Source organism: Kordiimonas sp., from assembly GCF_048264555.1.
Classification (GTDB): domain Bacteria; phylum Pseudomonadota; class Alphaproteobacteria; order Sphingomonadales; family Kordiimonadaceae; genus Kordiimonas.
Map to the genome: position 1 here is coordinate 846,013 of NZ_JBLXCX010000001.1, position 56,541 is coordinate 902,553.

Genomic DNA, 56,541 nt, shown 5'->3' on the forward strand with positions numbered 1-56,541 from the left:
CGTATCTTGAAACTGCTTGGCCTTGGGGTTTTGGTGCTTATCACCGTTATGGTCACGCGCACCTTTATGATGCTGCCAGCGGGCGAGGCACGAACGCTTAGAAGTGCGGAAATAGATCCTGTTGAAGCCCGGCGCATTGGCGAAAACCTCGCTGCCGCCATCCGTTTCCAAACCATCAGCCACAGCCTGGACACACCTCCCGATGATGCGGCGTTCAAGGGTTTTCATACCTTCCTTGAAGAAACCTACCCCGGCGCGCACCGGGTGATGGAGAAAGAAGTCGTCTCAGACTATTCCCTGATGTACCGCTGGCCAGCGGGGGGTGAGAGCAGTAAAAAACCAATCGCCCTTCTGGCGCATATGGATGTGGTGCCAATCCCCGAATATGGGCTGAAAGATTGGAAGTACCCACCGTTTGACGGCGTGATCGATGAGGATGGTGTCTTGTGGGGGCGTGGTGCACTTGACGACAAGGGCATCCTGATCTCTCTGATGGAGGCTGCGGAACGGCTGGCGGCAGCCGGTTTCACGCCAGACCGGGATATCTATTTCCTTTTTGGGCATGATGAAGAGCTTGGCGGTGACCTTGGTGCCATCAAGATGGCCGAGCGCCTCGCGGCCAAGGGCGTACAGCTCGCGTGGGCGATGGATGAAGGCTCCGCGATGACAGATGGCATCGTGCCTGGCGTGGGGAGCCCGGTGGCGCTTGTGAGCCTTGGTGAAAAAGGATCAGTCACCCTCAAGTTTTCGGCCGAAGATGAAGGTGGGCATTCAAGCGCACCAAAAGAGTTCACGGCTGCAAGCCTTGCCGCCAAAGCGGGTGTGGCGGTGATGGACAACCCCTATGATGCGGTGCTGGATGAGCATCTGGAGGAGTTTTTATTTGCTGTGGCGCCCGAGCAGCCTTTCATCAACCGCATGATGATCGCGAACCTGTGGCTCACCCGCCCGCTTCTTGAGGCACAGCTTTCAAAAAGCCCGACAGTTGCTGCGTTCATGCGCACAACAACAGCCTTCACCATGATGAAATCGGGCACCAAAGCAAATATTTTGCCCCAGTATGGCGAGGCGGTTGTGAACTACCGCATCCACCCGCGTGATACGGTTGCGAGCGTGACCGAGCGCGCCCGGGCACTGGTTGCGGACGAGCGCGTGACGATTGAGAATTTGGGCGGCGGGCGAGAAGCTACCAGCCTTTCTAGCCCCATGGGGGAAGGCTATCAGGCGATTGAAGCCACCATCCGGGACGAGTTTGGCGATATTCCCATCGCACCAACGCTGACGGTACAGGGGACAGACGCGCGGCACTATGACGCTGTGGCAGACGGCGTGTACCGCTTTATGCCATTTGTGTTCAAACCCGATGATCTCAAGCGTATCCACGGCACCAATGAAGCTGTGCCGATTACGGTGATTGCCCGGCAGGTGGATTTCTTCGAGAAGCTCATGCGGCGTTCGGCGGGTGAATAGCACTATTGCGTGAGCATAGCCCTCCGCAGTAGTGGGGGGCTTCAAAGTACGCTAGTATACAGAGCGAGTATTCGACGAACTGAAGGTCATCTGAGGAGGGGAAGATGAAAAAGCTCCCGGTTATTACCAGCATTTTTGCTGCCTGTTTTGCTGTCTCAGGCTTTGGTGCGGCGCAGGCGTTTGATCACCACGAGAAGGGTGACATGCACGACGTGCACAAGGCGGCGATGGAAAAAGCACAAACCAAGTGCGACGCGGCGATGAAAAAGGCCGAAGGCGGGTCCGACGAGGACAGGGCCAAAGCCCAAGCCAAGTGCGACAAGGCCATTGCCAAAGCTCACAAGAAACAAGCCAAAGACATGGGCAAGGAACACAAGAGACACGCCAAGGATATGGCTAAGGCTCATAAAAAACATGCCAAGGACACGGCAAAAGAGCACAAGAAGCACGCCAAAAAGATGAAGGATAAGGCCAAAAAAGAGAAGGATGAGCACGAAGACGAGGAAGAGGAAGACCCCTCAGCCTAAGGTGCTCCCTTTATTCCACGTGAAACCGCTGCCGGGGCAACTTTGGCGGCGGTTTTTGTTGCTGGTTTTCAGGTGTTATCGATTTCCATCAGTATGAGGGTGCGGCCCGGCACTTTGGCTGTATCGGTGCCTGTCTCCCTAAAACCAAGCGACGCATAAACATGCCGCGCGCGGGCATTCTCTTCATACACATCGAGCCAGATGGTTTTGAGCGTCTGGTCTTTGGAGAAGTGCTTCAGTATGTCTCGCATGAAGGTGGTGCCAAGCCCGGCACCGCGCCGCGCCACAATGATCCGGCGCCATTCCAGGCGTTCGGGTGTGTTATAGGTCAGGATCGCGTAGCCCAGCGGTTTTTCTTCAACATCTTCTGCGACGAAGTAATGGAAACTGGGGTGCGCCAATTTTTCGCGGTGGGTATCTTCGTCCCAACTGTGTACATATTGATTTGCCGGGTCGAGCTCTAACGCCCGAATGAAAAAGATATCCTCCTCATTGGCTGGCCTGATCCGGTAATAAGGTGCCATATAAACAATCCCCCAATCGCGTTATGGAAAACCACTATGACAGAATTTGAGCTTCACCCGCAACTACTTGCAGATACGGTGGAAATCTGCACCCTGCGCCTTTGCCGCGTGCTTATTATGAACGACAGCACATACCCGTGGCTCGTTCTGGTGCCTGAACGCTTTGGGATGCGCGAGATACATGCGCTCAAGGAGGCTGACCAGCAAACCTTGATGCGGGAAATCAGCCATGTGGCATCTGTGATGGAGACGCTGTTTCAGGCGGATAAGATGAATGTGGCTGCGCTTGGCAATATGGTGCCGCAGCTCCATGTCCACATCATCGCGCGCTATGAGGGGGACGCTGCATGGCCCGGCCCGGTGTGGGGGAAAGTGCCTGCAAAAGCCTATGAACCAGCCGCCTGTGCTGACACGATCACTAAAATAAAAGAGGCGCTCGAAAGCGCCTCATGAATATGTCGTATTCTCGCCGGTCTTAGTGGCGGAAGTGGCGCATGCCGGTGAACACCATGGCAAGGCCCGCTTCATCTGCGGCGGTGATCACTTCCTCGTCGCGCATGCTGCCGCCCGGCTGGATGATCGCCGTCGCCCCCGCTTCCGCGGCGGCCAGCAGGCCGTCCGCAAACGGGAAGAAGGCATCACTTGCCACCACGCTGCCTTTGGCGAGGCTTTCGCTCTCACCCGCCATCTCGGCGGCTTCACCGGCACGGATGGCGGCGATGCGGCTGCTGTCCCGGCGGTTCATCTGCCCTGCGCCAATGCCTACGGTCATGCCGTCACGCACATAAACGATGGCGTTTGATTTCACATGTTTGCCAACCTGGAAGGCGAACAGCATGTCTTTAAGCTCATCGTCTGATGGCGCGCGTTTGGTCACCACCTTCAGGTCATCAAGCGTGATGCGGCCCGTATCACGGTTCTGTACCAGATAGCCACCGGCAACAGATTTCACCATTTTTGCGGCTTGCGCAGGGTCAGCAAGCCCGCCTGTGGTGAGAAGGCGCAGGTTTTTCTTGGCCGCGATGATGGCTTTTGCGTCATCTGTCACTTCAGGCGCGATAATCACTTCCGTGAAAACCTTGACGATCTCTGTCGCTGTATCCGCATCCAGCGTGCCATTCAGCGCCACAATGCCACCAAAGGCGGAAACCGGGTCACACTTCAGGGCCTTCTCATAGGCCTCCTTGAGCGTTGCGCCTTTTGCCACGCCGCACGGGTTGGCGTGTTTGATGATGGCCACCGTTGGCACGCTCGGGTCAAACTCGCTCACCAGTTCAAAGGCGGCGTCGGTGTCATTGAGGTTGTTGTAGGAAAGCTCTTTGCCCTGATGCTGGGTTGCCGTGGCGATGCCGGGGCGGGCCTCCGCGTTGCGGTAGAAAGCGGCGATCTGGTGCGGGTTTTCACCATAACGGCATTCCTGCACCTTGGTGCCGGATACGGTCATGCGGTCCGGGAAGGTGACGCCGTTTTGCTCGGCGTACCACTGGCTGATGGCGGTGTCATAGGCTGCGGTGCGCGCATATGCCTTCGCTGCCAGCGCTTTGCGCATGGCATGGCTTGTGCCGCCCTGTGTCTTGATCTCATCAATGATGGCCGGATAGTCAGCGGGGTCGGTAACAATGGTTACAAACCCGTGGTTTTTGGCGGCCGAGCGCACCATGGCCGGGCCGCCGATGTCGATATTCTCAATGCAGGTATCAAAGTCAGCGCCAGAGGCGACAGTCGCTTCAAACGGATAGAGGTTCACGGCCACAAGGTCGATGCCGCCAATCTCGTGCTCTTTCATGGCTTTCACATGATCGGCATTGTCGCGAAGCGCGAGGAAACCGCCATGAATTTTAGGGTGCAGGGTTTTCACCCGGCCGTCCATCATCTCGGGGAAGCCGGTATGGTCAGCCACTTCTTTCACAGGGATGCCCGCGTCGCGGATTACCTTGGCTGATCCGCCGGTGGAGAGAATTTCCACGCCATTTTCAGCCAGTGCCTTTGCAAGCTCAACAAGCCCGGTTTTGTCGGAAACTGACAAAAGCGCACGTTTGATAACAACTTTATCCATTGGTTATGGTCGCCTCTAAAAATAAAAAACACCTGACCTTCCGCAACCCAACAGCGGATGGTCAGATATTCATTTCACTCAAAACCCAATTGCAAATGGGTTGGTTTGTCCCCTCGCCTGAGCCCCTTTGGGCTCCTTCCTTTGAAAGTGTCACAACGATCTGTTTGCTCGCCTCCGGGCGGTCTGGTCGGCTGAGATAGAGGCTGTCCTCAATCTCGGCGTTGCCGCCGTCGGCATCAAAAATCCATGTTTTGCCAGACCGGGTTTCAAGCGTGATCCGCCCGTCCGGCGCCTTGAGCGCCTTGACCTGCGGGTGCAGGTGAAACCGCAGCAATACCTGTTGGCCGCTCAGTTTTTTGAGCTTGGGGCCAAACAGCCGGTCGCTGCCCTTAAGGCGTGTGCCGTCGCCTGAAAGCTCCAGGATGCGCTCGTGCTTGACACCAAACCGCTTGAGGTACCCGTCATGGGTGGTGCGCAGCCGCACGCTTTCTTCCATCACTTCCCGAATGGTCAGCGTCTCGGCCACACCGGCGCCCAAGCGGCCATCATCCATCAACCGGGTGGAGTTGCGGTCCCCGATCACCAGCGCTGAGTGCGCGGCCGTGGTGCGTGCAAGTTTAGCAAGCTGTGGCATTGGCCCCCGCCGTGAGGCCGGGCCAACGCTGACAATCAGCCGTTCCTGCCCGTTTGAAAACTCAAAGGCTGACGTGCTTGCGTGCCCGCGTGCCGCATAGTTGCCGCCGGGCGGTGGTCCTGCGTCCACAATCAAACAGGCTTTGCCCGCAACAATGCGCTGGAAGCCGGTATGAGCGGCGTTCTCGATGGCTTTGCCCTTGGCTTCGCTGGCGGCAAGGATGGCATTGGTGCCGTGCCCGCCTTCTGCCGTAACCCCGCCAAACTGGGCAAAGTTGCCGTCACCGTGGCGCATGGCGCGCACAAATGGCCCGATACGGTCCAGCGTGGTTTGCACCCATGCGGGCAGGTCGTCGCCGCGCTCCTGAAACGCGCCGCGCACAAGAATGAGAAGCTGCATGGCGCGGATGGCGTCTGCTGTATTTCGGCTTGCGGGCCCACCGTCCGGCAGGATGAAATCCTTGAGCGTGCGCTCAAGCTCTTGGGCGCCACGGTTGAGCCATGAGGCACCACCCGGTAGCAACAGGCCACACAGTGTCAGCGCCGCTGTGCTGTATACGCGCGGCAGCCCGGGCTCAGTATCGCGCCACACCCGCATAAGGTGCCGTGTCTGACGTGCAAAGCTTGTCAGCACTTTTGAGCGGTACACAAGATCATCAGCGGAGAGGATGAGCGGCGCGTGGGTCAGCCAATTGATGAGCCGCCGCGCCAGCGTTTCTGCGTCCCACGCTTCCTTGAACCAGTCTTCCCCGAACGGTAACCACCAGCCGAGAATGGTTTCTGCGGCGTCTCTCGCTTTAATCTGGTCGCCCACTTGCGCCAGATCCTGCAGCCAGTGGAAGCTGTGGGCATAACGCCGGAACGCGGGCGTTGCGCTATCAAGCCTGATCCAAAATTCTTCCTTAAGTGCGTGCTGCTCGCCTTCAAACAGCATGTCACCGCCAAAGATGGCTGAGCCGAGCGTTGCGTTGCCCGGTGCCGGGTCGTCCGGGCTGCCAAGAAGCTGGCCCGGGTGGCGGCCCCGAAGGCGGTGGCTATAAAGCGAGGTGGTATAGCCCCATTCGCGCACCGTACGACCAAAGCGCGACAAAAGGGTAAGCACAAGGGGCGTGCCGCTATCACGCCGCAGTGTTGAGCGTGACATGGGTGACCGGGCCGCATATTCGGCTATCTGATCAAAGGCCGCGTTCATCGCCGCCTGCTCCCTATCCTTAATGGTTCAATACTCTGAAAAATACTAACGCCGATTATACCCTGAGTGCCGCAATGTTTGACGCATAGGCATCCGGCCCGCCCTTGAAGGTCGCGCTACCGGCCACAACCACGTCTGCACCTGCATCCACAACGCGTTTGATGGTGCTTGCGTTCACGCCGCCATCAACCTCAAGGTCGATATCAAGGCCGAGGGCATCAATCCGCTTGCGGATCGCTTCAATCTTCCTCAACTGGCTCTCGATAAAGCTCTGGCCACCGAAGCCCGGGTTAACCGACATAACCAGAATAAGGTCCAGCTCCTCATAAAGATAGTCGATTGTGCTTTCAGGCGTTGAAGGATTGAGGGACACACCCGCTTTTACGCCCTGCGCGCGAATGGCTTGCAGCGTGCGGTGCGTGTGGGGGCCAGCCTCAACGTGCGCGGTGATGATATCTGCGCCTGCTTTTGCAAATGCTTCAATATAAGGGTCTACCGGTTCAATCATCAGGTGAACGTCAAAAACCTTGGCAGAATGGGGCCTGAGCGCTTTCACCACATCGGGGCCGATGGTGATGTTGGGAACAAAGTGACCGTCCATCACATCAATGTGGATATAGTCGGCGCCAGCGGCGTCAACGGCTCTTACTTCTTCACCCAGTCGGGCAAAATCCGCCGAGAGGATGGAAGGGGCTATTCTGAGTGGCTTTTGCATGGAGCCTCCATATCAGTTTGGCCTTGGTCTCGCAAGCGTGCGAGCGCCCCTTCTAGAAGGTTTTCAGGCCTGGTTGTGCTTTTCAATTCGTGCGGCAAAAAATCCGTCCATGCCGCCCTCGCTTGCGAGCGCTGATGGCAAGCAGCGCAGGTCGCCGTCCTCGGTGATCAGCTCCTGCAACCCGCCAACCTCTGCTGCGGTTATAACGCGTCTTTTGGCGTTTTCATGGCGGGCGAGGAAAGCTGTGATCTGATCCTCGCCTTCGGCCTTCTCAAGCGAGCAGACGCAATATATGAGCGTGCCGCCAACCGGCAGCAGGTTGAAGGCGTGATCCAGCATGCGAGCCTGAAGGGCGGTCAGTTTTTCAACGTCTGCCTCTGATTTGGTCCAGGTTACATCCGGGTTGCGCCGGAGCGTGCCGGTGGCGGAGCATGGCGCATCAAGAAGGATATGATCCACAGTTCCGCGCGGCCCAAAAGCGGTGGCATCAGCGGTGTGGACATCAGCAGCCAGCCCCGTGCGTTTCATATTGGCATGAAGGCGGGTCAGGCGGTTTTTGTTGCGGTCCACGGCGGTTACACGGGCGCCAAGGGCCGCGAGCTGCATGGTTTTGCCGCCCGGCGCTGCGCACATGTCCATCACATGTTTGCCAGCAACGTCACCAAGGAGCGAAACAGGCAGGCTCGCCGCCATATCCTGCACCCACCAGACACCATCGTCATAACCCGGCAGCTTGGTGACATCCGTCAGCGCGCGGCGGAGCGTGCCGTTTGGCATCACCACGGCTTCAAGTTTTTCGGCCCAGACGACTTTATCCTCACCGGGCTTCAGGCTGATATCGAGGGGCGGTGTATCTTGGAGGCTGCGGGCAATGGCGATCATGCCGTCCTGCCCGTATGCCTTGCGCCAACTGTTTTGCAGCCACAAGGGCAGGTCTGCCTGCGGCTTGGCGTTCAGCCGGTCAACAAGCGCGTCCCGCTCCCGCACCGCGCGGCGCAGCACAGCGTTCACGAGGCCCGCGAAGCCCTTTTCCTTGCCGGAGAGGTTTTTGATCAGCGTCACGGTTTCATTCACCGCCGCGTGGTCTGCCGTGCGCATAAGAAGGATCTGTGCGAGGCCGGTGATCAGCGCCGCGTCGGTCCAGGTGGCGTTGCGGGGCAAACCGCGGTCAACCAGCGTGCCCATCAGCGCGCGCAGGCTGCCAAGCCGCCGGAGCGACAGCATCACAAGCTGCATGACAAACGCGCGGTCCCGGCCATCAAGGCCCGAAGTGATATCATCCAGCGCCACATCAAACGGCCTGCTCTTGAGGGTGACGGCCATCAGTGTGCGCACAGCAGCCTCGCGGGCGCTGTTGGCACTGCCTTTTGGATTATTTGTTGCTTTTTGGGTTTCGCTTGTGCTCATGGCGCTTCATACTCTTAATTAGAGGCGAAAGAAAAGCCAAAACAAAGGTAAATGCGGCATTTGGCGGTTATAATGCGCCATAACGCCCGGCGGGGAGGATATATGCAGCAAAACGTGATGGTTGCGTCGCGCTTTAAAGGCCCACCAACAAGCGGAAACGGGGGCTATGTCTGCGGCTTGATGGCGGGCGTGGTTGGTGGCGCTGTTGAAGCCAGCCTGAAGGCCCCGCCGCCGCTTGATACCCCGCTTACGCTCGAGAAAACGCCGGATGGCGCGGTACTGAGGGGCGGGGAGACTATCCTCGGTGTTGCAAAACCAACCACCTTAAGCCTTGATGTGCCTGCGCTGCCGACCCCGCTCAAGCTGGGCGGTAACCCGGTGGATGCGCCGGGCAGACCCAAAAAATTTGAACCCTTCGGCACCTGTTTTGTGTGCGGGCAGGACCGGGAACACCCGGATGCCCTGTGCCTGCACTCCCGGCTGGTGGAAGGGGCTGAGGGCATGGTCGCCGCCACATGGAAACTTGACCAAGCCTTTGGAAATAAAGACGGATTTGTGGAAGGCGCCTTCATCTGGGCGGCGCTTGACTGCCCGGGTTATTTTGCCTGCGCGGCCGGTGAGCCTGCGCTTCTCGGCCGCCTGACGGCAGAGATTGTCGCCCCGCTTCGGGCGGCGGGCGAGGCCACGGTCATCGGCTGGGACCTTGGTGGCTCAGGCCGAAAAAGGCGTTGCGGAACAGCGGTTTATGATGCATCAGGCACGCTTGTCGCTAAGGCGGAAGGGCTTTGGATCACCGTGGATGCCAGTGTGATCACGGGCTAAGGCCATCCAGTTTGCGCGGGAGCCATACTTGTGCCGCACGACTAAAACTGTGGCGAAACGTGTGGCGGAATCCGTGTCATACCCGTGTCAAAACCGGGTTATGTGTGGCGTAAGTGTGCGCGTTTTTGCGGCGCAGGTGTGGCACCGCCCCGCCACAGGTGTTTGAGAGCGAAAGGGAGGGCCCGCGTGGCAACCTATAGGGACTTTATCGACGGGTTGAAACCATATGGTGACAAGCGCATCATCGCCACCTTCGGGCTTGGCATGGCAAGTGGCTTCCCGCTCACTTTTGTCATCTCGCTTCTCGGTATCTGGTTAAGCCGGGAAGGGGTCAGCAAATCCGACGTTGGCCTTTTTGCTCTGATCACCACTTTTTATACGTGGAAGTTCCTCTGGTCCCCCGCCATTGACCGGCTGCCCCTTGGCCCCATTACCAAAGTATTTGGCCAGCGCCGGGGCTGGCTGTTTGCCATTCAGGCCATGATGGCGGGCTCGCTCATCACCATGGCGACGCTTGAGCCCGCGACCGAGCTTTATAGCGTTGCGGTGCTGGCGGCCTTTATCGCTTTCCTCTCCGCCAGTCAGGATATCGTGATCGACGCCTACCGGATCGAGATTATTGACGATGAAGATCAGGGTTATAGCGCCGCGTCTTATGTGTTCGGCTACCGCACCGCCAACTTTATTGCGGGCGCGGGTGTTGTTGCTTTTGCCTATTTCTACGGCTGGGCGGCGGCGATCCTCCTGTTGCCGCTGCTCCTGATACCCGGCGCGCTTGCTGCTCTCTGGGTCGGGGAGCCTGAACGCCAGCAGGACGGGGAATTCATCAAGGCTGAACGCGCGAGCAACTCAGGCCTGCCGGTGGTGGTGGAACGCCTGCGCGAAGCCGTATACCTGCCGTTCAAGGAATTTACCCGGCGGGAGCATTGGCTCTTGATCCTCTTGTTCATCTTTTTCTTCAAGGCGGGGGATGCTGTCACCGCCATCATGACCGGGCCACTGATTGTTGAGCTCGGGTTTTCAGACCTCGATATCGCCACCGCGAACAAAACGGTGGGGTTCATCACGTTGATGGTGGGGGTGGCCCTTGGGGCTGTGCTATATAAACGCATCGGCATCTATCAGGCGCTTCTGTTCACGGGTATCTTGATGATGCTCACGAACCTCGGCTTTGCGTGGCTTGCCACCGGCCCCGCAGAAGGCTGGCGCCTTGGCCTCACCGTGGGGCTTGAAAACTTCGCCACCGGCCTTGGCACCACCGTGGTCATCGCCTATTTCGCCGGGCTCTGTAACGTGAACTTCACCGCCACGCAGTATGCGCTTTTGTCCTCGCTCGCCAATCAGGCACGCACAGTATTGGGCGCGCCAAGCGGCTATGTGGCAGAAGCTGTTGGCTGGGTTGAGTTTTTCCTGTATGCCACCGCCATCGCGCTGCCGGGGCTGATCCTCCTGATGGTTTTGTGGAAAAAATCGGTCGGAACAGCTACTCTTGCAACCGGCAAAGGGAAGGCCGACATATGACATCTGATGTCACGGTATGTTCAAGCGTCTGTAACAATACCGCCACTATGGGTCGCTATTAGGATTGCCTTATGAAAAAATACGCTCTCATTCGCCCCCGCGTTGCTGCCGCTCAAACCCTGGCAGGCGCGCCGTCCTATGTGCGACAAGGCAGCCTTGAGGTTCGTCTCGCGCGGTCTTTCAAGGAAATCAAATGGGCGCAAAAGCTGCGCTACAAGATCTTCTATGAGGAAATGCACGCCAAGCCCGATTGGCGCATGCGCATGACCAAAAGGGACATCGACCCTTATGATGCCGTATGTGACCACCTGCTGGTGATCGATCATGACCGTAAAAAAGGCAAGCGGGTTGTGGGCACCTACCGGCTACTCAGGCAGGAAGTGGCGGAAGCCCACAACGGCTTTTATTCAGGCGGTGAGTTTGACCTCACACCCATGAACTCAAAGGCCTTCCGTGCGCAAATGGGCGAAGGCCGCCAGCTCTTGGAGCTTGGCCGGTCCTGCGTGCACAAGGATTATCGCGCCAATTCCACCATCAACATGCTGTGGAAAGGTATTTCCGAATACCTCAAAGACCATAACATCGCCTATATGTTTGGCTGCGCCAGCTTTGAAGGTACAGACCCAGGCGAGTTCAAGGAAGCGCTGGCCTACCTCTATCACAACCATCTGGTGGCGGATGATTTCCACGTGCGTGCGCTTGACGGCCAGTATGTTGAGATGAACACCATGGCGGCGGATGAGATTGACACCCGCCGGGCCCGCCGCGCGCTGCCGCCGCTGATCAAGGGCTACTTGCGCATTGGCTGTTTTATCGGCGATGGTGCGGTGGTGGACAAGCAGTTTGGCACCACGGATGTGTTTATCCTGCTGCCGGTTGAACGTATCGCCAGCCGCTATTCAAAGCACTTTGATATGGGCACAGGCACACAAGCTAATGACAGCGCGGATGCAGGCCGGGAAGCTTCCGCCGTATAGGAGGGAAGTGATGTCTAAAGCACCATCTGGGCAGCGTATCGAGACGCTTGAAGCGCTTGAGGCACATTATGGTGTGCCAAGCCAGAAGGGCCTCAATAAGGAACTGCCCGCGCTTGATAAGCACTGCAAACGCTTCATTGAGCTTTCACCCTTCTTCCTTATGGCAACCGCAAGCGGCGCGAAGGTAGACGTTACCCCGCGCGGTGATGCGCCCGGCAGCGTGCAGGTGGCGGATGATACCACGCTCCTGCTGCCTGACTGGCCGGGCAACCGGCGGCTCGATTCCCTCAAGAATATCCTCATCAACCCAAGCGTCAGCCTCATCTTCCTTATCCCCAATGTGGGGGAGACGCTGCGCATCTTGGGCACGGCTGAGATACTCACAGATGAAGCCTTGCGTGCCCGGTTTGAAACCGGGCGCAAGAAGCCGCTTTCGGTTATTCGGGTGCGGGTGGAAACGGCCTTCCTGCACTGCTCAAAAGCTTTCCTGCGCTCCCGCCTGTGGGAGCCGGACTGCTGGCCGGACCGCTCCGCGCTCCCAAGCGCGGGTGAGATGTTCCGCGACCATATGGACCTTGATATGCCCATCCGCGACCTTGAGGCGGCGGTCGAGAACTTCAAGAACGAGCTTTATTAGGGTTTCGTAATATTTGGTTAAACCACCGAGACAAGCAGGTTTCTTAGCTCACATTACACCTACGATGTATGGCATGCGTTTGAGCAATAGTAACAACCGTTTGCTTTCGTATAGTGCTTCTTGGCCTCAGCGACAGCAGGTCCACAGGACGAAAAATCACCAAGATAGATTCGATTTTCCCGATTGGGCAAAAAAGAACATCCTGTTGTGTGAACTTCATGATCGCCGTTTGATTGGGCGTTCTGATTTACATAATAACTCGACATGGGATCACCTCATTTGTTTGGACGCTGGGTCAAAGCCGATGCAGCAGCGGTTTTCGCAGCTTTGCTTGATTTTGGGTCCCGGAGAATTTTACCTGCAGCAGAAGCCGCCTTCTTGCTTGTAACTTCACTGTTCCGTTTTTTGGCCACGTGATTTACCTTTCTTCTTTCGAATGTGTGTGCTAAATGCGTCAAAAAAATAACGCTATTACGATACTGAAATTAGTATCGTATTAACTATATTACAATACCCTATTTAAGGTTTCTTTTGGGAGTGGTGTTAAGTGTCTGATTCTTTTGGGAAAAAAATTCGAGAACTACGGTTGGCTGAAGGACTCAAGCTGGAGGAACTTGCGGAAAGATTAGAAACTACGAAGAATTATGTCTGGCAGCTGGAGAACAAATCGCCAGCAAGACCCTCAGGCCAGCTGCTGCTGAAACTTGCTGACATTTTCAAGGTGTCGCCAGATTTTCTCATTGACGATTCAACCGAAATGGAAACCGATAGTCATCGTCGGGACGCTCTGCTTCGAAGACTCAAGGACAAAGATGTGTCCAATAAAGACATAGAAAAAGCGTTGAAAATATTGGACATACTTGATGACTGACTATGTTTGCATCCCACCCATTAAGGAGGCAAATAGAATCACAGGGCTCTGGCGAAACCATGGTCCCAACACCTACCCTATCAACTTGTCACTGGTGGTTGAACATATTGTAAATCCAACGTTAGAGGGTGAGCGGTTGCACCTTGTATACAGCGAATTCGATACGTTTGAGGGAATGCTAAAAACTGATGATGAGAAGAAGTGGGGTGCTTTTGTAAACACTAAGATCCCATACAAAGGGCGAAGAAATTTTACTGCCGCTCATGAAATCTTTCATTTTTTAGCGCATCGAAAGATAATGAAAGAGTTTCGGTGCGGAGCACTCAACCTGTCCGACTATCAGCGCGACCAAATGGAAGTTGAGGCAAACGAATTCGCTTCCCAGTTGCTGTTGCCTCCTGACTTGGTGCGGCCTCATGTGGAGGAAGACTTTACATATAGTAACGTACGATCTCTTTCCGATGACATGGGTGTGTCGGTCTCTGCGCTGGCGTATAAATGGTTATCGCTGACTACTAAACCGATGGCTTTCTTCCAGTCACGAGATGGATTCATTTTACAAGGCTATGCGAGTGCGGCGGCATACAGACACGGTATCTTCTTTAAAGAAGGGAGAGAAGTTCCCGAAGCTTCGACTACCTTTAAATGTCAAGCCGCGCGAGTCCATGATGCTTCAGGTTTTGATCGAGGCCTATGGCACTCAGACCTCGGAGGTCACGAAGATGTATATCAAACGTCTTTTGGGGATTTCACATATACGTTTCTGCGGTTCTTCTAGAAGGAGATTGCCATATGGCGCGGGTATCCTTTGAGGTTTGTTATGACACGCTTGACGGCGACTACGGATCGGTTGATGGAATTACAGCGACTTGTTCAAAGTGTGGTCATCAGGTAGAGGTCTTCGGAACAGGAGAGGCTTCTATAAGGCGCGCAGCGATAAAGCTTCGAGATGAGTGCCCTAATGGAGAAGCAAACTTCTACGAAGACATTTAGCGCCATTGGGAACCATTAGAAAGTTTACTCCTTTGGCCTCAGGTCTTCTATCACCTGTGCGTCTACCCAGAATATATCGATATTGTCGGCATTTTCCGGGTGGCTCACATTCCTGTTGAAGAAAAGATATTTGCCGTCTGGCGATACATAGGCCGCTGATTCCATTGCGGCCGTGTTGACCTTGTCGCCCATATTGATGGCGTCACCCCAGGTGCCATCCGCTTTTCTGAAGCTGATGTAGAGGTCACCGTCACCTTGCCCGCTTTCCCGTTCACCATCCCACATGATGTAGCTTTCATCCGGTGCGATGAAGGGGTGGGCGTTCCATGTGCCGGTATTGATCGTGGCGGGCAGCGGTTTTGGGGCTTCGCGTTCACCGCCCTTTAGGCGGGAGGTGCGCAGCAGGCCCTTGCCGTCCCGCGTGGCTTCATCCAAAACATAGGTGCCGCTTGCGCTGGCTGTGAGGCGCATGATGCGGATATCTTCAAAGAGCGGGCCAAGGCTTTTGACCTCAGACCAGCCACCCTCCGTGCGTTCCCTATACTGTTTGCCGAGCAGCATGGTTTTGCCGTCTGGCGTCAGGATCGGGCGGCCAACCCGTGCCGTCACGCCGGCCTCATGCCACTGGCCGTTTTCCTGCTTCATGGTAACGAGCCACCATTTGCCGTCTTCCGGTGTTTTTTTGGTGAAATAATATTCTTTCATGTCGGGCGCGAAAAAACCGCTCAGGTCGCGGTGTTCTTTCGAGACAATGCCGGGTGCAAACACTTCCGGTGTTAGCCCTGGTGGTGTTTGCCCAAGGTAGGGGCCTTCGGGCGCGGTGCGGTCATCGCCCGCATGGGCACTTGCGGGGGCTGCGAGCGCGGCAAACAGCAAGGCTGCTGACGTGACTATACGTATCATCTTGTGTCCTTATCCGGGTGGTTAGGTCGGCCTTAGGGGGCCGACCTTAGGTCTTCGATCACCTGTGCGTCGACCCAGAAGGTGTCTGTATTGTCCGGGCCGACATCACGGTTGAAAAACAGATATTTGCCGTCCGGCGATACATGCGCCGCAAATTCGGACGCGCCGGTGTTTATCTCATCGCCAAACTTTATGGCCGGGCCCCAGGTGCCGTCTTCCTGCCGGAAGCTGATGAAGAGGTCCGCATTGCGGGTGGGGCTATCGCGCTGGCCGTCCCAGATGAGGTAACTTTCATCCGGTGCGATGAAGGGGTGCACATTATATCGCCCGGTGTTGATAACCTCGGGGAAGGGTTGCGGGGCTTCACGTTTGCCGTCCACAAGACGCGAGTAGCGAAGGAGCCCGTTACCGTCATCCGACCCGATCTCATCCAAAACATAGGTGCCTTTTTGTGAGACCATGAGGCGCATGATGGCGATGTCTTCAAACTCGGGACCAAGGCTTTTGGTCTCTGACCAGCCATCCTCGGTACGTTCCCGGTAAGATCGACCCAGATACATGATCTGGCCGTCGGGGGAGAAGGTGGGTGTTCCTCGCCGGGACCAGAGAAATTTCTCATGCCAGCGGTTGTCCACATTCTGGAAAACAACCTGATCCTGATCTTCGGTCTCATCGTTCCAGCGGATGTGATAAAGCTCTTTCATATCCGGCGTGAAAACCGCGCCATATTCCCAACCCGGTGTTGAGATAATGCCTGGAGCAAACACTTCCGGTGTTAGCCCTGGTGGTGTTTGCCCAAGGTAAGGGCCTTCAGGCGCGGTGCGGTCATCGCCCGCATGGGTACTGCCGCCGATCAATACTGAAAGAGCCAAAGCGGTTGATGCAAAAATGGGTCTCATGTTTCTCACCTATTTGGTAAACGCAGGCAGGACGGTTGCTTCGATCTGGTCCATCAGCGTGCCTTCATTGTCATGCCCGGTGACAATGACAACAAGATCCAGCGCATCCACCACAATCACTCGTTGGTCGCCGCCGCCCCATGCTAGGGTAGCATCATAGCTTTTGCCGCCAACCGTGATGGGCTTTTGGTACCAGAAATAGCCATAACGATAGCTTTCGGGCATCCAGTCCTGCGTTGGTTTCACAAGCCCGCTGGTGGCCTTCGCGAGATAATCTTCCGGGATAAACTGTTCGCCGTTCCATTTGCCTTCATTAAGCACCACGCTGCCAAATTTGAGCATATCACGCGACATTATGCTCACCATCCACCCCGCTTGGGGCAGGCCGCTTGGGTGCTTGTCCCAGCTATAGTTGGTGATGCCCAGTTTGCCGAGTACTTCGTTTTTGATGAAATCCTCCGCTGTACCGGGCACAACAGCATCAACGACGGCCATCACCAGCATGGGGTTGAAGTTGCCGTATTTATAAACCTGTGTCTCGGCTGTGATAGGCCCTGAGCGCTCAAGCAGGGCCTGCACCAGGCGCTGGCCCTTGATCGTCTCCGGGGTTTTCTGAAGCTCTTCCCACACTTCATCGCTGACGCTCAAGCCGCCGTGCATGGTAAGCGCTTTATGAAGCGTGATTTTCTCCGCGCCCTCTGCAAGGTTTGTGCGGTCAATATCCTTCAGGAAGCTGATAAGCGGCTTATCAAGGTCGTCCATGCTCAGGTAGCCAAGCTCGATCGCACGGCCGAGGATCAGGCTTGTATACCCCTTGGTGGCCGATGCTTGCGGATGCGCGAGATTGATGCGCCCGCGCCGGAAGTAGCTTTCAAAAAGAAGCTTATCCTTATGGGCAATGAGCAGGCTGTCATAGCGGCCATACGTGCCCGCTGCGATCTCTTCCGCGAGTTTGATAATGCTTTCTGCCTCGCCCGCGTCCACGCCCAGCTCACCCACGGGGGTTTTGCCGTCCCGCACCTCGGGTTCGGTGGTGATATAGGCTTTTTCAAGCAGGGTCAGGTCCCGGAAGGAAAGCGCAGCCTCCGCCGCAGTGGCCTCCGCTGTGCCGTTATGGTCATCGGCTATGCCAGCCGTGGTGACGCAGCTGATACCGCTCAGTAAAACCGCGGCGAGCAAGTGTTTAACGTTTGAGCTTTTCATCATGATATCCCCCGTTCGTGTTTAGTTTTTCGATCTTAAGGCCGCGAGCCACTTGATGCTGCGCTGGAAGGTTTCCGGCACCGCCGTTGTATGGTCGGTGTCCTCGATCACTTCGAGGCCAGTGAGCGACAGGCCGGGGTTGTTGTGGCGGCTGAAAACAGTGATCAGTTCTTCGGCCAGTTCCATCCTGCCGGGCCTGTCATTTTCGGCCATCGATATATAGACATGTGCGGTGAGCGTTTTCTGTGCAGCCGCCATTTCGGCCTCAAGATCATCCAGATATTTCATGCTCAGCTCGTCAAGCGAAGGGCTGCCAAGGACGTAATATTTGAAGGTTTCGGGCTGCGCGATAACCACGTAAGCACCAAATTCTGCCGCAGAGGAATACCCCCAATAGGCGCGCGCGTCCGGGTTTGCCCGGAAATGTTTCTCCACATAAGGGATGACATCACGGCTGAGGAACGACAGATAGTTCGCCGCCTCGCCAGTTGGGCGCTCAAGATGTGCGTATTTGATCAGCGTGAAATCACGCCCCCGGCTGCCGGGCACAATGTTGCCGTCCGCATCTTTTTGCCCGGTGATGCCAACGATAATTGCCTCGGGCATCAGAAATTCAGCGGTGCCCGACATGAGCGCCATCTGAATGTCGGCGTCCGTCATATAGACGACCGGATAGCTTTTATCCGCATCCTCCGAATAGGTTTCGGGCAGCTGGATATAAAGCTCATACTGCCTGCCGGTGTTGCTGTCCTTTATCGGTACCACCTCGGTTCTTGGCAGCTCGTAGGGTCGTGCTTCGCTCGCCTTATTGAGTACGAACGGTAACAATAGCGCAATCGCGAGCGCGGCGACTTTTCTCATGATATCCCCCATCATTCTGGCCTGTGCGCTGGTTCCGCGCACCTGTGCCTTAGTCGCATGTAGGTGCCTAAGCATAAGATATACAAAGGAAGTGCGATGAACTGAGCGGATTAAAAGATAAGATGTGATATCATAACATTTATGAGGGTAAAGGGGTGTACCCCGCTTTTGTGGCAAGGCCGGGCAGAGACTCAGCCCTTGGTGAATATCAGCGAAAAATTATTGGCAGGCATGGGCACAATCTCCTCAATGCCAAAGCCTGCAGCCTCGGCGTAGGAGATGACCACTTCCATATCGCGCACCCCCCAGGCCGGGTTTCTGCGTTTAAGAGATGCATCAAATTCGGCATTTGATGGTGCCGTGTGCTCACCGTGTCGCTTGTAGGGGCCATAAAGATACAGGACATTTCCACGGTTGAGTGCGTCACCTGCCCGTTTTAAAAGCGCTTCCGCCACAGCCCACGGTGCAATATGGATGAGATTGATTGCGGCAACCGCCGTGACCTGTTCCGGCAGGTCGTCAAAAGCCCAATCATCCTCAAGCACATTGAAAGCTTTTGCGGGCATCATGTTTTCCGCGTCAACATGGAAGCGCCAGGCATCAATGCTGCGAAGGTGGGCGGGCTCTATATCAGTGGGTTGCCAGTAAAGCGGTGCGAGCGCGGGCGCCATATAGGCCGCGTGTTCACCCGTGCCGGACGCCACCTCAAGAAGGGTGCCTTGGCGTGGCAGATGCGCTTTCAGCACCTTGAGGATCGCATCCTTGTTGCGTTCGGTCGCCGGGGCGTGCAGGCGGGCGTCCTCGCCCGGGTTGCCTGCTGACTGGGGGTCAAAAAACCGGGCCATCAGCTCCGCCGTTTGTTCTTGAGCTGCATGAGGAAATAAACAGGCACCACGATGGTGGCACCCAGAAGCACATATTGAAGCCCGGTGCCCACAAGCCAATCCCAGAAAGCAGCAAGGGTATTAATGACCCAGCCGTAAACGTCGCCGGGGCTCCAGTTCAGCCAATAGAGAAGCGCGCCAACAATAAAGCTATAGATGGCCAGCTTGATAATGGTTCGTGCGTCAACGCGCATGGACGTTCCCCTCTATCACCGCCATGCGGTGGTTACTCATCCGGCCAGTGGCCGCCCGGCAAATGGGCGGCAAGGCATTCGTCTGTTCCCACCTTTATACCGCCGGGGGTGCGGGCCGCAATATGTCGGGCTTCAAAATAGGCATTTGTGTTAGGTTCAAAAAACACCACCTCAAACACACATGCCGCGTTTTCAAACAGCATGACCTGCACGGTATCATCCCGCCGCACAAGGGTTGGGGCGCCCATCAGGTCCTGCACCGCCTTGGGGCTTTGGCCTATCAGGCGTTCAGGATTTGCGGGCTCACGCGGGTGAATTTCCGCGAGCGGCTGCGGTGCCGGTTCGATCACCGGGGCGGGGGCTGTCACCTCTGGGGCTGGTGTTGTTGGTCCGCACGCGGCCACAAGGCCCAGCGTCAGCAGGGCCAGATATCTCTCAGTTCGGCGAAATAGCACTCTCTGCACTTTAAACTCCTTCGCCCCCTCGCACACGGTCACCTGACAGGTGTTGGAAAACATGGGTCATCACCGCCGTGCCGATGATGGGTGCCAGAATATTGAGGAACGGGATGGCAAACAAGCCCGCGATGATGGCGCCCACGGTAAATATCCGCCCGCTGTTACGCTTGCGCATGCGGGCTACGTCCCGCGCGTCCATATGGCGGATGGCGACCATCTCGAAATATTCGCGGCCCAGAAGGAAGCCGTTGACGGCAACAAACAATAGGAACGTGCCGGTGCCAGCGGTGACAAGAAGCAGGATATAGGGAATGAGCGCGATCAGGTTGACGATGATCATAAGGAGCATGAGCTTGACCGAGCCAAGCACTACTTCAATTGCGGGTACCTTACGCATGCCGATACGGTGCGGGTAATATTCTTCCTCGACCGCAAGCGCGATCTTGTCGGTCAGGAAACCCATCACCATGGTAACAACTGCGGGGAACAGAACGTATGACCCCACGGCAACCGTGGCCCAGAAACCGGCTTCATCGAGCCACTCGAGCCAGCTGTAACCGTAGGACAGATCCGTCGGCCAATAGATCTTCAGCACATAAATAAGGGCCGCAAGTGTTGCGGTGGCGGTGAGCACAGCCGTGAAAAACACGCTGCGAAACTTGGGATGCAGCAATTGCTGCCAGGTTCTGTTGAAAGCTAGCCCGATCATGGTTTTCCTCGCGTTTTTATACCTTTTATGCCCGTGATGCCGGTTTTTCCTTGCTCCGGGCCTATTATATTTCTTAACCCAAACATAGGTAGCCGCATGAAGGCTTGCAATAACCTATGGCTTTTCTATGGTGCCGCATCACATTGCTGGCACGTGTGGCCGCACAGTTTAAGGAGATACCACCCGTGTCAGATTTTCAGGTTCTTTGTATCGGCAACGCCATTGTCGATATCTTCGCCCGCGTTGAGGAAGACTTCCTTACCGAGCATGAGCGCATCAAAGGCTCAATGATGCTGGTGGACGCAGAAACCTCTGCCCGCATTTATGATGGCATGCCCCCTGCGGTGGAACGCTCGGGCGGGTCTGCGGGCAACACGGCGGCGGGCATCGCATCGCTTGGCGGCAAGGCGGCTTATATGGGCAAGGTACACGCTGACCAGCTTGGCACTGTGTTCCGCCACGATATCCGTGCCATTGGCGTGCACTATGAAACCGAGGCCGCCACGGAGGGTGCACCCACAGCCACCAGCATGATCTTGGTGACCCCGGACGCGCAGCGCACCATGAGCACCTTCCTTGGGGCGTGCGGTGAACTGGCGCTCAGCGATATCGATGAGGGTATCGTGGCCCGCGCGGATGTCACTTATATCGAGGGGTATATGTGGGACCGGGATAACCAGAAAGAGGCCGTATTGAAAGCCATGGATGTGGCGCACGAGAACGGCAAACTGGTGTCGCTTTCACTATCTGACAGTTTCTGTGTTGACCGTTTCCGGTCTGAGTTTGTTGATCTGGTGGAAGGACGGGTGGACATCCTGTTCGCGAACGAAAGCGAGATTATCTCGCTTTATGAGACCGACACTTTCGAGGAAGCGGTGGAACGCCTGCGCCCGCATGTGAAGCTGGCGGCGCTCACACGGTCTGAAAAAGGCTCGGTTGTGATTAGCAAGGACGGTGAGGTTTCTGTGCCGGCGCACCCTGCAAGCGTGGTTGATACCACCGGTGCGGGCGATCTGTATGCCGCCGGTTTCCTCTTTGGCTACACAAGCGGCAAAAGCCTTGAAGACTGTGCGCGCCTTGGCGGCCTTGCGGCTGCAGAGGTGATCTCGCACCTTGGTGCCCGCCCTGAGGTAAACCTCAAGAAGCTGGCCGCAAGCGAGCTTGGGCTTTAGCGCTTCACCCTAACCCAGAGCAAAGTATTACCCCCAAGGCCCCCGGCCCTTGTCGGTTGAGTGGGTTTCCGGCACGCTGGAGCCCGCGCTGCGACCCTTTGCCGGGCGCGTGAAACCGCTGCGCTCGGCCATGTCTTCAAGCCGCATGATGCGCTCTTCCATGCGGGGGTGGGTTGAAAACAGGCTATCAAACGATCGGCCTGAAAGCGGGTTCACGATAAACATATGCGCGGTGGCGGGGTTTTGCTCCGCCCGTTCGCTGACGGTGGTGCGCGCACCCTGGTGCAGGCGCGCAAGGGCACTGGCAAGCGCCAGCGGCTGGCCGCATATCTCGGCGCCTTCCCGGTCGGCAGCAAACTCCCGCGTGCGGGAGATGGCCATTTGCACCAGCATGGCGGCCATAGGCGCCAAAATCATCATCAGGATGGTGCCAATGATGCCAAGCGGGTTGTTGCGGTTGCCGCCAAAAAACAGCGCGAAGTTCGCCAGCATGGAAATGGCACCGGCAATGGTGGCCGTGATGGTCATGGTGAGCGTGTCGCGGTTTTTCACGTGCGCCAGCTCATGCGCCATCACCCCTTCAACCTCATCATGGCTGAGGAGACGCAGAAGCCCCGTGGTGGCGGCGACGGCGGCGTTCTCCGGGTTGCGGCCCGTGGCAAAGGCGTTGGGTTGCGCATCATCCACGATATAAACCTTGGGCATAGGCAGCCCGGCCCGGCGGGAGAGGCGCTCCACAATGCTGACAAGTTCGGGGGCGTCATGCTTCGTAACCTCGCGCGCGCCGTGCATGGAAAGCACGATTTTATCCGCCCGCCAATAGGCCATAAAGTTAAGCCCGGCGGCGACCAGAAGCGCGATCAGCATACCGGCTTCACCGCCCAGCATCAGGCCGAAAAACAGGAACAGGGCCGTCATGGCGGCCATCAAAAGGGCAGTGCGGGCAAAACTCATCATGGCTCACTCAAATGTCGGTTTGTCGCGTTTGACTTGCGATTTGTTTCATATTTGGGCAGCGTGAGGGCATGGTTCAAGAGGTTTCCGTCGTGTTACCTTATGGGCCTGAAGGTCGAATAACGGAATTGAATATATATCTATGTCTGCGCCACACCCTGCCGAAATGACCCCTGAGCCGCTCGCGCGTGCTACCAGCATCAAGGCACTTTTAAGTTTTATTGTGCTTACAGCGGTTCTGTCGCTTGGTGCTTCGTGGCTTGTGATCGATATCGGGCTCAAGCGGCACTATATGGCGCTGCTGATGTGGACACCGGGCATTGCCGCTATTCTCGCGCTCAAGATATCGGGTGTCCCGCTTGCAAGCCTCGGTTGGCGTTGGGGGCCAGCGCGTTACCAGTGGCTCGCCTATATCCTGCCTGCCCTCTACGGCCTTATCGCTTACGGTATCCTGTGGGGTAGCGGTTTGGGCGGTGCGGTTGACCCCAAGTTTATTGAAGAAGCGGGGTATCACCTTGGCCTCGTGGGCTGGGGCGAGACGGCTACGCTGTTGATGGCGATTTTCATTTTTGCAGGCATCGGCATGACATGGCATATGGCCACAGCGCTTGGGGAAGAGATTGGCTGGCGTGGGTTTTTAACTCCGATGTTGATGCGTCACGTGTCGTTTCCGCTTGCCTCTCTGATCACAGGCGCTTTATGGGCGCTCTGGCATCTGCCGATCATCCTCTTCACCAAATATAATGCGGGGCCAAATGATCTTGGCATGCAGATCGCAAACTTCACGCTGATGGCTATCAGCTTGTCGTTTATCATGAGCTACCTGCGCATCAAGTCGGGCAGCCTGTGGACAGCAGCCGTGTTGCATGCGGCCCACAACGTCTTTATACTCAGCCTCTTGCAGCGCATGACCGTGCAGTATGAAGGCACATGGGCCTATGCGGGTGAGTTTGGCCTCATATTGCCGCTTGTAGCCGCAGCCTTTGCGCTCTATTTCTGGCGCAGGGCGCATGTGGAAGGCCTGACCGGCCGCGTGCAGAGCCCGGAGCCTGATGACAAAAGCGCGTAAGGACTTTGTTTCGTGAGTGATAAAACCACCAAACCGGCGGATAAAAACCCTTCTCCTCCGCCCGTGGATAAAACCGACAAGACCCAGCCAAAAGAGATCGGTGGCCGCAAAGGCCCTGAGCCGACCCGTTATGGTGACTGGGAAAAGAACGGCATTATTTCAGATTTTTAGGCTGCCTAACTTTCGCCCTGCATCAGGCTTTTTCAGCCTCACCTGATGCAGCGTCCGCCACGTCTTCGGCCTCGGTATCACCCGCGCTTTCACCCGTGTCGCCGTCAGCGTCCTCGGATTCAGGCTCTTCAGCGGGCGTGTTCGCCGGGCGGTTCATGCCGGCGCGCTCGAGAAGATCACGAAATGCTATCAACTCCGCCTCTGCCTTGCCGCGATCCATGCCCTTGATCAGGCCTTCGGTGAAACCCGGTTGTTTCATATAGATGCGTACCTGATGGTCAGCCCGGTCGCGGCAGTCGCCTGCGGTGAAATAATTATCCGCGAGCAGGTTGAGGATTTTTTTCGCCTTCTCCTGCAGGCTGATATCAAGCCCATGCAGTTTTTTGAGAATTTGCGTGTTGTCCATGATCGCGCGGCAAAAGGCGTCCAGCTTTTCAGCGATCTTGCGGCGGTGCATTTCCGTAAGGTCAGCTTCCATGATGCGCTTTTGCAGGTGCACAAGGTCGTGCATGCGCTGCATCGGTTGTTTGCTATCAAGGCCAACAAAGATGGATTCATACTCAGGCCGGGTTAGCACCGGCAGCATGAAATTTGCCACCATGCGTTTGTTTGAATGCCCGATGGTATATTGCTCCAGATCAAGGAGCGCATTCAGCTGATCGAACGGGTTTTTCATATCGAACAGCATTTCACCAACGGCCTGACTGTTCAGAAGCCGCCCTGCGCGCGAGGCCAAAGCCTCTTCGACGCTCTCGAGCATGCCCACATCATCCTGCAACTCGTCGATCGCTTTTTTGAGCCGGTCGAGGCCCTTGAGCTGTTCCACGAGGCCATCTGGGCAGATCGGCTTGGGCGCCTCAATCTCAAGCTTGAGCCGGTTAAAAAGCGCGCGCGCCACCTGCGGCATCTTGCCGTCAGACAGGAAGCCGTTCAGGCGCAGGATCTCATCTGAAAAACAGGGGGAGTGCTCGTCTTCGCCCATCAGGTTGAGCCGTCCGGCTTGCAGGTGGGCAAGCCATGTCATGAAACGGCCGCGGTCTTCCGGCTCACCAAGCATCTGACCAAGGATATTGGGATGCAGGAACATCTCACCGATCAACTGGTCGAGGATTTCCAGCACCCATACAGGGCGGTTGCCGCTTAGCATCGCAATCGCGCGGCCCACCTTGTCGGTGAGCGTTACGGCGGGGCGTAGATATTCGGTGATGGCGCATGTGAGCAGGAAGCGCTTGTTGGATTTTTCCTTCAGCTGCTCGATCAACGGGTTCAAGCGACCCACCTCAAGCGACGGCACGCTGCCCTTGGTGCTTTTCATGATGTCGACCGAGGTGTCGATCACCTTGGTGATTTTGCGCATGCGCTCTTGGATCGAGCTTTGGTCATTCTCGTATGATACCGCAGTGCGTTGCACCGCGTTCTGAAGCTTGGTGCCAGCGTTATAGAGCTTATAATAATGCTCAAGGCTGTGCAGCAGCTCAGTGGGGGTCATCATCCAGTCGGTCAGGGTGTTGCCTAAAAGCTCCCAGATGGAGCGGCGCCCGTCTGCGCTATACAGGTCGTCAGGGGTCAGGCAAGGCGAGATGGTACCTGTCTGGTCATACTTTGAGGTTTTGCGCATGCCGCCACGGGAATAGATCTCTACGCTGGCAAACTCGTGGCTGACCTTGTCGTAACTTTCCTTGATAACCCGCACACCAGTATAGCGGCGCGAACCCCAGGCCTCTTCCGCTTTGGCAACGGCGGCCTTACGGTCCTGCATCACTTCAAGAATGGTCCAGCGCGTACCGCGCCGCCCTATAATCTCATAGTGAACACTCTGGCCTAACGACACTCAGCTCTCCTTTACCCCTTTGTGTCGCTCCGCATCATATTTTGGCGGAAACAATCAACACACAGGTTTTTCAATATGTCTCATTTTCATAATAATGTGTGAAGGCGGCAAAGATTTTAGTCAATTTTAAATTGTTCCGTCTCGGCATGTGTTCGCTGGATATACTAGACCAGTTTTTGTTCCTTAAGGTACGCCACACATTCCGCGACAGACTGTTCAAGCGGCACGATGCGGTATCCCAGCTCCCGCACTGCCTTGTCGCTCAACGCTTCAACACGCTCAGTGGCGAAATAGGCTTCCTCGGGTGTTACCATCGGGCGCTTGCCTGTAATATTGCCCCAGAAACCAAGGATTTCCGCGAGCAAGGTGAGCATAAACGCGGACGTTGGCGCTTTGGGTTCCGGCAGGCCCAGTTGGCGGGAAGCACAGGCAAGGAAGCCGTGCATGGTCTCATAAGGCCCGCCAAGGATATAATTTTCCCCGCATTTGCCCTTTTCATACGCGGCAACAAGCGCTTCCGCAACAGCGCGGCCATTGGCAAAATTGCCCGCCCCCGGCGGCACACCCGGCAAGCTGCCATCCGCATGGCGGATAATCAGCCGAGCCCAGTTGTGGCTATCGTAACGGCCAATGATATGGGTCGGGTTGACAATCACCGCATCCATGCCGCGCCAGGTGGCTTCCTTGACCTTACGTTCGGCAAATGTTTTGGTGTTCACATAAGAAACCCAGCTGTCCGCGCCAAGTTTCTCGGTCTCTTCTGTCACAGGCTCTTTATGGATGCCGTATATACTGGTGCTGGAAACATGCACAAAGCGTTTTACGCTCTTGTCTGTGGCCAGTTGCAACAGCCCGGCTGTGGCCACCACATTCACCTCGTGCTGGCGGGCGGCTTCCGCTTTCCAGGAACTGGTGTCGGCGGCAATGTGGAAAAGTGCATCCAGCCCCTCCGGTACCTTGGCGGCATAGTCATGCGGGTGGGTCAGGTTTCCGCTGATATAGATAACCCGGTCGCCAAATAATTTTTCGGCTGCCTTTTTGTCGCGCACCAGAATGTGTATGGTCCAACCCTGTTCGGTTAGAACATCGATCAGATGGCGCCCTAAAAAGCCGGTGGCGCCGGTGACAAATGCGGATGGCATTGACGCTTTCCCGATTTTGACCCGTATTTGGCCTAATTTTTTGCCAGATTTTGGCTCAACGCTTGTGTTTCAAGGGAACTGGCGCTAAGTCACTGGCAAAATTAACACATGTCTCGCAAGGAATATGACGTTCATGCAGCTTTTTGGCAATGCGAAGAAACAGATTCTGGTAGCCTTTTTTGCACTCGCTGCCATCACGACAACCGCTGAAGTACAGGCGTCGGGCATGCCCACAGGCATCAGCGACATGCTGAAAACAGCCTCTGTTGCGAACGACAAAGCAACCTTTGACACTCTTCTGACCACAGCGCTCAACACATGGCCTGAAAAACGCATCGAGATTTTGAAGGCTGCACGCGGTATCAGCGAAAGCTGGATGAGCCCGGCTTATATGGAAGAACTGGCAGCTGCCAAAAAAGCAGAAGAAGCCGCAGAGGCAGCGTCCCGCGCCCGTGGCATCATGTATTATCTCGACCCGAAGCTCTGGAAGGGTCAGGCCCAACTTGGTGGCAGCACCAGCACGGGTGACACCGAAGAGCAGGGCATTTCTGCGGCGCTTAGTTTTGAGCGCGCCTTTGGCCCGAAATGGAACCACGCCATCGACCTCAAGTTTGACATGGCCCGTTCCGACGGTTCCACGACACGGCAGAAGTTTGTTGGTCAGTATGAGCTGATGTGGAAACCCTGGACGGATGTATTCCTCCTGAGCTTCTCTGAGTTAGAGCTGGATAAATTCTCAGGTTATGACTACCGGGTGATTGAAAACCTGGCGGTGGGTACCGAGATTTTCCGCACTCCGCGCCAAAACCTGCGGATTGAAGGTGGCCCCGGTATCCGGATCAGTCGCGTGGAGGCAACCGATTTTGCGCCTGCGATGACAGACAAGGAATTCCTCGGTCGTGTATCCAGCACCTATGAGCTGAAGTTGACCGACACCATCGTGTTCAAGGACCGCACCTCGGCAATTTTTGGTACAGATTCAACCACGCTCGAGAACTGGGCCCAGTTCTCAGCCCGTATCAACTCCCATCTTGCGGCACGGCTCTCGTTCGATATCAAATATGATTCCGTTGCCCCTATCGGTACTGCAAAATGGGATACCGCAACGCGCGCGTCGCTTGTATACGACTTCTGATAAAAACTTAGGTTAACTAATCATTAACTATTAAGCCCGTGACCAGCACGTCACGGGCTTTTGTTTTGCCGGTATATGTCAGTATGACAATCTGACACATTGGTGATAGAGTCTAACGGCTTTAGTATCGGCTTAAGATTTTTGCGATATCGTATGGACATTACGCGCAGGTCAGGGTGAAGCAAATGGACGCTAGTACTGAACACCGCCACGGTGATAAACAGGCACTGCTTGCAGCTGTGCCGCTGTTCAAAAACACATCTACAGAGGTTGTGGATGCGTTCTCGCGTGCCAGCGATATCTCTCTGTACCGCAAGGGTGAAGCCCTTTTCCTTCAGGATGACCCGACAGACTGGTTTTATCTTGTCCTCAGTGGCTGGGTGAAGCTTTTCCGTGAAACGTTAGACGGCAACGAAGCCGTGATTGATATGGTCTCCACTGGCCAGTTGGTGGCTGAGACGGCGATTTTCGAGAATAATGAGCACAGCTATAGTGCTGTTGCGATCGAGGATGCCACGGTTTTGCGGCTTCCGGTCTCTGTGCTTCAGGGCGCTATCGAGAAAGATAACCAGCTTGCGCTCGCCATGCTCAGTTCGCTGTCACTGCACCGTAAGCGTCAAACCCGCGAGATTGAGAGCCTGACCCTCCAGAACGCATCTCAGCGTATTGGGTGTTTCCTGCTGCGTCTGTGCCGCAGTGATGATGAAGGGCCGATTGAGTTGCAGCTCCCTTATGACAAGACCCATATCGCGGCGCGGCTTGGCATGAAGTCAGAAACATTTTCCCGTGCGCTCAACAAACTTCGTCAGGAAACCGGCATTACGGTCAAGGGCGCAACCGTGATGATCCCAACCCTTGATGTGATGTCCCGGTTTGCGTGCAGCGCCTGTTCCAATGAGTTTCCGTGCGACGATATGCACTAGGCTTTGGTCTGGCCACCACACTTCAACCATCGCCAGTCGATCAGTGACGGGTCTGAGATATATTTCTCAGGGTTTGCGAGCACGTCATCAATATATTGTTTACTGAGCCGGGTAACAGGAGGTGCCTCACCGTCCTCAGTGGCTCGTTCAATGTGGTGGGCTGAAAGGGTGATCCGGCACCGGGCTTTGGGCTCGTCATCAACAAGCGCCAACTCAACCGATCGGCCTTTAAGCGCTTCGGCTCCCGCCTCCCATAGCCGGTTATAGGGGAAGCGTTTGCTGTTGGCCTTCAGGGCCGCGTTACAGATACGCAGATATTCTTCAAGCTGGGCTTCAAAAGCCGTTTGTTGATCACCGTCTGGCAAGGTTCATCTCCGCCACCATTTGATCGGCAGTTCATCATATTTTTCCGCAGCTGTAGTTGATTTCCGTCAAGTCGCGCTAACGCCAAACCCGCTAAAGTACGCTTACGCACCACCACAAGAAGCGGGAGAAGGCCGTGACATCCATGATCCACAAGGCATTACTTGACCATAACCGGCAGGTGCCTCGGTATACGAGCTACCCGACCGCCCCGCATTTCGGACCTGATGTGATGGCTGATGTCTTCAAAGGTTGGCTCACGGCGTTGCCGGATGACGCGAGCTTGTCACTCTATGTCCATATCCCGTACTGCCGCCAGATATGCTGGTACTGCGGCTGTTTCACCAAAGCGACCCGAAAGTATGCTCCGGTGGAAGGTTTTATCGCGTCCCTTCTGGAGGAGATCAAACTCGCCGGTGGTGAGTTAAGCGGCGGGCAAGTGGTGAAACACATCCATTTTGGGGGCGGCTCGCCCAGCATGCTGAAACCCGATGATTTCTCAACCATCATGAAAGTGATCCGGGAAAGCTACACCGTGCACCCAGATGCGGAGATCGCCATAGAGCTTGACCCGCGCGAGGTAACGGAGGCCAAGGTCTCAGCCTATGCTATTGGCGGCGTGACCCGCGCGAGCCTCGGGGTGCAGGATTTTCATCTTGAGGTGCAGAAGGCCATCGGGCGCAGGCAGCCGTTTCATATGGTGTATGATGCGACGCGCTTCCTGCGCGACTATGGCATCAGTGACATCAATATGGATCTGCTTTACGGCCTGCCGGGCCAAACCCTCCAGATGATCGAGGAGAATGTGGATTTTGCCGTGGCGCTTAATCCGAGTCGGATAGCACTGTTTGGTTACGCCCATGTGCCGTGGATGAAAAAGCATATGCAGCTTATTGATGAAACCGCGCTCCCGGACGGTGCTGAACGGCTCAAACAGTTTGATCACGCATCCGCGCGGCTCGCGAAGCGGGGATATCAGGCCATTGGGCTTGATCATTTTGTCCGTGATACAGACCCAATGGCTGAGGCATTAGCGAGCAAGAACCTTCGGCGCAACTTTCAGGGTTATACGACGGACGCGGGCGATGCGCTCATCGGTTTTGGGCCGTCCGCCATCAGTGCACTGCCGCAAGGCTATGCCCAGAACACGCTGGTGGCAAAAGACTATGCAGAAGCGGTATCGGCAGGGCGGCACGCTGTGGTCAAAGGCAAATGCGTCAGCCGGGACGACAAGCTGCGGCGCGAGGTCATTGAAACCCTGATGTGTTATTTCGAGATTGATCTGGATAGCTTCTGCGAGGCGCATGACCTGCCGGTTGGTTATTTTGATGACGCAATGCCTGAGCTGACATCTCTGGCGTGTGAGGGGCTGATCCGCCTTCTCGGTCGGCGTATCGTGATAGACCAGAACGCGCGGCAGGCGGTGCGCCTGGCCGCTGCCGCATTTGATACCTATCTGCAACCAGCGGCCCATCGTCACGCGCAGGTGGCTTGACCAGCCCTTACTCCATTTGTCAGTTATCTGAAACCAAAAGGCCCGCAGCCATCACGGCTACGGGCCTTCTCCCCCTATGCCTACCCCGGCACCAGCCGGGGCGGGCATCACACTGTTGGTTTTAGAAGCGGTAGCCGAAACCAACGCCCAGCACCCATGGGTCCAGGTCTACATCAGCGGTGACACCGCCGCCGTTGATGGAAACATCGGTGTTGAGCCAGAGCTTTTTGGCATCCACGTTGAAATACCAGTTGTCCTTGATGCGGAAGTCCACACCCGCCTGAAGAGCGACACCAAAACCGTTTTCATAGTCAATGCTTGCCACATCCCCGGGGTCGGCATTGTAGAAGAAGGTATAGTTCACACCGGCGCCCACATAGGGTTTCACACCGCCCTCAGGGTTGAAGTGATACTGCATCAGAAGGGTGGGTGGCAGCACCCATGTGTCACCGAGGCTCAGGTTGCCCAGCGCTGTGCCCTTGGCGGATACATCATGTTTGGTGGTCGCAAGGATCAGCTCTGTCGCCACATTCTTGGACCAGAAGTAGGTGATATCCAGCTCGGGCACGACTGAGGAATTCACCTCGGCCTCACCACCGATGGATACGGTTGAGCTTTCTTGTGGCGCTACGTCAATGAGACGCAGACGAACGAGCCAGGGGCTTTCGCCGTCGGCTGCCATGGCGGGGCCTGCTGCAGCCTGCAGTGCAAGGGCACAGGTGAAGGCTTTTAAAACAGATGAGATACGCATTGGTTTTTCCTCAAAATTTGTTCTGAAACCGGTGTACAGAACGGGTGGGAAAAACGACTTGATAGTTGTCAATTATCCAGTAATTTCAAGGCACTATGTGGCGGAATGTCACACCTTGTCGGTGTTGGATTTGGGGTCTTCCGGGCCATCATCTTCATCGTCAAAAAGGATGCGGTGTGCGGCACCTTCAAGGTCGTCATACTGGTTGTTGCGCATGGTCCATAAAAACCCGGCAAGACCGATTAGACCGAGGGTCAGGGCGATGGGAATGAGATAGAGCAGGATATCCATCAGGGCCGCCCTTTCCCCAGATTGAGCCGGAAGGCATTGAGAATAACGATGAGCGATGAGCCTGACATGGCGGCTGCGGCCACAAGCGGGGTAACAAACCCCATTACCGCCACCGGTATTGCGATCAGGTTATAGAGAACGGCGAGCGCAAAGTTCTGCCGCACCAGCTTGCCTGAGCGCCCAGCGACATCAAGCGCGGCCAATATGGGGCCGAGCCTGTCGCCCTGGAAAACAATATCGGCGGTGTTTTGGGTAATATCCATGGCGCTTGAAGGTGACATGGACACGTGGGCTGAAGCAAGGGCCGGCGCATCGTTCATGCCGTCCCCCACCATCAGAACCTTGGCGCCCGACTGGCTGAGCATCTTGAGATACTCACATTTTTCAAGCGGGCTGGCCTCCGCTTTCAGGGTAGTTATGCCAGCTTTCTCCGCCATATGCGCCGCGACGATCTGGCGATCACCGGACAACAAGCGCACATCAAAGCCTGCACTGCGAAGGGCCGCGACCACGTCCAAAGCATCGTCACGAAGCTGGTCAGAGAAAGTGAACCGCGCGCGTGGGCTCCCGTCAGCGGCAAACCATAGCTCAAGCGATGTATCGTCAACCGGCGCAGACCCGTCGCCACACCAGGCACGGCTGCCAAGCTTGAACACCCACCCCTCGAACTCGGTGAACAGGCCCTTGCCCGGCACTTCCGTGATGCGCAGGTCAAGAAGGTCGCCGTCATAAGCACTAGCCAATGCTTTTGAAAGCGGGTGGCGGCTGTGCACCGCAAGCGATGCCGCGATCCGGAGGTCCGCGCGGCTATAGTCGCCTGGGTTCAATTTGGGTTTGCCGAGTGTCAGCGTGCCGGTTTTGTCAAACACCACCGTGTCGACCTCGGCCAGCTTTTCAAGTGCGTCACCTGACTTGAGCAATATGCCCGTGCGCATCAGCTTACCGCTCGCGAGCACCTGCACCACGGGGACCGCGAGACCAAGCGCACACGGACAGGTGATGATCAGCACTGTCACCGCATGCAGCAGCGACACCTGCCATGGTGCCTGCATGACTAGCCACCACCCGATGAAGGTCAGCGCGCCCATGGCATGAACCACTGGCGTGTATAGCTGCGCGGCTTTATCGGCCAGCCGCACATATCTGGCACCGCCCTGTTCGGCGGTTTCCATCAGCCGCACAATTTCACTGAGCAGGCTTTTGTCTGACGCCTTGGAGACCTGTATCTGCAAGGGGGCGGAAAGATTGAGGGTGCCCGCGAATACCTCACTGCCTTCTTCAATCACTTCAGGCACGGTCTCACCCGTGATGAGGGAGAGGTCAACATCCGAGCGGCCTTTTTGCACCACACCGTCAGCGGGGATGGTCTCACCGGTTGCGACAAGCACGATCATGCCCTGCCGCAGTTCGGTGATTGGCACCTGAGTTGCGCGTCCGTTTTCATACACAACCGCCATGCCAGAGAGTTTTGAGAGCAGGTTTGCGGCACTTTCGCGTGCCTTGCCTTTCGCGCGGGCGTCCAGATACCGGCCAATGAGCAGGAAAAACAGTAACATCACAGCGCTGTCGAAATAGACATGCTGGCCGTGGCGGATGGCTTCAAACACGCTCATGCCGCACGCGAGGATCACCGCGATAGAGATGGGCACATCCATATTGGTATGTCCTTCCCGCAGCACCTTATAGGCTGAGCGGAAGAAAGGGCGCCCGGCATAAAGAACCGTGGGCAACGCAATAAGCGCGGAAAGCCAGTGAAACAGGTCGCGCGTGGCCATGCCCATGGTGTTTGCGTCTGTGGTCCAGAGGCCGACGGAGATCAGCATCATGTTGCCAGCCGCAAAACCAGCGACGGCAATGGCTCTTAGAAGCGCCTTGCTGGCCTCGTCTGCAACTTCACGGCCCCTATCAAGCAGATGTAGCCGGTAGCCAAGTTTGCTGACCTTCTCCGCCAAAGCGTCGCCACGGGTACGATCACCCTGCCAGGTCATGCTCACGCGTTCGGTGCTCATGTTCACCCGTGCGTGGGTTACGTCGGTCTCCGATAACAGCGCGTTTTCAATCAACCGGATGCAGGCGGCGCAGTGGATGCCTTCAACGCCCAGCGTGAGTGTGTAGGTGCCGCCTTCGCTTTCGGTGGCGAGGCGCGAAAAACCCGTGTTCTCCGTCAGCGTGCCTGCGGCGGCATGGGCGGCCTCGCAGCCGGGGCAGCAGAAGTCCTGCCCGGCAGAGGTGTCCGCGCCGCAGTGTTTGCAGCTCAAGGTGCTGTCACTATCAGCCTTTTGTGGGCCTGATAGTCCTTGTCTTGCCAAAGAGCGTATATGCGTGCATCCCACTGGCCGTTGGCGGGGAAGCTTATGGGGGCCTCATAGCGGCCATCAGCTACCTGGCGCAGCTCAAGGGTAAAGTCTGCCGTATCGCCGATCGGACGTCTGATCACAGCCTTCACCGCAGCGTCCTTGAGGGCGGCTCCGTCACTATCTGTCAGCGTGAATATAAGCCTGCCGTCTTCATGGCTGATGCTATGCTGCCAGCCAAGGGCCGCCTGCTTTTCTGCGGCGGCCACAGTTTCATTATAGGCGAGGCCTCTATCATAGGCTTGCTCTGACACAACACCTGTGTGGGTTGAGGTGGCGATATAGACAAAGATACCGTCGAGGATGGCCACCACCACAAAAAAGGCAACGATATACCAGGGAATCAGGCGGTCGCTTTTCCGCATGCCGGTGTCTTGTGCTGTATTGCTCATCACGCTCTCCCTAGGGCCTGCCGCTCATGAAGATACCGTCATACTGTGCCGCTGTTTCACCTTCCACCTCTTCAACGCGCACGATGATTTCGCTGCGAATGGCTGTGGGTTTATCGGCGGTAACAAACACCCGGAAATGACCAACGCTGTCGGCAAAAACCGGCAGGTGGCTGGCTTCCAGATTGCCGGCGCCCTGCACGCGAATGTCTGCGCCCGAAAGCCCGTCAACGGATAGGCTGTATTTTTTGTCCGTATGGGTTTTGTTCAAAATCTTTACGTCATACCCGTTACGGATGCGCCCATCAGACATGGTGACAAAAAGCGGGTTGCGGTCATGCAGCACATGCAGCTCCACCGGGTCGCGGTGGGTCAGGCCATAGAGCATGATGCCGCCTACAAGCGCGAGGATGGCGGTATAATAAACGGTGCGCGCCCTCAGGAGATGCGACCGTTCTTTCACGCCCTCTTCGCGCGCTATTTGGTTGTTGGTGGTGTCATAGCGGATCAGGCCGCGGGGGCGGCCAACCTTGTCCATGATGTCGTCACAAGCATCCACACACAGGCCGCAGGCGATGCATTCCATCTGCAGACCGTCACGGATATCAATGCCCATGGGGCAAACCTGCACGCAGGCTGTGCAGTCCACACAGTCGCCGCGCCCGTCCCAGCTTTCGCCTTTTTTATGTTTGCCGCGTGGTTCGCCGCGTTTCTCATCGTAACCGATGATGAGTGTATCCCGGTCGAACATCGCGCTTTGGAAGCGGGAATAGGGGCACATATACATGCACACCTGCTCGCGCGCGAAACCGGCCATCACATAGGTGGAGAAAGTGAGCGCAATGATCCAGCCACCAACAGACCAAGGCACATCAAAATTGAGAATATGCTCCAGAAGCGTGGGCGCGTCATTAAAATAGAAAACCCAGGCGCCACCGGTCAGTAGCCCGATCACGAGCCACAGGCTGTGGGTCAGCGCCATTTTCCAAAGTTTTTCAAAGCTCCAAGGGGCGTTTGCGAGCCGCATGCGTTTGGCCCTGTCACCCTGCACGATGCGTTCAACCCAGACAAACAGGTCTGTCCACACGGTTTGGGGGCAGGCGTAGCCGCACCATACCCGGCCAAACAGGCTGGTGGCGAAAAAGAGCGCTACAGCCGCCAGGATGAGGATGCCGGTGAGATAATAGACCTCCTGCGGCCATATCTCGATAAAGAAGAAATAAGCGCGCCGCGCAGGCATGTCGATCAGGATAGCCTGATCGGGTGCATGCGGTCCCCTATCCCAGCGCAGGAAAGGCGCGAGATAGTAGATTCCAAGCGTGATGACCATCACCAGCCATTTGATCTTGCGGAACTTGCCCCAAACGCGTTTTGGAAAGATGCGTTCTTTCTTTTCAAAAAGCTGAAGGGGTGGCGCGTTATCGCTCATACCGGTTGCTCCTGGGCGGCCTATTCTTCACCGCCACCAAGTGAATGCACATAGACGGAAAGCTGACGGATGGTATTTGCGTCCAGCCGGGCTTCCCATGTGGGCATAACACCGTGCTTGGGCTTGCGTATCTGTGACATGATGTCCGCCTGCGCATCGCCATAAAACCAGATGGCGTCAGCAAGGTTTGGTGCACCAAGGCCAGGGTCGCCCTTGCCGTCGCTGCCGTGGCAGGCGGCGCAGTTATCCTCAAAGACCTGTTGCCCCATATCTGTGGCCACTACGTCCTTGGTGAAGCTGAGCACATAATCCGCCGCCGCTTCAATCTCTGCCTCGTTCAGCATGTCGCCAAATGCAGGCATCTCGGAAAAGCGGGTGTCATCATGGTTTGTGCGCACACCAAAGCGGATGGTGTCATGAATGGCGTCGATATCGCCGCCCCATAACCAGTCATCGTCATTGAGGTTTGGGTAGCCCGCGGAGCCCGCACCACCAGTGCCGTGGCATGTGGCGCAGTTATCCTTGAAAGCAGCTGCCCCACCAGCAACAGCAAAGGCATAGAGCTCAGGGTCTTCGCGGATGGCATCAAAGCTTGCGGCCTCAAAACGAGCGAGATACGCTGCCTTGCGGGCGGTGATTTCGGCCTGTTGTTCTTTAAGCTGGTCGTATTGGGTCCACCCCATGGAGCCTTTGGTGCCGCCCCGCTCTCCGTCGCCAGACAGGGTTGGCCAGGCTGGATAAACCACCCAGTATCCAACCGCCCACACTACGGTGATCAGGAAAACAATCAGCCACCAGCGCGGCGATGGGTTGTTCAGTTCCTTGATGCCGTCCCACTCATGCCCGGTTGTCTCGATACCGGTGAATTTATCAATGTCAGGTTTCTTGCTCATGCTTCATCCCCTCTGAGAGGAATTTCCTTGTGTGCTTCAAGCGTCTTTTTCATGGATGGCCGGTAAGCCCAAACGGCGATACCGCAAAACACCAGGAAGAAGAACAGAAGGCCGGTTAGCCCTGCGTTACCCGAAAGCCAGTCGATCATTGTCCTGCCTCCTCTTGGGAGCGGGCGCTGCCGTCATGCACATAGTCTTTAAGCTCCGCCATGGTGCCAAGCACCTGCAGGTAAGCGATCAGGGCATCAAGCTCCGTTGTGGTGGGTTGGCCGTCAAAGTTGCGGATGTTGGCTTTGCTGTAGCGTTCCATCAGGCCGTCATGATGGTCGCTTTCATCCTGTGCTTGCGCCATGGCGTCATTATAGGCGTTGGCGATCATCTCGTCTGTGTAAGGCACGCCCACCATCTGCAGGGCGCGCATGTCTTCAGCTATGCCACGAAGTTTGGCGCCCTTGTGTGCGAGATGGGCGTAAGGCGGCATGATGCTCTCAGGCACCACTTGCTGTGGTTTGATCATATGCTGCACGTGCCAATCGTCGGAATATTTACCGCCAACCCGCGCGAGGTCTGGGCCTGTGCGTTTTGAGCCCCACTGGAAGGGGTGGTCGTACATGCTTTCTGCCGCCAGTGAGTAGTGGCCATACCGCTCCACCTCATCCCGAAGCGGGCGAATTTGCTGGCTGTGGCAGTTGTAGCAGCCTTCACGGATGTAAACGTTTTGCCCTGCCAGTTCGAGCGGGGTATAGGGGCGTACGCCCTTCACTGGCTCGATGGTGGTTTCCATACGGAAGAGAGGCAGGATTTCAACGATGCCGCCGATGGAGATCACGATCACCACAAAGATCAGCATCAGGATGGAGTTTTTCTCCAGTCTTTCGTGTTTTTTAAGCATGGGCTGTCTCCGCACCTTGCGCGTCATCGTCTGTCCGTGCGGGAACCGCGTCCCCGCAGATGGTTTTATAGAAGTTGTAGACCATGATCAGGCTGCCGCTCAGGAACAGGATGCCGCCAAGCGCCCGGATCAGATAGAAGGGATGCATTGCCATCACAGATTCCACGAAGCTGTATTCAAGGAAGCCCATGCTGTCGTATGACCGCCACATCAGGCCCTGCATAATGCCGGACACCCACATGGCCGCGATATAAAGCACGATGCCGATGGTCGCGATCCAGAGGTGCAGGCTTACGAGCCGTGTGGAATAAAGCTCCTTCTTCTTCCACAAAACCGGCACGAGATAATAGAGCGCCCCGAAGGAGATGAAGGCAACCCAGCCCAGCGCGCCGGAATGTACGTGACCGATAGTCCAGTCCGTATAGTGGCTGAGTGCGTTCACGGTCTTGATGGACATCAACGGCCCCTCGAATGTGCTCATGCCATAGAAGGCCAGCGAGACGATCATGAATTGGAGCACGGGGTCTTCCCGCAGTTTGTGCCAAGCACCCGACAGCGTCATCATGCCGTTGATCATGCCACCCCAGGACGGCATCCACAGCATGATGGAGAAGGTGGCGCCAAGGGTTTGGGCCCAGTCAGGCAGCGCGGTATAGTGCAGGTGGTGTGGCCCTGCCCAGATATAGATAAAAATCAGCGACCATAAGTGCAGGATAGAAAGCCGGTAGCTGTATACCGGGCGACCTGCGCGCTTGGGCACAAAATAATACATGATGCCAAGGAAACCGGCGGTGAGGAAAAAGCCCACGGCGTTGTGACCATACCACCACTGAATAAGCGCTGATTGCACGCCGCCCCAAAGCGGATAGCTTTTCACTTCCGTGAAGGAAACCGGGATGGCGATATTGTTGCCAAGGTGCAGCACAGCAACGGTGACGATAAACGCGAGATAGAACCAGTTCGCCACATAGATATGCGGCTCCTGCCGGTTTTTGAGCGTCATCAGGAAAACAATCAGGTAACAAACCCACACGATGGTGAGCCAAAGGTCTGCGTACCATTCAGGTTCGGCATATTCCTTGGCTTGGGTTACGCCTAGCACATAGCCAAGGGCCGCCATCACGATAAAGGCCTGATAGCCCCAGAAGGTGAAGGTTGCCATGCCGTCACCCCAAAGCCGGGTGCGGCAGGTGCGCTGGATGACAAAATAGCTGGTGGCAAAAAGTGCGTTGCCGCCAAAGGCAAAAATCACGGCGGAGGTATGCACGGGCCGCAGCCTGCCGAAAGTGAGATATTCGCCAAAGTTGAGGCCGGGGAAAGCCATCTGCAAGGCGATAAATACACCTACAGTAAAGCCGACCACGCCCCAGAAAATGGTCGCGATCGTGAAGAGTTTCACGATCTCATCGTTATAGTTTGGTTTGTCAGCAAGAGTAGTCATTGACCTGCACCTACATGTTTTTTGGCATGTTTTCCGGAATGTTTCATGGCAACATCATGCCCCCAGCGATGGCAAAGAGGCTGAGTCCGTTAAAAACCATCACGCCCTGTGCGAGCGTCTCAAATCGAAATGGCAAATGGCGGAGCGCATACCGCCCTCCAATGCCGGAAAGCACAAGCGCAGGCACGGTGCCCACGCAGAAAGCCGCCATACCAAAGGCGGCGGACAGCGGGTTTGCGGTGGCCGCAACGGCCATCAGCGCGGCGGCGAGAAGCCCACAAGGCAAAAAGCCAAGCGTTAGCCCAAGCGCGTAACGGTGAAGCGGTGTTGCGCCTTTGAAAAAGGGAGTGGCGAAGCGGCCGATCAGTTGCCCGAGGCGGGCCAGGCCCTTGTGCCAGAAAGGCAGCACAACACGCGCCTTCAGGCTTGGTACGGCGCTAAAGAAGAAAAGCAACCCCGCAAGGCACAATAGCACAAACGCGATGCCGCGCTGGATTGGCACAGAAAATACAAGCCCCGATATGCTGGCCGCCAGGATGCCCAGCGCCATATAGGTTGTCATGCGGCCAAGATGATAAGGGATCAGCGCAAAGCCCCGTGCCCGTGCGAGGGCTGAGCCTGACGTCGGCAAATGGGCGGTTTGCGCCACAACAAAAGGCCCACACATGCCAACGCAGTGCGTGGCGCTGCCCATCAACCCGCCTAAAAACAGGGTGAAAAGCAACCCGCCATGCTCCTCAAGGAGGATCTGACAATGTGTGACAAAATATTCCAAAACGAACCTCTGCGCCGACTATGAGCACCGTCATAGCGCACTGGTTGCGTGATGGATTTGATATTGGTCAATCTTGGGGGCGGTGCGCGAGTTTTTCTATGCGCATGGAGGCGTGTTGGGCGGCCCGCTTGGGCTATTCGCCGATCAGGTGACACATCACCGTGCGCCGGTGGGGCGCTGTGCGGTGTTCAAACACATATATGCCCTGCCAGGTGCCAAACGCGGGCCTACCGTCCACCACCGGGATCGAGAGCGAAACATCAGTCAGGGCTGACTTGATGTGGGCAGGCATATCGTCGGGGCCTTCATCATCGTGGATATAAAGGCCGGGCGTTTTGGGGGCGAAGCGGTCAAAAGCATCGCAAAGGTCAACCTGCACGTTCGGGTCCGCATTTTCCTGGATCGTCAGCGAGGCACTTGTGTGGCGAATGAAGACAGTGAGCAGCCCTTCACGGATACCGCTACCCTCTACCCACCGACCCAGTTCCCGGGTGAACTCATAGAGCCCTTCCCCATGGGTGTTGACGGTGAGTTTTGTCGTGGCCTGCCGCATATCGAATCTAGCGGATCGGCACTGAGCGCACCAATTCCTGCGTTTGTGGGCGTTCAAGGTCGATGTTCAGGAGGCCGTTTTCCATATGAGCGTCCGCCACCTCCATACCGTCGGCCAGCACAAATTTGCGTACAAACTGGCGGGCCGCGATGCCGCGGTGCAGATAGGCGCGGTCGCCGTCTTCCTCAACCTGCTTGCCGCGGATGATAAGCTGGTTGCCTTCAAGCGAGACATCAAGCCCTTCCCGGCTGAACCCTGCAACCGCGAGCGTGATTCGGATCACATGGTCGCTGATATGCTCAATATTATAGGGGGGGTAACCCTCGCCTGCGTTTTTGGAGACTTTGTCGAGCACGTCTTCAAGCTGGTCAAAACCGAGAAGAAAAGGGCTGTTGAAAATGGACATGCGTGACATGGGCGTCTCCTTCGGAAAGCGAAACAGCGGTTACGCCCTCATATGAGCCGCGCAAACACCAACAACAGGCCGCACCAGATGGCCGCGCGCCTGTTCCTAGATTTTGGGCATCAGGCGCGCTTTCTTCAAGGTCAAAACGCACCTTTTTAGCTGTTTTGGGTAATTATTCCGCGCTTAGGCTTGCCGTGGTGACGCCTGACTTGCTCTCAGGTGCATGCTTTTCGTCAGGCAAGCTGCCTTCGCTTTTCTCGGGTGGTCTGATCCAGCAGTCCGTGCCGCGCGCTTTCAGCTCCTTACAAAGCGTGCGCGCTTGTGCGAGGGTTTTAAGGGGCCCCGCGTTCAGGCGGTAGTAAAACCCTTTTGGTTTGCCCTCACGGTCACCAAAATCCACCTCGGAACGCCGGGGCGGGATTTCAGCAAGAATATCTGCATTGGCGCGGAACAGGATGGTCCAGCCGCGCATCAAGGCTTTCACATTGCGGTAGGCCCCGATCTGAAGCGCCCAGCCGGTTGGCTCCACAAGAGGCGGAATTTCCTTCAGTTCATAATTGGCTACGTCCGGTTTTGGTGCGGGCTCGGCTTTTCGCGCCTCAGCCACCACAACAGGTTTTTCTTCAACCTTCTTGGCAATCACGGGGCCGGTCACGATGCGTTTTGCTGCGTCACGCGAGGGCTGGCTGTCGGCCATCATGAGATTGCCTGCTTCCTCCCGGGTCCATGAGGGGTCAACCGCGCCTGCCACAAGCGCTTGCATGCGCTTGTCTGTCGGCAGGCTGGAGAGAGAGCGGTAAAAAGTGAATGTCTCGTTCACGCTGGCAGGGTCGAGATCAAGCCGTGCCATCTTGAACGCATCCTCATCACGGCCCGCAAGCAGGTAGGCCAGCGCAAGGTTCTGACGGCCCTGCACCCCGGCGGAACCATTTTTCGCGAGCGGCTCGAGAATGTTGACGGCGGCCTCAGGCTGGTCGGTCATGGCAAACACCAGTGCCATGTTCGAGAGGCCTGCCGGGTCGGTCGTGTTGCGGAAAGCACCAAGCGCTTCTTTTGTGCGGCCAAGTGCCGCGAGGGTAATACCCCGGGCGGAGGCTAGTTTGCTATCACCCGGCAGCAGGGGCCCGGCCTGGTCAAGCGCACCAAGGGCTGCGTCAAACTTCCCGAGCGCAATACGGGTTTTGCCAAGCTGGTACCAGCCCGTGCTATCCAGCTCCTGACGGGCCGCGAGCCCCTCGAGAATTTCTTCTGCTTCCGCATGATTGCCAAGCGCGCTGAGGCTTGCGGCAAGGGCTGTCACCGCACCGGGTGCGCGTGTGGTGGTTGCCACATGACGGTAAAGCGGGATCGCAGCTTCATGGTCTCCCTTTGCTGCGAGTTCATCAGCGATCGCAAGAAGTCCGCCATTTTGGGAGGTGGCGCCAGCGGATTGCGGGGCCGGGTTTGATGCATAGACGCCCGCGTTTGACTGCGAGCATGCAGCGCTTGCAAGGGCACCACTGCAAAGCATGGTGCAGACCATTAAGTGCCTGATGGTGTTTCTACTTGTCATGTTAGTCTCGCTTTTCAGCGTTGGTTGCCTGATAGAATTGCCTAAATTCAGATCGACCATACAAAAGACAGGTGAAAGAAGCTTTAATTGACCCGTGGGCTTTTAAGGGTATTTTCTAATAAATTGTCTAAAATTAAAGGCATAGCTATGGCGCAGCCATTGTTCGGAAATATGTGGTTCAGACCCTTGCGGCGCGGATTTGCTTCTGTTCTCGCCGCATGGCTGCTTGTTGTGCCTGCCCCCCTTTCTGCGCAGGACGCGGAAACAGAGCCTGCGCCTCAGACCTCGACCGGTAGCACCATGCTGGAAGCCGAGGTTGAGGATGCGCTGCAGCTTATCCGTGATGGTCAGGTAGACACGGGGGTCGAGACCCTGCGCCGCCTGGGGGAACTTGGGAATGCCGACGCGTTTTTCCATCTTGCTGAAATCAACCGCCTGGGCGCTGGCAAGGAAGCAACGGAGCCGGTTGCCCTGATGTATTACCGGTTCGCGGCCCGGCTCGGCCATACCCGTGCAGCACTTAGCCTGGCTAACCTTCTGTTTTTTGAGGGCAGCGGTGAAGGCGATGTGAACGAGGCCGTTGAGATTTGGCAGCAATATGCGCTGGAGGCCGAGCCCGAGGCTATGTATCTGCTTGGCATGGTTTATTGGAACGGCGAAAGCGGCATATTGCCCGACCCCGTGCGGGCATATGGCCTCGTGTGGCGCGCGAGCCAGCTACAGTATGCACCAGCCGTGGAAGCCGAACCGGAGATGCGCTCTCAGTTAAGTGACGAGGCGCGGGAAACAGCCCTCGCATATGCCGCGACCATGCGCTCCAAGGGGTTTGACGATAAACCGCTTGCTCTCGAGTTGGTGACTGATGACGCCAGCGCCATCATCAAAAGCTATGAAGAATCCAAGGGTGATAAGGTCAAGCCAGAAGACTGGAATACGGTTTGGCACCTTGAGGTCGGCTTTGCCATGAGCAAAGAGGAAATTGAGAAGGTGCAGGCTCGCATCATGGCGAATGAGAAAACCGACGTGCAGGACCTGTTTTCGGAAGTGGTCGAAAACGCCAATCGGCCCGGCATGTACCGGTTGGTGTTTGGCCCGGTGGAGAGCATGCAGCGTGCGGTTAAACACTGTGTGGCGCTGAAACGGGCCGGGCATGACTGTTTCGCGAAACCGCCGTTGGAAGAGTAGCCAGAGATGGTTTAGCCGCCTCCCGGGTTACCGCCTAGCGGATGCCTCGGCCGCAAACGCAGCCCGTTTCATCAGACTTTTCCTTGATCAATGCTTTCACGGCTGCTTCCATCAGCGACTGCTGGGTAACACCGTCTCGGGCCGCCAGCATGCGCAGCGCACGGTCGGTTTCTCTCTCAAGCCGAAGGGATTTCTGCTTCCGGTCTGCGGTCGCGGATTTTGCGGGCGTACCGGTTTTGTGGGTGCGCGGCAAAGCCATAGGTTCGCTCTTGGCCCTTGCAGCCACGATGGGCAGAGGTGCGTGGGCCTGTGGTGCGTTTCGTGGTACAAACATCTCCTGCACGCGGTTGGCCGGGCGCGCGTCTCCCTTGCGGGCGAGCAGTGATGCACTTAAGGATGCCATTGTCATACTCTACTTCCTTTCATCCTTCATGGGTCGCGTGCTGGCTTAACCTGCGTGTTGCACACCGGGTATGTGCCGGGTGCCAAAAGCGCCGCGATGAATAGGCGTTGCTTTGAAGGTAGCCTTTACCGGCAGGCGTTTCACCCTGTCATCCACGTAAGCCCAGAGCGCTTCAATTTCTTCCGCCGAACGGCCGCCGCTTGCGGCTTCCATCACCGTACGGCCATCGATCATGCTGGCGGCAAAGTCCTGCCGGTTATGCACGATGGTGGGGGCAACAGTGCCGTGCTGCGACAATGCAATCGCGGCTTCGCCGGTTAGTCTCGCCCGTGCGGTTGCGCCGTTTACCACGAAGATGAGCGGCTTTTCCGCGCGCTCCACCAAGTCGACGGTGGCACCAGCGGCGCGCAGGTCATGGGGGCTTGGCCGGGTCGGGATGATCACCAGATCAGCTTTTTGTATTACTGCCTGAATGGAGCGTGTGATGGCGGGCGGCGTGTCGATAAACACCAGTTTAATACCTCGGTCTCTGAGGACCTGAAGATCATGCGCAAGCGCACCAATGTTGACACGTGCAAAAGCGGGCGCTTCCGCCTCACGTTCATTCCACCAGTCAGAAAGGCTGCCCTGTGGGTCGGTGTCGATAAGAGCGACGGGGCCAGCGCCCGCGCGTTCTGCTGCAACGGCTAGGTGGCCGGAAAGGGTGGTTTTGCCTGAACCGCCCTTTTGTGAGGTAACGGCGATAATCCGCATCCTTCATCTCCAAAATTTGCCTGATCGGAGTTTGATCCTGCGCCCAGCATGGCAGAAAGGTGTGAATCCAGCCTTAAGGATTGCTAAGTATTTTCCTCTAAATGACTGATAATATTGATTAAATTTTACTCTATTTTTCTCGGGCTACTTGGCTATTGTCTAGCTGGCGGCGGAGATGGTTTCGCGCTATTGAAAAGAGATCGGGATCAGGGGACCGGATTTGAACTATCTTTTTATTCATGATGCGCTGCCCGGGCAGTTCAAGCACTTGCTGAAAGAGTTGTTGATAGAGGGCCATACCATTGTGGGCGCGAGCCGCACCCGCACGTCTTCGAAACTGCCTTTCAGGCAGGTGCTATATGACCTGCCCGAAGGGGTGGACACGTCAAAGGCGGACCCAGGCAAGATCGCGGTAACGCTGGGGCTCGCATGTTATAAAGCGCTTCGGCCTCTGTGGCTTGAGGGCTTTCGGCCTGATGTGATCGTGAGCCACGCGGGCCGAGGGGCGGCATATTTCATTCGCGACCTGTTCCCCAACGCACGTTTCGTGACCTATCTGGAATGGTATGTCGCTACCAATTCAAAGGAAGGTCTGGAGCAGGTCGAGATCGCGCGTCACAACAAAGCGCATCTGCTCAATATGGCGCTCACGCAGGAATTTGCGCTCGCGGATGCGGCGCTTTCCCCCACCTATACCCAGCGCGCGCAGTTCCCGGCCCTGTGGCAGCCCGCGATTAACGTGCTGCATGACGGTATTGATACGGTGCTTTATCAGCCAGATCCGGATGCGCGATTTGAGTTTGGGGGCCGTACCTTCACCCGTTCAGACAAGATCATCACCTATGCAGCGCGCGGGATGGAACATACCCGTGGTTTCCCCGCGTTCATGAAGGCCATTGCGCTTGCGCAGAAAGCGGACCCGAACCTTGAGGTGCTGATCGCGGCGGCTGACCGTATTTGTTACGACCCCGGCGCCAAAGGTGTGGGGCTGAAAGCGTGGGCGGAAGCGGAAGTGGACTATGACCCAGTCCGTACGCACTTCCTTGGGGTTTTGAAGGAGGTGGAGTTCGTGAAGTTTTTGCAGGTCTCCCGCCTTCATGTCTACCTGAGCCAGCCTTTCGTGCTTTCCTGGTCGCTCCTCAATGCCATGAGCGTGGGGCTGCCTGTACTGGCGTCAGATAATGCGCCGGTACGGGAGGTTATCGCTGATGGTGAAACCGGCTATCTGGTGAGCGAGGGCGATGTTGAGGCTGTGGCAAACCGGATTGTTGACCTCACGTCCAATCTGGATGCTCATACCGAGGTTCAGGCGGCAGCGCGGGCCTTGGTGCTGGAAAAATATGAGCTTAAAAAGTGTGTGTCGGCCATTCGGACGCTTGTTGATGGAAAAGCGGGATAAACCGCGCCATTACCGCGTGATCAGGGATCATTATCCTCGTCCAGACGTTTATGGTAGTATGAACGCCTATAAAATAAATACAGCGAGGAAATATCATGAAAACCTTAGTTCTTGCGTGCCTTTTGGCGACGTTCTCTCCTGCCGCGTATGCACAAGTGGCTGAAGACAGTGATCTTTTCAAAACTTTAAAATCGCTTGATGAGGCAATTTTTGAACGCAGCTTCAACAGGTGTGATCACGCGCGGCTTATGGAGCTGATCCCGGAAGATTTTGAATTTTATCACGACACTGGCGGCTTTGAAGATTCAAAAGCGAACTTCATGGCGACGGTTGAGCAGAATATCTGCGGCAATGCGGCGGTCAAGCCCATCCGTAAACTGGTGCCTGGCAGCCTGAAGGTATATCCGCTTCATACGGGTGAGGGTGTGCTCTACGGTGCCATTCAGGAAGGTGTGCATGAGTTTTTCGTGCGCGAGGCAGATAAACCACTGCGCCACACCTCAAGCGCGCGTTTCACCCATGTGTGGATTCTTGATGGAGAGCAATGGACCCTCAAGCGTGTGCTGAGTTTTGACCATCAATCTCCTGAGCCTGCCGCTAATTAGTGGTTCATTTGATCCTTGGTATAGGGTGTATCATAGAGGCGAAGGGTTAATATGATGATCGAATTCTACGACCAGCTTCTTATTCATTTGGCCATTCTATATAGCGTGGCCAGCATCATCACGTTTCTGGTCTATGGGTTTGACAAGTTTGCGGCGGTTCGCCGTTCCTTGCGTGTGCGGGAGAGCACATTGCTTTTGCTTGGCCTGCTCGGGGGGTGGCCGGGTGCGCTCGTAGCGCAGCACGGGTTTAGGCACAAGACGCGGAAAATAGGATTTCGGCGCCCCTTCTGGGGCACCGTAATCCTCAACACGGCAGCACTTGTTTGGCTGGTATCACCCTATGGGGTGCGTTGGTTGCAGAGCGTTCTTTGAGGCGTGCACGCCCGGATCAGGCGATTCTTCGCGTCCTATTCCGCTGCGCTGGAGGAGGCTACGGCACGCTTGCCGGAGGTTAGGGCGACCACGACGGCCAGCGTCAGCAACTGTATGATGACGATGATATAGCTTGCTTCGGGCTTCAGTATCGCAGCAAGGCTGGCGCTTGCCGTGTAGACAAAGCTGAAAACAAGGCCAGCTTGCGGGTGTACGGACTTCATCAACAGATGATGAAGATGGTCGCGTTGCGGCAGGAAGGGGCTTTCGCCGCGCAGCTTGCGGCGAAATATAACGCGCAAACAATCAAATACCGGCAGCGCGAGCCAGACCACAATGGTGTCTGCATAGACGGTCGCGTTTGTCTCGCTGCCGTACATCATGATCGCTGACGCACCCATAACAAGGCCGAGCGCATATGCACCACCGTCCCCCATAAACAGCTTGCTGGGCATGTTGAAGTACAGGATCACGAAGAGCGTTGCTGTAATCGCGAGGAACACGACCGTGTTGTCGCCGGTGGTAAGGAAAGCAAAGGCAAGAGCCCATACAATGCCCTGAGACAGGATGCCGCCGTTAAAACCGTCCATCATGTTGAGAGCGATAACGAGGCCCACAAGGCACAGAGCGGTGAATGCGTACCCGCCTATGGTGCCGAGGTCACTGGTTTGTCCCCAGGACCAGTGCAGCGAAGTGATCAGCAGTTCAGGCGCCAATACCAGCATGAAACCGATGATCAGCCAAAGGGCTAGAAACCGGGAAACCCAGGAAAGCTTCAGGCGATCATCAATGATGCCGAGTGCGCCGACAAGGGAAGCGCAGAAGATGATAGGAATGAATTCCTCACCTGGGCCATAGAGAAAGGCTGCGAGACCAATAGCAAATAGGCCAGCAAAAAGGAGGACAGAGCCAACTTGCGGCACGGCGCTGACATGCGCTTTGTGCGCTTCCGCTTTGGGGTCATCAAGAAGCCCAAGGCTAACACCAATGGCCTGCGCTTGTTGTCCTGCAAAAAAAGCAGCTATCAATCCCAATACTATAATCAACTCATACATCATACTAATAGCCCTGATCCATAAACCGGGCGTATTATAGAGATGTTTTAAAGAAGCTCTAGCCTCGAAATATTTTCGTGTTTTCCGCGCTCGTGAAAGGCGAAAGCAACAGAATAGATCTGGAAGACATTTTCCGAGCCGCTAGAACTCCATGGTGATGGTGCTTAATTCACCAAGGCTGACACCAGCCAGAAACACGCTATCATCATCGCCGAGGTCGATCAAAACCCCGGATTGCCCACCAACTGTTGTGCTGGTGGCTGCCGCAAGAATATCATCCGTTGAGGTTAACCCTCGGCCTAGAAGGGTGAAGTCCAGTATGTCTTCGTCCGCATCGAAGTCGAGAATAATATCGTTCCCGATATAGTTTGCGAAAACGAAGGTGTCGATGCCGTCACGCCCTGTGAGGGTATCATTGCCCGCTCCGCTCCACATCGTATCATCGCCGCTTCCGCCATCAACAACGTCGTCTCCGCTGCCATTGAAGATCACATCGTTGCCGTTGCCACCAAATACTGTGTCATTCCCGCCGGAGGCATAAAGCGTATCGTCTCCGCTTTCCCCATCGAGATAGTCATCACCGAGGCCTGCTCCCATGCGGTCATTGCCATTGCCGCCTGCCAGCGTGTCACTGCTGTCATCCATGGCGCCAGCCCAGACGTTATCGTCACCGTTTCCTGCACTGAGGTTGTCACTGCCATCCCCGCCTTTTAGTCGGTCATTGCCATCTCCACCCTCAAGGCTATCGTTGCCGCTGCCGCCGACAATCTTGTCTTCGCCGGCGCCGCCGACAACTGTGTCGTCACCCCCCCCACCTCTCAGAGTGTCGTTTGTCTCACCACCGGATAAGCTGTCGGAACCGTCTGTACCGGTTATGGGTTCAGTCACGTCCGTCACAGATATGGTGACGGATGCAGAGCGGCTTAGCCCGACACCGTCTGTTGCCATAACTGTGATCGTGACCGTGGGGGTTGCCTCGAAATCCAGTGAAACCCCGGATTTAAGTGAGAGCTGGTTGCCGCTGATTGTGAAGCGTGTATCTGTTGTGCTGAACTGGATAGCGCTCCCTTCAGCATCGCTGGAGCTTAGGGTGCCAATCAGTACGCCGGCCTGATTTTCCGCAACGGTGCTGGCTGAGAGCCGTGGTCGGCTGGGTGCGTCATTCACCCCGGTGATGGTGATTGTAATATCCTGTTCGGTGCCATCGACAGACGAGACGGTGATTGTATCTGTGAGCGAACCACCGGTCCCCAGACCCTGCACCGTGGAGGAGGATTGATCGAGATCATATTCCCAGTCCCCGTTTGCGGCGATCACCAGTTCACCATAAGTTCCTTCAAGCGTATCGCTGTTGAAACTTTCCTGATCCTCGCCGTTTGCGTCCGTGATGGTGAGGGTGCCCTCTATAGTGCCGGTTTCATCCTCCGTGATGCTTGCCGATATATCTCCACCAATAACCGCCGGGGACAGGACAGAAACACCGTAAATGACGTAGGTTTCACCGCTGTTTACACCATTTGAGTCTGCGTAATAGGCTCCAATGATGATATCATCTACGCCATCACCGTTAATATCGGCTGAAGAGAGCGATATACCTAACCGGTCGTGTATATCGACACCCGCGATCACAAAACCAGTGCTTTGGTCACCATCTTCGAGGTCGGCGAGTTCAAAGGTTGCTGCGAAGGCGGCATCGGTTCCGTAAATGACATAAACTTCCCCAGCACCGTCGATAGAATATGGGTCTGCGGATGTCGCGCCAATGAGGATATCATTAAAACCGTCACCGTTGATATCTCCAGCACCGGCAACAGCCCTACCGCTGCCGTCATTGGTATCCACGCCGTTCAATATAAAGCCATTGGTACCATCAAGAGTGGACAGGTCGATTGCTGCGGCAAAGCTGTTGGTGCTACCAAAGACAACATAGGAAGCACCGCTTGAACTGCTGCTTGTATCTACCCCGTGACCCCCGACGATAATATCATCAATCCCGTCACCGTTGATGTCCCCGAGGTTTGCTACTGATGCGCCCACGAAATCACCAGATGATGGGCCGTTTAGTGCAAATCCGTTTGTTCCATCAAGGCTCGATAGCTCAAGAGCAGCGGCAAAGTCACTATCGCTGCCAAAGACAACATAGGCTGAGCCATTTTCGCTGCTGTTGGAGGCACTGCCTCCTATCAGAATGTCATCTATTCCGTCACCGTTCACATCACCCGCTGAAGACACAGACTGGCCAGTGTATTTATTCTCTCCCGTACCATTGATGACAAAACCATTGGTGCCATCAAGCGAGGACAGTTCGAGTGTTGCTGAAAAACCTTCGTCAGACCCGAAAACCACATAAGTTTCGCCGCTACTGCTTTCATTGGGGTCCGCGCGAAGTGCGCCAATCAGAATATCATCAATACCATCGCCGTTAATGTCCCCGGCGGACGAGACTGACCAGCCACTCAAGTCGGATGCGTCGATGCCGTTCAAGGTAAAGCCATTACTGCCATTCAGGCTTGATAGCTCGATAGTGGCACTGAAACCGCTGTCTGACCCAAACACTACATAGGATTCGCCACTACTGATTCCATTCGGGGCTGCGATATAGGCGCCGATGATAATATCATCTATTCCGTCATCATTCACATCACCTGCATCGGATACCGCGAACCCCGCATTGTCACCCGTCTCAATGCCGTTTAATACAAAGCCATTGCTGCCATCAAGGTCAGATAGGTCCAAGCTAAGGTCAAACCCGTCCTCGCTACCAAACACAACATAGGCTGATCCTGAAGATTCGCCGTTTACGTCAGCACCGCGAGCCCCAATGATAATGTCTTCAATACCGTCTCCGTTAACGTCCCCCGCTCTAGAAACCGAGATGCCACTGGCGTCATTTCTACTCACACCGTTGATGACAAAGCCTTCTGAAGAATCGAGCGTAAAGAGGTTCAGAACACCCGTTAGGTCATCGCTCGCATCATTGGTGACTGTAATTTCCAGCGCCTGCTGACCATTAAGCTCATCGCCGTCTGTCGCAAAAACTGTCACCTCATAGACATTATCCGCATCACTATCCGCGCGGGCCTCAAAGTCAGGAGCAGAGGCGAAGGTAAGTTCGCCGGTTTCATCGTCAATTTCAAAGAAGCCTGCGTCTTCTCCGCCGACACTATATGTCAGGCTGTCATCATTTGCCCCAACACCTATAGATGCCTGAACGTCAATGACTGTGCCTGTTGCGTTTTCTTCAAAGTTAACAGTGGATGCAGAATGGAAGGGAACCGCCGCTGTGCCCGGGCTGCCAAAAATCACATAGGTTGAGCCACTATCGCTCGCATTGATGTCAGCACCGCTTGCACCAACCAATATGTCATCAAAGCCGTCGCCATTGAGGTCGCCCGCTGCAGAAACACTGCCTCCAGCATTGTAGCCGGTGCTGCTACCATTGATAACAAAGCCGTTCGTGCCATCAAGGCTGGAGAGTTCAAAAGAAGACCCAAAGCCGGTCTCTGAGCCATATATCAGATAGGCTGAGCCACTACCGCTGCCATTCGGGTCAGCTTGTGGTGTGCCAATGAGAAGATCCCCATACCCGTCGCCGTTAATGTCGCCCGCCGCTGAAATTGATCCTCCGGCCCCATCATCAGCGTTGACACCAACAATAACAAAACCAGTTGTCCCATCGAGGCTTGAGAGATCAAGGGTGGCATCAAAACCACCCTCAGCACCATAAACGACATAACTTTTGCCCCGGGCTCCAAAGATAATATCGTCGTAGCCGTCGCCGTTGATATCCCCTGCAGATGATACAACAGTCGCGAACCGATCATCGCTTGCGCCACCACTGATGGTAAAGCCATTTGTGCCATCAAGGCTTGCTGCATTCACTGAAGCAGCAAAACCATCACCCGAACCAAAGACTATATAGCTCTGCCCGCTATATGAACCATTGGTGTCAGCACCATATGCACCAACGATAATATCATCGTAACCGTCTCCGTTGATGTCACCGGCAGACGACACAGCGGCACCAGTGAAGTCCTGATCATTAATACCGTGGATGACAAAACCATCGCTGCCATCAAGGGTGGAGAGGTCGAGAGATGCATCAAACCCCGCATTTGTGCCGAAGACAACATAGGCTTTACCTTCTCCGGACCCGCCAAAATATGGCAGCGCTTCAGTCGCGCCGATCAGAAGGTCGTCAAAACCATCGCCGTTTACGTCCCCGGCGGCGGCTACAGATAAACCACTGTTGTCACCCGAGGCACCATCAAGCACAAGGCCATTCGTGCCATCAAGGTCAGACAAGTCAAAACTTGCAGAGAAAGCGTCTCCTGAGCCGAAGATGAGATAGGTGTCGTTTGACCCAAACGCACCCAGCAGAATGTCATCAAACCCGTCGCCGTTGATATCACCTGCCGCAGAAACGCTCCAGCCCAGCACATCACCGGCGTTCAAACTGTTGACGACAAACCCGTTGGTACCGTCCAGGTCCGAAAGCTCATAGGATGCAGAAAAGTCGGCGTCCTGACCGAAAACGACGTAAGCGGAGCCAATAACACCGCCAAAAAACCAGAAGCCAGCCGCGCCGATGAGAAAGTCATCATAGCCATCACCATTGATGTCACCCGCAGAAGAAACCTGGCCTCCTGAAAAACCTTGGTTGTTATTGCCATGAATGACAAACCCGGTACCGCCATCAAGGCCTGACAGCTCGACCGTGCTATCCGCCTCCATCGTTGACAGGCTTTCCACGGCATCATTGCGGACAGTGATGACAAGGTCCTGGGTGTTGGTGTCTGAGCCGCCGTCGGTCGCAGTGACGGTAATATTATAGATATTATCAGCCCCGGCATCGAGCGGGTTTTCAAAATCGGGCGCGTCGATGAAGCTGATGGCCCCTGTTGTGCCGTCAATCTCGAAAAGCGCCTGATCGGCACCACCGGTGATGGAATAGCTTATACCTTCATCCGAGCCAGCCCCGTTGAGGGACGCCTCGACATTGCGCACGATGCCTGTGCCATTTTCCTCGTATGAGACAGTGCCGCTTGAACGAAATGTGATTGCCATACCCAATATCCAAATATCTATAAGCTTGTTAAAAACGCTCTATTCGCGCACCACGGACCGTTGCGGTGTGCCACTACGACGCTGTACCAACCTTGATCACCCTGCGAATTTCATCGGATTTGAAGCCCACAATTGAGGGGCTGCGCACCCCTTCCAGAAGGGCCACATCAAACAGCTCCGTCACCACGCCTTCCATCCTGAGCCAATGGACTGTGTCGCCGGTTTTCAGGTCCACCACGATTAGGCCACAGCGCGCTGCGGTTTGTTTTTCATCAAGAGCTTGCGAGAGCGGGAGGTCAGCAAAGGTTTTGTTGTCGCGCGCGAGCGACAAGCCGATAACCGCATGGTCACCCACAAAGGTCATGCCCCTCGCGTAACCAGGGCAAAAGGCGATGGGAATAAACTGGCCGGTCTCCGGGTCAAGCTTGCCAAACTCGCCTGTGCCACTGTTGAGAAGATAGAGTACGCCGTCCCTGAGGCGCGGGGAATGGGGCATGGACAGCCCCTTTGCGACAATTTCGCCAGACGGTACATGGATAACTACGCCGCTTTTCGCGCGCATGTCACGCCAGCCATCCGCCACATCGCTTTCAGACACAGCGGTAACATACTCAGGGCCATTTTCTCCCATGGCCATGCCGTTCAGATGGCAGCGGTCTTCCGCCGCCAATTTGCTCAGGAACGGAGGTTGCCAAAGGGGCTCAAAGCTCGCCGTCATTGAGGGCCGTGCGAGACAGCCAAACAGGGTGTTTACGAAAGTCAGGTTACCGTCAGCACCAACCCCCATGTCATGCACATCAATGTCCCCCGTAACATAAGACATCTGCGGCGCATAACAGGCATCAAAGCCGTCCCTGACCTCACCGGCATCCATGATATTTTCAAAGCGCCATATCTGATAAAGGCTGCTGACATAGAGGCTCTTCCCGTGGGCAGCCAAGCCCATACAGCGATCAATCGTGCGCTCAAATACACCCAGGATTCCATCAGGCTTGGCGCTGATCATAAAGAGCTTGCCAGCCTGATAGGTTGTCAGTGCTAGGCTCGACCCTATGCCCGCGAGCCAGCTGCAAAACTGCCTGGACGTTGTAATCTCAAGCCCTGTTGCGCTTAGGCCGGGCGTGGGTGGTGGTGTGGTAATAAGGTTCATGCTTTCCCTTGCTTTTGGGCGGGTGCGAGCGCAGGCGCGCAGACCCAAAGATACTCTTAAGCACTAGCGGCACCTCTCCCGGATAGACAACGCGGTTACTTTTGCCTTCTGTCTCAAAAGTGTTGCGATGCGTCTCAACGGGGTTGTCATAAAAGGGGCAAGGTCGGATTATTTAGCTTGCAGAACGCCAGAGAATGCCGAAAGGTCCGTTCGGTAGCGCTTCTCGGGGGGGAAGGTATGAATGCAGCACCACAAATAATTGACAGGTCGCTCTTCAGCACAAGTGCGTTGAGCGAACGAGACAAATATGATGCATGGGAAAGCAGCATCTCCGCTGTTTTTGATGTAAACCCCACCGAAGATACGCTTGGCACTTTCGAGGCCGAAGTCGAAAGCTATATGATCGGGCCAATGATGTTGGCGCAGTGTAAAACCAACGGCCAGGCATTTTCCCGAGATAAAAGAACAATCGCCCGACACAATATGGACCATATCCTGATCCAGTTTTATCTGGAGGGCGGAAACCTGCTGCGAACGCCGAACGGTGTGGTTCTGTCTGAAGTTGGCGATATTCAAATTATTGATATGGCGCAGGAACTTGATTCCGTTGCCAATCCAGCCGCGCGAAAGCCCGATAACACGATCGCAACTTTCACGAATATGAGCCTCGTTGTGGCCCGTGACCGGCTGGAGGCCCTGATGCCCGCGCTGCACCGGTTTCACCTTCATGTTTTCCGGTCAACTTCGCCGCTCAATCTGATTCTGCGAAACTACATCATGACTATGTTTACATGTGCCTCGGAGCTGACCCACAGCGAGGCTGAAGCACTGGTCGAACCGACCGTTGAGCTTCTGGCTGCAACAATCAACAAAGAAATCGAGCAAGACGCTGGCACCAGCAAAGCCCTGGATGTCGCGACCTTAATTACCGTCAAACAGTTTATCGACAATAACCTGCATGTCCCCACCCTCAACCCGGACACCATTGCCAAGCATCTTGGAATATCGCGTGCTTCCCTCTTCCGCATTTGTAACCCGTTTGGTGGTGTTATGGGGCTGGTGAGATCGCGCCGCCTTCTGGTGGCGCGACGGCTCTTGAGTACATCGCCGGTCAACAAATCAATCAAATCGATCATGTATGGCCTGGGGTTTAATGACCGAAGCAGCTTCAACCGGGCATACAAGCAGCATTTCGGTATTTCGCCATCTGAAACACAGGATTATGTGCTGGAAAATCTGGCAAGCAAACCTGACCCTCTTATTGAAGGAACAGCCATTGGCGACAGAAAGTATGAATTCTGGATCGCCAACCTCGTAAGCTAAACGGCTACGGATCAGGCCTCTCTGAGTTTTGGCGAGTGTTGTGTGCGTGGTAAGCTAGGCGGGACCCGGTGCCGCGTGTCACGGCACCGGGAATTCTCTTGATCTATTTGAGCTTCTCAACCAGCTCGATGCTATAACGACCATAATCGCTATAGCCGCTTGAGGTCACGCCGTTGGCGGTGGACCCTTGAATTTGCGGGCGTTGGTTGAACCGGCGATAGGTGATTTTGACCACACCAGCCTCACCTCTCTTCAGTACACCTGCATGGATAGCTGTCAGCGCGATGTTCGAATCTTCGTCATACATGTCTGTGCCAAGGACCCGGGCGCCGTCAGGCGGTGTCGCTTCTAGGATGACGTTGGTATATGTGTTCTGGTTCATGCGCATATCGCGGAACCGGTTCGGTGCCATGCCTGCACGGTGTTTGGTTGCCAACGCCTTGAGTGCGGCATCATAGCTGGTAATTTGGTCTACCAGTGCTTTTTTGGCCGCTGTGGCTTCGCCCTCCTTCTCCATCTGAATGGTCCAGCGGTCGCGCCCGCCGGCTTTCAAGACGCCGTCTTCCCCCATGGTCCAGACTTCATTCATATAGAGGTTCACTGCCTTGAGTGTGTTGCTGCGCGCCCGGATCTGGACTGACTTCCCGTCATCGGCAATGGTGAAACCTGCATTTACCGGCACACTATCGACCGGATTTTCGTGGACGTAGAGTGTCATTGGCACCACGCCCCTCGCCTCGTCTCCTTCAGGGAAGACCATTTCAACGCCAGCGGTGGATTTGCGGTCACGTC

Annotated in this window: 56 protein-coding genes (2 of these 56 cut by a window edge); 20 read left to right on the forward strand and 36 right to left on the reverse strand. The window is 55.9% G+C overall.

Translation table 11 applies throughout. The annotated features are described in order from the left end of the window. Positions 1-1,470, forward strand: the 3' portion of a protein-coding gene (locus ACN0XZ_RS04120; RefSeq protein WP_417456441.1) for a M20/M25/M40 family metallo-hydrolase. The gene continues 3 nt to the left of window position 1, outside the view; only the last 1,470 of its 1,473 coding nucleotides appear in the window; the start codon falls outside the window, past its left edge; it ends in the stop codon at positions 1,468-1,470. Between the two features lie 104 nt (positions 1,471-1,574). Continuing rightward, positions 1,575-1,997, forward strand: coding sequence for a hypothetical protein (locus tag ACN0XZ_RS04125; protein ID WP_417456442.1), 423 nt, complete (start codon positions 1,575-1,577; stop codon positions 1,995-1,997). A gap of 68 nt (positions 1,998-2,065) precedes the next feature. Here ACN0XZ_RS04125 and ACN0XZ_RS04130 read toward each other — a convergent pair whose 3' ends face one another. Further along, a complete protein-coding gene (locus ACN0XZ_RS04130) occupies positions 2,066-2,521 on the reverse strand; it encodes a GNAT family N-acetyltransferase (RefSeq protein ID WP_417456443.1) in 456 nt (151 codons plus the stop codon). Between the two features lie 36 nt (positions 2,522-2,557). Here ACN0XZ_RS04130 and ACN0XZ_RS04135 point away from each other — a divergent pair, with 36 nt between their 5' ends. After that, positions 2,558-2,974 (forward strand): HIT domain-containing protein, encoded by a 417-nt coding sequence (locus ACN0XZ_RS04135; RefSeq protein WP_417456444.1) that lies wholly within the window; start codon positions 2,558-2,560, stop codon positions 2,972-2,974. Positions 2,975-2,996: 22 nt separating this feature from the next. Here ACN0XZ_RS04135 and purH read toward each other — a convergent pair whose 3' ends face one another. From purH to ACN0XZ_RS04155, 4 genes are all read right to left on the reverse strand, one after another. Continuing rightward, positions 2,997-4,577, reverse strand: a complete 1,581-nt coding sequence (purH, locus tag ACN0XZ_RS04140) for a bifunctional phosphoribosylaminoimidazolecarboxamide formyltransferase/IMP cyclohydrolase (protein WP_417456445.1) — start codon at positions 4,575-4,577, stop codon at positions 2,997-2,999. Positions 4,578-4,638: 61 nt separating this feature from the next. Then, entirely contained in the window at positions 4,639-6,402 is a 1,764-nt protein-coding gene (locus tag ACN0XZ_RS04145) for a heparinase II/III family protein (RefSeq protein WP_417456446.1), read from the reverse strand. Between the two features lie 55 nt (positions 6,403-6,457). Further along, positions 6,458-7,117, reverse strand: a complete 660-nt coding sequence (gene rpe, locus ACN0XZ_RS04150; RefSeq protein WP_417456447.1) for a ribulose-phosphate 3-epimerase — start codon at positions 7,115-7,117, stop codon at positions 6,458-6,460. 63 nt (positions 7,118-7,180) lie between these two features. Further along, a complete protein-coding gene (locus ACN0XZ_RS04155) occupies positions 7,181-8,524 on the reverse strand; it encodes an RsmB/NOP family class I SAM-dependent RNA methyltransferase (protein ID WP_417456448.1) in 1,344 nt (447 codons plus the stop codon). Positions 8,525-8,626: 102 nt separating this feature from the next. Between ACN0XZ_RS04155 and ACN0XZ_RS04160 the strand changes: the two genes are divergently transcribed. The 6 genes from ACN0XZ_RS04160 (at position 8,627) to ACN0XZ_RS04185 (ending at position 14,130) form a co-directional block, all read left to right on the forward strand. Further along, positions 8,627-9,346: a PaaI family thioesterase gene (locus ACN0XZ_RS04160; RefSeq protein WP_417456449.1), complete on the forward strand. Its 720-nt coding sequence runs from the start codon at positions 8,627-8,629 to the stop codon at positions 9,344-9,346. Between the two features lie 186 nt (positions 9,347-9,532). Continuing rightward, positions 9,533-10,867, forward strand: coding sequence for an AmpG family muropeptide MFS transporter (locus tag ACN0XZ_RS04165; protein WP_417456450.1), 1,335 nt, complete (start codon positions 9,533-9,535; stop codon positions 10,865-10,867). 71 nt (positions 10,868-10,938) lie between these two features. Continuing rightward, positions 10,939-11,844, forward strand: coding sequence for a GNAT family N-acetyltransferase (locus ACN0XZ_RS04170; protein WP_417456451.1), 906 nt, complete (start codon positions 10,939-10,941; stop codon positions 11,842-11,844). A 10-nt stretch (positions 11,845-11,854) separates the two neighbouring features. Beyond that, positions 11,855-12,481 (forward strand): pyridoxamine 5'-phosphate oxidase family protein, encoded by a 627-nt coding sequence (locus tag ACN0XZ_RS04175; protein WP_417456452.1) that lies wholly within the window; start codon positions 11,855-11,857, stop codon positions 12,479-12,481. A gap of 547 nt (positions 12,482-13,028) precedes the next feature. Then, positions 13,029-13,352 (forward strand): helix-turn-helix domain-containing protein, encoded by a 324-nt coding sequence (locus ACN0XZ_RS04180; RefSeq protein ID WP_417456453.1) that lies wholly within the window; start codon positions 13,029-13,031, stop codon positions 13,350-13,352. After that, on the forward strand, positions 13,345-14,130 hold the full coding sequence (locus tag ACN0XZ_RS04185) for an ImmA/IrrE family metallo-endopeptidase (RefSeq protein ID WP_417456455.1): 786 nt from the start codon (positions 13,345-13,347) through the stop codon (positions 14,128-14,130). The genes ACN0XZ_RS04180 and ACN0XZ_RS04185 overlap by 8 nt, the downstream gene beginning before the upstream one ends. A 239-nt stretch (positions 14,131-14,369) precedes the next feature. Here ACN0XZ_RS04185 and ACN0XZ_RS04190 read toward each other — a convergent pair whose 3' ends face one another. From ACN0XZ_RS04190 to ACN0XZ_RS04225, 8 genes are all read right to left on the reverse strand, one after another. Continuing rightward, complete coding sequence (locus ACN0XZ_RS04190; RefSeq protein WP_417456456.1) at positions 14,370-15,248, reverse strand: hypothetical protein; 879 nt, start codon at positions 15,246-15,248, stop codon at positions 14,370-14,372. Positions 15,249-15,280: 32 nt separating this feature from the next. Further along, complete coding sequence (locus ACN0XZ_RS04195) at positions 15,281-16,147, reverse strand: hypothetical protein (protein ID WP_417456458.1); 867 nt, start codon at positions 16,145-16,147, stop codon at positions 15,281-15,283. Between the two features lie 9 nt (positions 16,148-16,156). After that, positions 16,157-17,353, reverse strand: a complete 1,197-nt coding sequence (locus ACN0XZ_RS04200; RefSeq protein ID WP_417456459.1) for a serine hydrolase domain-containing protein — start codon at positions 17,351-17,353, stop codon at positions 16,157-16,159. Between the two features lie 18 nt (positions 17,354-17,371). Beyond that, on the reverse strand, positions 17,372-18,211 hold the full coding sequence (locus tag ACN0XZ_RS04205; protein WP_417456460.1) for an alpha/beta hydrolase: 840 nt from the start codon (positions 18,209-18,211) through the stop codon (positions 17,372-17,374). 191 nt (positions 18,212-18,402) lie between these two features. Further along, positions 18,403-19,056 carry a DUF938 domain-containing protein gene (locus ACN0XZ_RS04210; protein WP_417456461.1) on the reverse strand — a complete coding sequence of 218 codons (654 nt, stop codon included), beginning with the start codon at positions 19,054-19,056 and terminating at the stop codon, positions 18,403-18,405. Next, on the reverse strand, positions 19,056-19,289 hold the full coding sequence (locus tag ACN0XZ_RS04215) for a DUF6460 domain-containing protein (RefSeq protein ID WP_417456462.1): 234 nt from the start codon (positions 19,287-19,289) through the stop codon (positions 19,056-19,058). Before ACN0XZ_RS04215 ends, ACN0XZ_RS04210 begins: the two co-directional genes overlap by 1 nt. Before the next feature lie 32 nt (positions 19,290-19,321). Continuing rightward, the gene (locus ACN0XZ_RS04220) at positions 19,322-19,753 is read right to left on the reverse strand and encodes a hypothetical protein (protein ID WP_417456463.1); all 432 of its coding nucleotides are present in this window, start codon (positions 19,751-19,753) and stop codon (positions 19,322-19,324) included. A 1-nt stretch (position 19,754) separates the two neighbouring features. Next, positions 19,755-20,456 (reverse strand): EI24 domain-containing protein, encoded by a 702-nt coding sequence (locus tag ACN0XZ_RS04225; protein WP_417456464.1) that lies wholly within the window; start codon positions 20,454-20,456, stop codon positions 19,755-19,757. Between the two features lie 185 nt (positions 20,457-20,641). On the opposite strand from ACN0XZ_RS04225, the gene ACN0XZ_RS04230 reads away from it, so the two are divergent. Further along, positions 20,642-21,628 (forward strand): adenosine kinase, encoded by a 987-nt coding sequence (locus tag ACN0XZ_RS04230; protein WP_417456465.1) that lies wholly within the window; start codon positions 20,642-20,644, stop codon positions 21,626-21,628. A gap of 27 nt (positions 21,629-21,655) precedes the next feature. Here ACN0XZ_RS04230 and htpX read toward each other — a convergent pair whose 3' ends face one another. Next, complete coding sequence (gene htpX, locus ACN0XZ_RS04235; protein WP_417456652.1) at positions 21,656-22,582, reverse strand: zinc metalloprotease HtpX; 927 nt, start codon at positions 22,580-22,582, stop codon at positions 21,656-21,658. Positions 22,583-22,724: 142 nt separating this feature from the next. On the opposite strand from htpX, the gene ACN0XZ_RS04240 reads away from it, so the two are divergent. Both ACN0XZ_RS04240 and ACN0XZ_RS04245 read left to right on the forward strand, forming a co-directional pair. Then, the gene (locus tag ACN0XZ_RS04240) at positions 22,725-23,651 is read left to right on the forward strand and encodes a CPBP family intramembrane glutamic endopeptidase (RefSeq protein ID WP_417456466.1); all 927 of its coding nucleotides are present in this window, start codon (positions 22,725-22,727) and stop codon (positions 23,649-23,651) included. 12 nt (positions 23,652-23,663) lie between these two features. After that, positions 23,664-23,822, forward strand: coding sequence for a DUF1674 domain-containing protein (locus ACN0XZ_RS04245; RefSeq protein ID WP_417456467.1), 159 nt, complete (start codon positions 23,664-23,666; stop codon positions 23,820-23,822). A gap of 22 nt (positions 23,823-23,844) precedes the next feature. On the opposite strand, the gene ACN0XZ_RS04250 is transcribed toward ACN0XZ_RS04245, so the two are convergent. Both ACN0XZ_RS04250 and ACN0XZ_RS04255 read right to left on the reverse strand, forming a co-directional pair. Beyond that, positions 23,845-25,653 (reverse strand): hypothetical protein, encoded by a 1,809-nt coding sequence (locus tag ACN0XZ_RS04250; protein ID WP_417456468.1) that lies wholly within the window; start codon positions 25,651-25,653, stop codon positions 23,845-23,847. Between the two features lie 164 nt (positions 25,654-25,817). Beyond that, positions 25,818-26,795, reverse strand: coding sequence for an NAD-dependent epimerase/dehydratase family protein (locus ACN0XZ_RS04255; protein WP_417456469.1), 978 nt, complete (start codon positions 26,793-26,795; stop codon positions 25,818-25,820). 133 nt (positions 26,796-26,928) lie between these two features. Here ACN0XZ_RS04255 and ACN0XZ_RS04260 point away from each other — a divergent pair, with 133 nt between their 5' ends. Next, complete coding sequence (locus ACN0XZ_RS04260) at positions 26,929-27,930, forward strand: DUF481 domain-containing protein (RefSeq protein ID WP_417456470.1); 1,002 nt, start codon at positions 26,929-26,931, stop codon at positions 27,928-27,930. Between the two features lie 185 nt (positions 27,931-28,115). After that, positions 28,116-28,853, forward strand: a complete 738-nt coding sequence (locus ACN0XZ_RS04265; RefSeq protein ID WP_417456471.1) for a Crp/Fnr family transcriptional regulator — start codon at positions 28,116-28,118, stop codon at positions 28,851-28,853. Here the strand turns inward: ACN0XZ_RS04265 and ACN0XZ_RS04270 are convergent. Further along, on the reverse strand, positions 28,850-29,218 hold the full coding sequence (locus ACN0XZ_RS04270) for a hypothetical protein (RefSeq protein WP_417456472.1): 369 nt from the start codon (positions 29,216-29,218) through the stop codon (positions 28,850-28,852). The two genes, ACN0XZ_RS04265 and ACN0XZ_RS04270, sit on opposite strands and share 4 nt — an antisense overlap. Positions 29,219-29,361: 143 nt before the next feature. On the opposite strand from ACN0XZ_RS04270, the gene hemN reads away from it, so the two are divergent. After that, positions 29,362-30,711 carry an oxygen-independent coproporphyrinogen III oxidase gene (gene hemN / locus ACN0XZ_RS04275; RefSeq protein ID WP_417456653.1) on the forward strand — a complete coding sequence of 450 codons (1,350 nt, stop codon included), beginning with the start codon at positions 29,362-29,364 and terminating at the stop codon, positions 30,709-30,711. A 121-nt stretch (positions 30,712-30,832) separates the two neighbouring features. On the opposite strand, the gene ACN0XZ_RS04280 is transcribed toward hemN, so the two are convergent. The 13 genes from ACN0XZ_RS04280 to ACN0XZ_RS04340 all read right to left on the reverse strand — a co-directional run bounded on the left by ACN0XZ_RS04280 (position 30,833) and on the right by ACN0XZ_RS04340 (position 42,437). After that, positions 30,833-31,462 (reverse strand): OmpW/AlkL family protein, encoded by a 630-nt coding sequence (locus ACN0XZ_RS04280; RefSeq protein ID WP_417456473.1) that lies wholly within the window; start codon positions 31,460-31,462, stop codon positions 30,833-30,835. A 108-nt stretch (positions 31,463-31,570) separates the two neighbouring features. After that, entirely contained in the window at positions 31,571-31,753 is a 183-nt protein-coding gene (gene ccoS, locus ACN0XZ_RS04285; protein ID WP_417456474.1) for a cbb3-type cytochrome oxidase assembly protein CcoS, read from the reverse strand. Then, a complete protein-coding gene (locus ACN0XZ_RS04290; protein ID WP_417456475.1) occupies positions 31,753-34,011 on the reverse strand; it encodes a heavy metal translocating P-type ATPase in 2,259 nt (752 codons plus the stop codon). Before ACN0XZ_RS04290 ends, ccoS begins: the two co-directional genes overlap by 1 nt. Further along, complete coding sequence (locus tag ACN0XZ_RS04295) at positions 34,008-34,499, reverse strand: FixH family protein (protein ID WP_417456476.1); 492 nt, start codon at positions 34,497-34,499, stop codon at positions 34,008-34,010. The genes ACN0XZ_RS04290 and ACN0XZ_RS04295 overlap by 4 nt, the downstream gene beginning before the upstream one ends. Before the next feature lie 10 nt (positions 34,500-34,509). Continuing rightward, positions 34,510-35,925, reverse strand: coding sequence for a cytochrome c oxidase accessory protein CcoG (gene ccoG, locus ACN0XZ_RS04300; protein WP_417456477.1), 1,416 nt, complete (start codon positions 35,923-35,925; stop codon positions 34,510-34,512). A 20-nt stretch (positions 35,926-35,945) separates the two neighbouring features. Beyond that, positions 35,946-36,818, reverse strand: a complete 873-nt coding sequence (gene ccoP / locus ACN0XZ_RS04305) for a cytochrome-c oxidase, cbb3-type subunit III (protein WP_417456478.1) — start codon at positions 36,816-36,818, stop codon at positions 35,946-35,948. Then, positions 36,815-36,967 carry a cbb3-type cytochrome c oxidase subunit 3 gene (locus tag ACN0XZ_RS04310; protein ID WP_417456479.1) on the reverse strand — a complete coding sequence of 51 codons (153 nt, stop codon included), beginning with the start codon at positions 36,965-36,967 and terminating at the stop codon, positions 36,815-36,817. The genes ccoP and ACN0XZ_RS04310 overlap by 4 nt, the downstream gene beginning before the upstream one ends. Then, positions 36,964-37,710 (reverse strand): cytochrome-c oxidase, cbb3-type subunit II, encoded by a 747-nt coding sequence (gene ccoO / locus ACN0XZ_RS04315; protein WP_417456480.1) that lies wholly within the window; start codon positions 37,708-37,710, stop codon positions 36,964-36,966. The genes ACN0XZ_RS04310 and ccoO overlap by 4 nt, the downstream gene beginning before the upstream one ends. Continuing rightward, positions 37,703-39,151: a cytochrome-c oxidase, cbb3-type subunit I gene (ccoN, locus tag ACN0XZ_RS04320; protein WP_417456481.1), complete on the reverse strand. Its 1,449-nt coding sequence runs from the start codon at positions 39,149-39,151 to the stop codon at positions 37,703-37,705. Before ccoN ends, ccoO begins: the two co-directional genes overlap by 8 nt. Positions 39,152-39,194: 43 nt before the next feature. Continuing rightward, the gene (locus ACN0XZ_RS04325) at positions 39,195-39,926 is read right to left on the reverse strand and encodes a sulfite exporter TauE/SafE family protein (RefSeq protein ID WP_417456482.1); all 732 of its coding nucleotides are present in this window, start codon (positions 39,924-39,926) and stop codon (positions 39,195-39,197) included. 133 nt (positions 39,927-40,059) lie between these two features. Continuing rightward, a complete protein-coding gene (locus ACN0XZ_RS04330; protein WP_417456483.1) occupies positions 40,060-40,479 on the reverse strand; it encodes a secondary thiamine-phosphate synthase enzyme YjbQ in 420 nt (139 codons plus the stop codon). 7 nt (positions 40,480-40,486) lie between these two features. Further along, entirely contained in the window at positions 40,487-40,894 is a 408-nt protein-coding gene (locus tag ACN0XZ_RS04335) for an Hsp20 family protein (RefSeq protein ID WP_417456484.1), read from the reverse strand. Between the two features lie 163 nt (positions 40,895-41,057). Continuing rightward, complete coding sequence (locus tag ACN0XZ_RS04340) at positions 41,058-42,437, reverse strand: SPOR domain-containing protein (RefSeq protein WP_417456485.1); 1,380 nt, start codon at positions 42,435-42,437, stop codon at positions 41,058-41,060. A gap of 147 nt (positions 42,438-42,584) precedes the next feature. Between ACN0XZ_RS04340 and ACN0XZ_RS04345 the strand changes: the two genes are divergently transcribed. Next, the gene (locus tag ACN0XZ_RS04345; RefSeq protein WP_417456486.1) at positions 42,585-43,622 is read left to right on the forward strand and encodes a tetratricopeptide repeat protein; all 1,038 of its coding nucleotides are present in this window, start codon (positions 42,585-42,587) and stop codon (positions 43,620-43,622) included. 34 nt (positions 43,623-43,656) lie between these two features. Here the strand turns inward: ACN0XZ_RS04345 and ACN0XZ_RS04350 are convergent, their stop codons facing one another. Then, positions 43,657-44,031: a hypothetical protein gene (locus tag ACN0XZ_RS04350; protein WP_417456487.1), complete on the reverse strand. Its 375-nt coding sequence runs from the start codon at positions 44,029-44,031 to the stop codon at positions 43,657-43,659. A gap of 39 nt (positions 44,032-44,070) precedes the next feature. Further along, positions 44,071-44,778 carry an AAA family ATPase gene (locus ACN0XZ_RS04355; protein ID WP_417456488.1) on the reverse strand — a complete coding sequence of 236 codons (708 nt, stop codon included), beginning with the start codon at positions 44,776-44,778 and terminating at the stop codon, positions 44,071-44,073. A gap of 220 nt (positions 44,779-44,998) precedes the next feature. Here ACN0XZ_RS04355 and ACN0XZ_RS04360 point away from each other — a divergent pair, with 220 nt between their 5' ends. The 3 genes from ACN0XZ_RS04360 to ACN0XZ_RS04370 all read left to right on the forward strand — a co-directional run bounded on the left by ACN0XZ_RS04360 (position 44,999) and on the right by ACN0XZ_RS04370 (position 47,154). Continuing rightward, positions 44,999-46,177 (forward strand): glycosyltransferase, encoded by a 1,179-nt coding sequence (locus tag ACN0XZ_RS04360; RefSeq protein ID WP_417456489.1) that lies wholly within the window; start codon positions 44,999-45,001, stop codon positions 46,175-46,177. A 95-nt stretch (positions 46,178-46,272) separates the two neighbouring features. Beyond that, entirely contained in the window at positions 46,273-46,782 is a 510-nt protein-coding gene (locus tag ACN0XZ_RS04365; RefSeq protein WP_417456490.1) for a nuclear transport factor 2 family protein, read from the forward strand. Positions 46,783-46,833: 51 nt separating this feature from the next. Continuing rightward, the gene (locus ACN0XZ_RS04370; RefSeq protein WP_417456491.1) at positions 46,834-47,154 is read left to right on the forward strand and encodes a DUF1294 domain-containing protein; all 321 of its coding nucleotides are present in this window, start codon (positions 46,834-46,836) and stop codon (positions 47,152-47,154) included. Positions 47,155-47,189: 35 nt separating this feature from the next. Here the strand turns inward: ACN0XZ_RS04370 and ACN0XZ_RS04375 are convergent, their stop codons facing one another. The 3 genes from ACN0XZ_RS04375 to ACN0XZ_RS04385 all read right to left on the reverse strand — a co-directional run bounded on the left by ACN0XZ_RS04375 (position 47,190) and on the right by ACN0XZ_RS04385 (position 54,426). Next, a complete protein-coding gene (locus ACN0XZ_RS04375; RefSeq protein WP_417456492.1) occupies positions 47,190-48,212 on the reverse strand; it encodes a glycosyltransferase family 4 protein in 1,023 nt (340 codons plus the stop codon). A gap of 138 nt (positions 48,213-48,350) precedes the next feature. Further along, a complete protein-coding gene (locus ACN0XZ_RS04380; protein WP_417456493.1) occupies positions 48,351-53,276 on the reverse strand; it encodes a beta strand repeat-containing protein in 4,926 nt (1,641 codons plus the stop codon). 73 nt (positions 53,277-53,349) lie between these two features. Further along, complete coding sequence (locus ACN0XZ_RS04385) at positions 53,350-54,426, reverse strand: TIGR03032 family protein (RefSeq protein ID WP_417456494.1); 1,077 nt, start codon at positions 54,424-54,426, stop codon at positions 53,350-53,352. A 237-nt stretch (positions 54,427-54,663) separates the two neighbouring features. On the opposite strand from ACN0XZ_RS04385, the gene ACN0XZ_RS04390 reads away from it, so the two are divergent. Then, entirely contained in the window at positions 54,664-55,749 is a 1,086-nt protein-coding gene (locus ACN0XZ_RS04390) for a helix-turn-helix domain-containing protein (protein ID WP_417456495.1), read from the forward strand. A gap of 103 nt (positions 55,750-55,852) precedes the next feature. On the opposite strand, the gene ACN0XZ_RS04395 is transcribed toward ACN0XZ_RS04390, so the two are convergent. After that, positions 55,853-56,541, reverse strand: the 3' portion of a protein-coding gene (locus ACN0XZ_RS04395) for an LCCL domain-containing protein (RefSeq protein WP_417456496.1). Its footprint extends 634 nt past the window's final position; only the last 689 of its 1,323 coding nucleotides appear in the window; its start codon lies off the right edge, out of view; its stop codon occupies positions 55,853-55,855.

Excerpts from the sequence above, each read along its gene's own strand:
- ACN0XZ_RS04125 (WP_417456442.1), top strand. The coding sequence starts at position 1,575 with ATGAAAAAGCTCCCGGTTATTACCAGCATTTTTGCTGCCTGTTTTGCT.
- ACN0XZ_RS04130 (WP_417456443.1), bottom strand. The coding sequence starts at position 2,521 with ATGGCACCTTATTACCGGATCAGGCCAGCCAATGAGGAGGATATCTTT.
- ACN0XZ_RS04135 (WP_417456444.1), top strand. The coding sequence starts at position 2,558 with ATGACAGAATTTGAGCTTCACCCGCAACTACTTGCAGATACGGTGGAA.
- purH (WP_417456445.1), bottom strand. The coding sequence starts at position 4,577 with ATGGATAAAGTTGTTATCAAACGTGCGCTTTTGTCAGTTTCCGACAAA.
- ACN0XZ_RS04145 (WP_417456446.1), bottom strand. The coding sequence starts at position 6,402 with ATGAACGCGGCCTTTGATCAGATAGCCGAATATGCGGCCCGGTCACCC.
- rpe (WP_417456447.1), bottom strand. The coding sequence starts at position 7,117 with ATGCAAAAGCCACTCAGAATAGCCCCTTCCATCCTCTCGGCGGATTTT.
- ACN0XZ_RS04155 (WP_417456448.1), bottom strand. The coding sequence starts at position 8,524 with ATGAGCACAAGCGAAACCCAAAAAGCAACAAATAATCCAAAAGGCAGT.
- ACN0XZ_RS04160 (WP_417456449.1), top strand. The coding sequence starts at position 8,627 with ATGCAGCAAAACGTGATGGTTGCGTCGCGCTTTAAAGGCCCACCAACA.
- ACN0XZ_RS04170 (WP_417456451.1), top strand. The coding sequence starts at position 10,939 with ATGAAAAAATACGCTCTCATTCGCCCCCGCGTTGCTGCCGCTCAAACC.
- ACN0XZ_RS04175 (WP_417456452.1), top strand. The coding sequence starts at position 11,855 with ATGTCTAAAGCACCATCTGGGCAGCGTATCGAGACGCTTGAAGCGCTT.
- ACN0XZ_RS04185 (WP_417456455.1), top strand. The coding sequence starts at position 13,345 with ATGACTGACTATGTTTGCATCCCACCCATTAAGGAGGCAAATAGAATC.
- ACN0XZ_RS04190 (WP_417456456.1), bottom strand. The coding sequence starts at position 15,248 with ATGATACGTATAGTCACGTCAGCAGCCTTGCTGTTTGCCGCGCTCGCA.
- ACN0XZ_RS04195 (WP_417456458.1), bottom strand. The coding sequence starts at position 16,147 with ATGAGACCCATTTTTGCATCAACCGCTTTGGCTCTTTCAGTATTGATC.
- ACN0XZ_RS04200 (WP_417456459.1), bottom strand. The coding sequence starts at position 17,353 with ATGATGAAAAGCTCAAACGTTAAACACTTGCTCGCCGCGGTTTTACTG.
- ACN0XZ_RS04205 (WP_417456460.1), bottom strand. The coding sequence starts at position 18,211 with ATGAGAAAAGTCGCCGCGCTCGCGATTGCGCTATTGTTACCGTTCGTA.
- ACN0XZ_RS04210 (WP_417456461.1), bottom strand. The coding sequence starts at position 19,056 with ATGGCCCGGTTTTTTGACCCCCAGTCAGCAGGCAACCCGGGCGAGGAC.
- ACN0XZ_RS04215 (WP_417456462.1), bottom strand. The coding sequence starts at position 19,289 with ATGCGCGTTGACGCACGAACCATTATCAAGCTGGCCATCTATAGCTTT.
- ACN0XZ_RS04225 (WP_417456464.1), bottom strand. The coding sequence starts at position 20,456 with ATGATCGGGCTAGCTTTCAACAGAACCTGGCAGCAATTGCTGCATCCC.
- htpX (WP_417456652.1), bottom strand. The coding sequence starts at position 22,582 with ATGAGTTTTGCCCGCACTGCCCTTTTGATGGCCGCCATGACGGCCCTG.
- ACN0XZ_RS04240 (WP_417456466.1), top strand. The coding sequence starts at position 22,725 with ATGTCTGCGCCACACCCTGCCGAAATGACCCCTGAGCCGCTCGCGCGT.
- ACN0XZ_RS04255 (WP_417456469.1), bottom strand. The coding sequence starts at position 26,795 with ATGCCATCCGCATTTGTCACCGGCGCCACCGGCTTTTTAGGGCGCCAT.
- ACN0XZ_RS04260 (WP_417456470.1), top strand. The coding sequence starts at position 26,929 with ATGCAGCTTTTTGGCAATGCGAAGAAACAGATTCTGGTAGCCTTTTTT.
- ACN0XZ_RS04265 (WP_417456471.1), top strand. The coding sequence starts at position 28,116 with ATGGACGCTAGTACTGAACACCGCCACGGTGATAAACAGGCACTGCTT.
- hemN (WP_417456653.1), top strand. The coding sequence starts at position 29,362 with ATGATCCACAAGGCATTACTTGACCATAACCGGCAGGTGCCTCGGTAT.
- ACN0XZ_RS04280 (WP_417456473.1), bottom strand. The coding sequence starts at position 31,462 with ATGCGTATCTCATCTGTTTTAAAAGCCTTCACCTGTGCCCTTGCACTG.
- ccoS (WP_417456474.1), bottom strand. The coding sequence starts at position 31,753 with ATGGATATCCTGCTCTATCTCATTCCCATCGCCCTGACCCTCGGTCTA.
- ACN0XZ_RS04295 (WP_417456476.1), bottom strand. The coding sequence starts at position 34,499 with ATGAGCAATACAGCACAAGACACCGGCATGCGGAAAAGCGACCGCCTG.
- ccoG (WP_417456477.1), bottom strand. The coding sequence starts at position 35,925 with ATGAGCGATAACGCGCCACCCCTTCAGCTTTTTGAAAAGAAAGAACGC.
- ccoP (WP_417456478.1), bottom strand. The coding sequence starts at position 36,818 with ATGAGCAAGAAACCTGACATTGATAAATTCACCGGTATCGAGACAACC.
- ACN0XZ_RS04310 (WP_417456479.1), bottom strand. The coding sequence starts at position 36,967 with ATGATCGACTGGCTTTCGGGTAACGCAGGGCTAACCGGCCTTCTGTTC.
- ccoO (WP_417456480.1), bottom strand. The coding sequence starts at position 37,710 with ATGCTTAAAAAACACGAAAGACTGGAGAAAAACTCCATCCTGATGCTG.
- ccoN (WP_417456481.1), bottom strand. The coding sequence starts at position 39,151 with ATGACTACTCTTGCTGACAAACCAAACTATAACGATGAGATCGTGAAA.
- ACN0XZ_RS04330 (WP_417456483.1), bottom strand. The coding sequence starts at position 40,479 with ATGCGGCAGGCCACGACAAAACTCACCGTCAACACCCATGGGGAAGGG.
- ACN0XZ_RS04335 (WP_417456484.1), bottom strand. The coding sequence starts at position 40,894 with ATGTCACGCATGTCCATTTTCAACAGCCCTTTTCTTCTCGGTTTTGAC.
- ACN0XZ_RS04340 (WP_417456485.1), bottom strand. The coding sequence starts at position 42,437 with ATGACAAGTAGAAACACCATCAGGCACTTAATGGTCTGCACCATGCTT.
- ACN0XZ_RS04345 (WP_417456486.1), top strand. The coding sequence starts at position 42,585 with ATGGCGCAGCCATTGTTCGGAAATATGTGGTTCAGACCCTTGCGGCGC.
- ACN0XZ_RS04350 (WP_417456487.1), bottom strand. The coding sequence starts at position 44,031 with ATGACAATGGCATCCTTAAGTGCATCACTGCTCGCCCGCAAGGGAGAC.
- ACN0XZ_RS04355 (WP_417456488.1), bottom strand. The coding sequence starts at position 44,778 with ATGCGGATTATCGCCGTTACCTCACAAAAGGGCGGTTCAGGCAAAACC.
- ACN0XZ_RS04365 (WP_417456490.1), top strand. The coding sequence starts at position 46,273 with ATGAAAACCTTAGTTCTTGCGTGCCTTTTGGCGACGTTCTCTCCTGCC.
- ACN0XZ_RS04370 (WP_417456491.1), top strand. The coding sequence starts at position 46,834 with ATGATGATCGAATTCTACGACCAGCTTCTTATTCATTTGGCCATTCTA.
- ACN0XZ_RS04375 (WP_417456492.1), bottom strand. The coding sequence starts at position 48,212 with ATGATGTATGAGTTGATTATAGTATTGGGATTGATAGCTGCTTTTTTT.
- ACN0XZ_RS04380 (WP_417456493.1), bottom strand. The coding sequence starts at position 53,276 with ATGGCAATCACATTTCGTTCAAGCGGCACTGTCTCATACGAGGAAAAT.
- ACN0XZ_RS04385 (WP_417456494.1), bottom strand. The coding sequence starts at position 54,426 with ATGAACCTTATTACCACACCACCACCCACGCCCGGCCTAAGCGCAACA.
- ACN0XZ_RS04390 (WP_417456495.1), top strand. The coding sequence starts at position 54,664 with ATGAATGCAGCACCACAAATAATTGACAGGTCGCTCTTCAGCACAAGT.